This window comes from Roseovarius sp. THAF27 (genome assembly GCF_009363655.1).
GTDB lineage: Bacteria > Pseudomonadota > Alphaproteobacteria > Rhodobacterales > Rhodobacteraceae > Roseovarius.
The window spans coordinates 3,977,756-4,034,729 of record NZ_CP045393.1 but is presented as its reverse complement, the minus strand read 5'-3'; the positions used below and the strand labels follow the sequence as shown (position 1 = coordinate 4,034,729).

Here is a 56,974-nt window from a genome sequence, read left to right as displayed (position 1 = left end):
CACTTTCGGCTCTCTGTCCAGCGGGGCCTATACCCTTGCGCTCGCCGGCCTGATCGCCGGGCGCCGCGTCAGCACCCATTGGGAATATGTTGATGCGCTAACCGAGGCTTTGCCGCAGGTGACGGTGCAAGACACGATCTATTCGGTCGATGGCCGCGTGTTTTCCTGTGCTGGCGGTGCCTCTTCGATGGACCTGATGCTGCACCTCATCGGCGAAGACTACGGACCGAAGCTGGTGGAATACGTGGCCGAACAGATGGTCTATACCGCCCCGCGCGACCACAGCCAGTCTCAGCGCCTGTCGCTGCCCGCCCGCGTCGGGCGCGGCAACCGCCGCCTGACCCAGGCGATCGAGATCATGCGCGGCAATATCGAGGATCCGCTGAAACTCAGCGAGCTGGCGGCGTTGATTGGCGTTTCCGTACGCCAACTGGAACGGCTCTTCATGGCCTTTCTGAACACCTCGCCCAGCCGCTATTACCTCGAAATCCGGCTGGAAAAGGCTCGAAACCTGCTGCGCCAGACCGAGATGAGCATCACCGATATCAGCGTGCTCTGCGGCTTTACCAGCCCCACGCATTTCTCGCGTGCCTATCGCAAGCTTTACAGCATCGCCCCCAGCAAGGAGGCCGACGCGACCACCCCCGTCAGCCGCCCGTCCGGGCCAGCAGCTTCTCGATTTCGCCGGTGATGGTGGACGACATCGGTTTGACGGGCGAACCATAGGTGCCCACCACCTCGCCCTCGGGGCTCAGCAGGATCTTGTTGAAGTTCCACGCTGGCGTGAACCCGGCCTCCTGCGCCACCGAGCGATAGAATGGGTGCGCATCGGGCCCACGCACGTTCGTGATGCCGGTCATCGGCAGGGTCAGGTCATAGTTCACTTCGCAGAAATCCTTGACCTCTTCCTCGCTCGCCAGCTCCTGGTTGAAATCGTCCGACGGCACCGCCAGAACGACCAGCCCCCGGTCGCGATATGTGTCGTAAAGCGCCTGCAGATCCGAATATTGCCCGGTGAACCCGCACATCGACGCGGTGTTCACCACCAGGACCGGCTGTCCCTGCCAGTCCGACAATCGGTGCGTGCCGCCGTCGATATTGGTGAAGGTGGATTGCAGGTCCAGCGCAAGCGCGGGAAGGGCGAAAACCGTGGCCAGAAAGCCAAGAAGAAAGCGCATGATCATACTCCGTAACTATAGGGCGGTACGCGCCGCGGCCCAGCACGGATCACTTCGGTCATACCGGCCTTGCGTTGACGGCGATTGATTTTGCTGCCGCTTTCCGTCAGGTCAGGGGGACGGAGACGCTCCATGAAACCTCTCACGGGTATTCTGCTCAAGCTTGTCGCGGTGACGCTGTTCATCGTCATGTCGGCCCTGATCAAGGCCGCAGCAGACACTGTTCCGCCCGGACAGGCGGTTTTCTTCCGCTCGTTCTTTGCCATTCCGGTGATCCTGGCCTGGTTGGCGATCCGGGGCGAAATGTCGACCGGCCTGCGGGTGAAATCCCGCCTGGGCCATTTCTGGCGCGGGTTCGTGGGCACCACGGCCATGGGCCTGATGTTCGCCGGCCTGGGTCTGTTGCCCCTGCCCGAGGTCACGGCGCTGGGCTATGCCGCGCCGCTTCTGGTGGTGGTCTTCGCGGCGATGTTCCTGGACGAAAAGGTTGGCATCTTCCGCCTCGGCGCCGTGGCGCTGGGCCTTGTGGGGGTGCTGGTGGTTCTGGCCCCGCGCCTGACCACGCTGGGCGGGCCGACGGTGGAAACCGCACAGGCCGTGGGCGCGGTGCTGGTCCTGTTGGGCGCGGTCTGCGCCGCGCTGGCGCAGATCTACATCCGCAAGCTGGTGCAGACCGAGCAGACCAGTGCGATCGTGTTCTACTTCTCGCTCACCTCGACGCTCTTGTCGCTGTTGACCGTGCCCTTCGGTTGGGTCATTCCGGGCGGAATAGAGACTGTTTACCTGGTGCTCGCCGGTCTGATTGGCGGGCTTGCGCAGATCTTCCTGACCTCGGCCTACCGCTTTGCCGATGCCAGCGTCATCGCGCCGTTCGACTATGCCTCGATGCTTTTTGCCATCGCCATCGGGTACTTCATTTTCGACGAGGTGCCGACCGGGCAGATGCTGATCGGGGCCGCGCTGATCGTGCTGGCCGGGATCATCATCATCGTCCGCGAACGTCAGCTTGGCCTGCAGCGCGGCCGCGCCAAGGAGGCGAAGACGCCCCAGGGCTAGCCGTCAAGCCACGCGTAATGCAGGTATGCGGGTCGCATCAGCATGCGCCGGAATCGCCCCAGCGGGAATTTCCGCGGCTTGTGGCTCAGTGGCGCCGGGTAGGGCATGTCGGGCGTTTCGCCCCGCACCAGGTCGGCCAACAGCCGCCCCGCATAGCTGCCCATCGACACGCCGTTGCCATGATAGCCGAACGCCGCGAACCCGCCCGGCAGTTCCGGGATCGGCCCGGCATAGGGCACCAGGTCGCGCGTCACGCAGACGAACCCCGACCAGTAATGCGGCGTCTCAACATGCGCCCAGGCGGGAAACATCTTTTCGAAATCGGCGCGGATCATCGCCCGGATCTGCGCTTCGGTGCCGGGCGAATGGCGCAGCCCGCCGCGCATCCCCATCAGCATCCGGTTGTCCGGCATCAGCCGGAAATAATGCAGCAAGTGGCGCGTGTCGTAACACATCTGCCTGCTGGTCCAGCCTTGCGCGGCCAGTTCCTCATCGCTCATCGGGCGGGTGACGATCACGCTCGATTGCGTCGGCAGATAGCGCGCGCCCATCCAGTCCGGCAGGTTGTCCGCACTGTAGCCGTTCGTCGCGATAATGAACTTTTCGGCCGTAACAGAGCCTGTTTCCGTGTGCAGCCGATAGCGCCCGTCGGCCAGGCTCTCGATCCGCGTGACCGTGCTTTGCCCGTGCACCACGGCCCCCGCTGCCTCGGCCGCCTGGCACAGGCCAAGCGCATATTTCCGCGGGTTCAGGGCAAAGCCGATCGGTATGGTCGAAGCGCCATGAAACGGCCCCTTGAACCCCGCCTGCACCAGCTCCTCGCGCGGGGTCAGGGTGGGTGTCACGCCATAGAGATCCTGCGTCGCGCCGACTTCGGCGCGCATCGCCTCGAAATCCCTGGGGCGATGCGCCAGCTGCGTCTCGCCCTCCGAATGGCGGTCCACGTCCAGCCCCAGCCTCTCGATCAACCCGCCCACGTGATCCACCGCCGCCATCTCGGCCCGGGCAAAGCCGCGCGCCTCGGTCTCGCCGAACTTCGCCTTTATCTCGGCATGGCTGGCCTTGGCCCCGCCCAGGCAACAGAACCCGCCATTGCGCCCCGACGCGCCCCAGAACGGGTGCTGCGCCTCCAGCACGGTGACGTCGACGCCCGCCTCGGCTAGGCCCAGCGCGGCGTTCAGCCCGGTAAACCCCGCGCCGATGATGGCGACATCGTTGGTCGTGTCCCCCTCCAGCGCGGGCCAGTCGCCCGGCGGCACGGTATCCGCCCACCAGCAATCGGCCACCGGCGCGGCGCCATACGCGCCCTCTTCCCAGATCCGCTTGAGCATGGTCATGCTTCGGCCCTGACCGCGGCCTTCTCGTCGGCCTCCTGCCGCAGCAACTGGCGCTTGGAGATCAGCGAGGCGGAAATCACGCCGACCGCGACAATCGCGATCAGGATCGTCGACAGGGCGTTGATCTCGGGGCTGACCCCCAGCCGGATCGACGACCAGATCTTGATCGGCAGGGTCGTGGCCGACGGACCCGCGGTGAAGCTGGCGATCACCAGGTCATCCAGCGACAGGGTAAAGGCCAGCAGCCACCCGGATATCACAGCCGGCGCGATGATCGGCAGGGTCACCAGCCGAAACGCCGAGAACGCGGAACAGCCCAGGTCCAGCGCGGCCTCTTCCAGCGACTTGTCGAAGCTGACCAGCCTCGAGGACACCACGACCGACACGAAGCACATCGAAAAGGTCGTGTGCGCCAGGATGATCGTCAGCACCCCCCGGTCCAGCCCAATTCCGATGAACAACAGCAGCAGCGACAGACCGGTGATCACCTCGGGCATCACCAGCGGCGCATAGATCATGCCCGAAAACAGCGTCCGTCCCCAGAACCGCCCCGCGCGTACCAGCACATAGGCCGCCATCGTGCCCAGAACCGTCGCGATGGTCGAGCTGACCACGGCGACCTGCAACGTCACCCAGGCGGCATCGAGAAACGCTTCGTTCCGCAACAGCTCGCCATACCACCGGGTCGAGAACCCGGCCCAGACGGTGACGAGTTTCGACGCGTTGAAGCTGTAGATCACGAGGATGATCATCGGCAGGTACAGGAACGCGAAGCCCAGCGTCAGGGAGGTGGCGTTGAACCAGGTCAACCGTCTCATCGCGCCCCCTTCCGTGCCCGGTCGCCAAAAGCTTTCTCCAAGCTTTTGGCAAAACTCTTCCGAAGAGTTTTGCGCGCGCTCATCCTTCCGCCTCCCGCTGTTTCTGCTCGTTGCGCTGGAACAGCACGATCGGGATGATCAGGATCAAGAGCAGGATCACCGCCACCGCGCTCGCCACCGGCCAGTCGCGGTTGTTGAAGAACTCCTCGAACAGCACCTTGCCGATCATCAGCGTCCGCGATCCGCCCAGCAGCGACGGAATCACGAACTCGCCCACCACCGGGATGAACACCAGGAAACAGCCCGCGATGATGCCGTTCTTCGACAACGGAAACGTCACCAGCCAGAAGGCCGTCAGCCGCGAACAGCCCAGATCCTCGGCCGCTTCCAGCAGGCTGTCATCCATCCGCTCCAGCGCCGAATAGACCGGCAGGATCATGAACGGCAGGTAGGTGTAGATGATCCCGATATAGACGGCGACATTGGTATTGAGGATCAGCAGCGGTTCGGAAATCAGACCCAGACCCAGCAGAAGCTGGTTCAGGTAGCCTTCGGTCGACAGGATGCCCATCCACGAATAGACCCGGATCAGGAAGCTGGTCCAGAACGGCAGGATCACCAGCATCAACAGCGTCGGCCGCCAGTGGTTCGGCGCGCGGGCCATGGCATAGGCGATGGGATAGCCCACCAGAAGCGTCAGGATGGTCGAGAAAAAGGCGATCTGAAGCGAGGAAAGATAGGATTTCCAGTACAGGTCATCCTCGGCCAGGAACACGAAATTCTCGAAGTCGAGCGCGGCGAAGAACCCCTTGATCCCCTCCCACCCTTCGGAAAGGTCCAGCTGCGGCGTATAGGGCGGGATCGACAGCTCGATGTCCGACAGGCTGATCTTCAGCACGATGGCGAAGGGCACCAGGAACAGCGCCAGCAGCCACAGGTAGGGCACGAGAACGAGGATCAGACGCCGGGTCATGACGTCAGCACCACGCCCGCCGTGCCGGTCCAGCTGACCCAGACTTCGTCTTCCCAGGTGATATCCCGGCGCGAGATGCGCCGCGTGTTCGCCAGCTGCGCCTTGATCATCGTGCCGTTTTCCAGCTCGACGTGATAGGTCGATAGATTGCCCAGGTAGGCGATGTCGATCACCTTGCCTTTCAGCGCGTTGACCGCATCGGGTTTGGTCTTGGAAATCCCGATCTTCTCGGGGCGCAGGGCCAGTTGAACGTGCTGGCCGTCCTCCACCCTCGGCCCGTCGAGCGCGATCAGCGGCGGCTGACCCTCGGCCCAGTCGATGGTAATGCCACCGTCGGGAATTTCGGTGGTTTCCGCTGGAACAGTCTCTGGGTGCGCCGCCCTTGCCTCTGTCTTTGGCACCGTCGCGGCGGCGGGGCTCGGGGGCGGCAATTGCCGCACGATGTCGGTGCGCGGGCCGAACACCCTGGCCCAGACCTTGTCATGCAGCCACAGGCCCATCCGGTTGGGTTGCGGTCCCTGCGGCGCCTGTGTGGCGGGCTTTGCGCTGTCCTCCGCAGGTTCCGGCGCGGGGTTGGCGGGCTTTGCGCTTTCGGGTTCCGGCGCGGGCTCATCCGCGACCGGCGCCTCGGGCTCAGCCGGAACCCCGATTTCGGCAACCGCCTCGGGTGTCTCGACAGTCTCTGTTTCAGGCGTTTCCGCCTCTTGCGGCGCCGCCTCGGCCGTGCCCTCCGGCGTCTCGGCCGTGCCCTCCGGCGTCTCGGCAGCCACCGGACTGGCGTCCGGCCCGGCGTCGGGCGCGCGGTTCATCGCCGTGCCGGAAAACAGCGTCACGTCGCCGATGAAATCCGCCACGTAGGCCGTGTTGGGCGCCTCGTAAATCTCGTCGGGCGTGGCGATCTGCACGATCCGCCCGTCATCCATCACCGCCACGCGGCTGGCCACGGTCATCGCCTCTTCCTGGTCGTGGGTGACGATGACGAAGGTCGTGCCGGTCTTTTCCTGGATATCCATCAGCTCGAACTGCGTGTCCTGCCGCAGCTTGGCATCCAGCGCCCCCAGCGGCTCGTCCAGCAGCAGCAGCTTCGGCCCCTTGGCCAGGCTGCGCGCCAGCGCCACGCGCTGTCTCTGGCCGCCGGAAATCTGGTGCGGCTTGCGGCTTGCGAACCGCTCCAGCCGCGTCAGCTTCAGCATTTCGTCCACCCGCGCCGCGATCTTGTCGGCGGGCAGCTTGTCGCGCTTCAGGCCGAAGGCGATGTTTTCCCAGACCGACAGGTGCGGAAACAGCGCGTAGGACTGGAACATCATGTTCACCTCGCGCTTGTTCGGCGGGATCGGCGCGATATCGCGCCCGCCCAGCAGGATCGTGCCCTCGGTCGGCGCCTCGAACCCCGCCAGCATCCGCATCATCGTCGTCTTGCCACAGCCTGACGGGCCCAGCAGCGCAAAGAACTCCTTTGCGTAGATATCGAACGACTGGTTGTCGATGGCGGTGAACGTCCCGAACCGCTTGGTCACATTCCTGAACTGGATGAGCGGTTTTTCATTCGGATCGTCCCACGGCGCGAACTTGCATTCCGGCATTGCTGTCCCCTTGAAGGAATGAACCCGCGCGGGTGCGCCGCGCGGGTCCTGTCATGTCCTGCGTCAGGTGCCGGACTTGATCTTGGTCCACATCCGGGTCACGACCCGCTGCACCTTCGCCGGATAGGGCGTGGTGGTGTAGAGGTTCTCGAGCGTCTCCTCGTTCGGATAGACCGCCGGATCGTCGATCACGTCCTCGACCAGGAATTCCTGCGAGGCCTTGTTGCCGTTGGCATAGTAGACATAGTTCGAGGCCGCCGCGATGTTCTCGGCATCCATGATGAAGTTCAGGAACGTGTGCGCCCCCTCGGGGTTCGGCGCATCGGCCGGAATCGCCATCATGTCGAACCACATCAGCGCGCCCTCGCTGGGCGCGTTATAGGCGATCTCGACACCGTTGTCGGCCTCCGCCGCACGGTCGCGCGCCTGCAGGATGTCCCCCGACCAGCCGAAGGCCACGCAGATGTCGCCATTGGCCAGCGCGTTGATGTATTCCGAACTGTGGAACTTCTGCACGTAGGGCCGCACGCCCATCAGCACCTCTTCGGTCTTGGCGATCACGTCGGGATCGTGGCTGTCGGGGTCCTCGCCGATATATTGCAGCGCGGCGGGGATCAGCTCGACCGGCGCGTCCAGGAAATGCACGCCGCAGCTTTGCAGCTTTTCCATGTTCGCCGGGTCGAAGATCAGCGACAGCGAGTCCACGGGCGCATCCTCGCCCAGCACCTCGGCCACCTTCGCGGTGTTCACGCCGATGCCGGTGGTGCCCCACATGTAGTTGATGGCATATTCGTTGCCGGGGTCGTATTTCGCCGTCCGCTCTTCGATCACGTCCCACATGTTGTCCAGGTTCGGCAGCTGCGACTTGTCCAGCTTCTGGAATGCGCCCGCCGCGATCTGGCGTTGCAGGAAGGTGCCAGACGGCACCACCACGTCATAGCCCGAGCCGCCGGCCAGCATCTTGGTCTCCAGCACTTCGTTGCTGTCGAACACGTCATAGACCAGCTCCAGTCCGGTCTCTTCCTCGAACTTGGTCAGCAGGTCTTCGTCGATATAGTCGGACCAGTTGTAGACGCGTACTTCCTGCGCCATGGCACTTGTCGCGCCCAGCGCCAGAACGGCGGTCATGGTCAGAAACTTCTGTGTCATTCGATATCTCCCCTTGGTTCGGCGCTTGTCACGCCTTGACCCGGGATTTGATCAAACAAAACCGGGCATGACAATATGGTAATGCTTTCACGCAGTCGCTAAACTCGCAAGGCGATTGCGAGGGTCGCCGCGACAGAAAGCACATCGAATGAGCAGACACGCCCAGAAATTCGGCACAGACGACGCTCAAACGGCACGCGTCCCGGCGCACGAACTGATCTATCGCGAGCTGCGGGCGCTTGTGCTCTTCGGCGACCTTGCGCCGGGGCAGGCGGTGACGATCCAGGGCCTGACCGAACGTCTGGGCGCGGGCATGACCCCGGTGCGCGAGGCGATCCGCCGCATGACCGCCGAGGGCGCGCTGGAATTCCGCGGCAACCGCCGCGTCGTGGTGCCCATCCTTACCGCGGACAACATCTCAGAACTTATCCTTGCCCGCCAATGGCTTGACCCGCATCTTACCCTGCGGGCGACCGAGCGTGCCACCCTCGAAGACCTTGACCACCTGACCACGCTCGACCGTGATCTGGATGCCGCCATCGACGGCGGCGACCTGCGCGCATATCTGGAACTCAACTATGCCTTCCACGCGCATATCTACACCATCGCGGATGCCCCCATCCTGGCCGACCTGGCCGAGGGGCTGTGGCTGCGGTTCGGCCCGTCCCTTCGGGTGGTCTGCGGGCGGATGGGCACCCAGAACCTGCCGGACAAGCACAAGGACATGCTGGACGCCATGCACGCCCGCGATGCCGAAGGCGCGGCCCGCGCCATCCGCGAGGACGTGATCCAGGGAATGGAGCAGGTCCGCGTTTCCCTGGAACAGAACGCGCGTCCGGCCTGATTCGATTGACTCTGAATAATTTGATCATATTCTGGGACAAACGGACCGGTGCGCCCCGTCCGACCCTCCGATCATGAAAGGTTTCGCCATGACCGCCATCACCAATCACATGCCCACTGCCGAGCTTCAGGCGCTGGATGCCGCGCATCACCTGCACCCCTTCACCCACGGCCACGCGCTCAACAAGAAGGGCGCGCGCGTCATCACCCGCGCCAAGGGCGTGACCCTGACCGACAGCGAGGGGCATGACTATCTCGACGCCATGGCGGGGCTGTGGTGTGTCAACATCGGCTATGGCCGCGAGGAACTGGCCGACGCCGCTGCCCGCCAGATGAAGGAACTGCCCTACTACAACACGTTCTTCCAGACGACCCATGTGCCCGCCATCGCGCTGGCCGACCGTCTGGCGCAACTGACGCCGCATGACCTCAACCACGTGTTCTTTGCTTCTTCCGGGTCCGAGGCGAACGACACCAATATCCGGCTCGTGCGCACCTATTGGGAACAAAAGGGCCACCCCGAGAAAAAGGCAATCATCAGCCGCAAGAACGCCTATCACGGCTCGTCCATGGGCAGCGCCTCGCTGGGGGGCATGTCCGCGATGCACGCGCAGGGCGGTATGCCGATCCCGGACATCCACCATATCGACCAGCCCTATTGGTACGGCGAGGGAAAAGACACTGATCCAGTCGAATTCGGCCTGGAACGCGCCCGCCAACTCGAGCAGAAGATCCTCGAACTGGGCGAAGACAAGGTCGCCGCCTTCATCGGCGAGCCGGTGCAGGGCGCCGGTGGCGTGATCGTTCCGCCCGAAACCTACTGGCCGGAAATCCAGCGCATCTGCCGCAAGTACAACATCCTTCTGATCGCCGACGAGGTGATCTGCGGCTTCGGGCGCACCGGCAAGTGGTTCGGCTCGGAAACCTTCGACATCAAGCCCGACGTCATGACCATCGCCAAGGGCGTCAGCTCGGGCTACGCGCCCATCGGCGGCTCGCTGGTCAGCGACGAGGTGGCCGAGGTGCTGAACAGTTGCGAATTCGCCCATGGCTACACCTATTCGGGCCACCCGGTGACCTGTGCCGTTGCGCTGGAAAACCTGCGCATCCTCGACGAGGAAGGCATCGTCACCCGCGTCGGCGCGGAAACCGCGCCCTACCTGAAGGAAAAATGGGAAACCCTGGCCGACCACCCGCTGGTGGGTGAGGCGGCAATCTGCGGCATGATGGGCTCCATCGCGCTCAGCCCCGACAAGGCCAGCCGCGCCAGGTTCGCCGCCGAGGCCGGCACCGCCGGTCTTATCTGCCGCGAGCATTGTTTCTCGAACGGCCTGATCATGCGCCACGTGGGCGACCGCATGGTCATCTCGCCGCCGCTGGTCATCTCCAAGTCCGAGATCGACACCCTGGTCGAACGCGCGAACCTCGCGCTCGACCTCGCGCACAAGCAACTGAAAGATGAAGGTCTGATGAAGGCGGCGAGCTGAGCCGTGTGACATGCCGTGGCGCGCCGAAGCACCGCGCGCCACGGTAACGATCGGGTCGCCAAGCGGTCCACCGACGGCATACCACGCAAATACCGACGCGATACCGACGTGGTTTTCGGCACCCCGCCGGCATTAACCAGGGTTTCCGCCGGCCGATTCGCGTCAGTCCTTGACGAACATCTGCCGGGGCATGTTGCACAGGCATTCCGCCGGGCCGTCCTCGTTGATCAGGATCGTCTCGGTCGTCTCCAGACCCCAGGTGTCCATCCACAGCGCAGGCATGAAGTGGAACACCATGCCGGGTTCCAGCACCGTCTCGTCCTCCAGCCGGATCGACGCCGTCCGCTCGCCCCAGTCCGGCGGATAGCTGACGCCGACGGGGTAGCCCATGCGCCCTTCCCGCTTGATCTCGTACTTGGCCAGCACGTCCAGCAGGGCCTGCGCGATGTCGCAGGTGCGGTTGCCGGGCCGCGCCGCGTCCAGCCCCGCCTCGATGCCTTCCAGCTGCGCCTTTTCGGCGTCGCGAATGTCCTGCGGCGGCTCGCCGCCAAGGAACACGGTGCGGCACAGAGGCGCGTGATAGCGGCGGTAACACCCTGAAAGCTCAAAGAAAGTCGCCTCGCCCGGCTGCATCGGGTTGCCGTTCCAGGTCAGGTGCGCCGCGGTGGCGTCAAGGCCCGAGGGCGTCAGCGGCATGATCGCCGGATAGTCGCCCCAGTCGTCGTCCACGCCCTCGATCCCGGCCTTCAGAATGCTGGCCACAAGGTCGTTCTTGCGCAGTCCCGGCTCGGCCATGTCGATGGCGGTGCGCATGACCTTTTCCGAGATGCGCGCCGCCTTGCGGATCAGCACCAGTTCTTCCTCGGACTTCACGATCCGCTGCCAGTTCACCAGCGTTGTAGCGTCGACGATCTTGGCATTCGGCATCTCGGCGCAAAGCACGGCATGGGCCTTGGCGGAGTAGTAGTAGTTCTCCATCTCCACCCCGATCGTCGCCGTCTCCAGCCCGTACCGCTTGAGCACTTCTGCCAGGTCCTGCATCGGATGCCGCTCGGTCGACTGCACGAAATGGTCACCATATCCGAGGATGAAATCATTCTCCATCCAGCAGGTCCTGCGACCCCCCAGCATGTCCATGTGTCGGCCCCACCACAGGGGCGGGCCGTCCATCGTCAGGATCGCGCCTTGGTGCACGTAGAAGGACCAGCCGTCATAGCCGGTCAGCCAGTTCTGGTTGGACGGGTCCGTGATAAAGACCGCATCAAGCCCGCGTTCTTCCATCGCGGCCCGTGCCCGCTTGAGGCGGCGGTCGTACTCTACGGGGGTGAAGGGCAGGTCTTTCATGGTCTGATCGCTCCTCGTCTTGGTCGGGCCGGACAGCACGTGCCGGGATGCCCCGAAGGTGCCTGCTGGACGACAGGAATGCACGAAAAAAAACTTGATAGACAGAACCTTGGTGGGGTCCCGGAATGAACGCTTGCGGGCGCCCTTGCCCGATGCAAGCACTGTGAACAGGGGACCAACAGGCCAGCGATGCGTCATCAGGCAGGAAATCTGACTTAAATCCGGGCGACCTTGGTTAATTTTCCTTCGGAGATGCCTGCTGTGGAAAAACTCAATGAGTTTGCTTGCATCGCCGGCGGAAACTGGCTTTATTTCCAGCTAAACGCGGAACAACCGCGACGAAAAAACATATGGGGAGACACTCTTGACCGAATCGCAAGCGAGCGATGCGTTCGTCGCATTTGATCGTGTTCAGAAAAGCTACGACGGCGAAACGCTGGTCGTGAAGGACCTGAACCTTTCCATGCCCAAGGGCGAATTCCTGACGATGCTGGGGCCGTCGGGGTCCGGCAAGACCACCTGTCTGATGATGCTGGCGGGATTCGAAACCGCAACGCATGGCCGCATCCTGCTCGACGGGGTGTCGATCAACGATATCCCGCCGCACAAGCGCGGCATCGGCATGGTGTTCCAGAACTACGCCCTTTTCCCGCACATGACCGTGGCCGAGAACCTCAGCTTTCCGCTGGAGGTTCGCAAGATCGGCAAGTCCGATCGTGAAGCCAAGGTAAAGCGCGCGCTCGACATGGTGCAGATGGGTGCCTTTGGTGGCCGCCGCCCGGCACAGCTTTCGGGTGGTCAGCAACAGCGGATCGCACTGGCCCGCGCGCTGGTGTTCGAGCCGGAGCTGGTCCTGATGGACGAGCCCCTTGGTGCCCTCGACAAGCAGTTGCGCGAGCACATGCAGTTCGAGATCACCAAACTGGCGCATGATCTGGGCATCACCACGGTTTACGTGACGCACGACCAGACGGAGGCGCTGACCATGTCGGACCGCGTCGCGGTGTTCGACGATGGCCGTATCCAGCAGCTGGCGCCGCCGGACGAGCTGTACGAGAGCCCGCAAAACAGCTTTGTCGCGCAGTTCATCGGCGAGAACAACACGCTGGAGGGCACCGTAAAGCAGATCCAGGGCGGTCTCGCGCAGGTGCAACTGGACGATGGCGGAATCATCGATTGCAAGCCGGTCAACGTCAGCGAAGTGGGCGAGCGTACCCGCGTCTCGATCCGGCCGGAACGCGTGGAATTCGACAAGAAACGTCTCAAGGAAGGCACCCACACGATCAAGGCCGAGGTGCTGGAATTCATCTACATGGGTGACATTTTCCGCACCCGTCTGAGCGTGGCGGGCAACGACAATTTCGTGATCAAGTCGCGGAACGCGCCGGACCAGACGCGGCTGACACCGGGCGAGACCATCGAGATCGGCTGGCTGCCCGAGGATTGCCGCGCACTGGATGCGAACTAGGAGTTTTTAGGGATTCGGGCGGGCCAGTGCGCCGGCCCGGATAGAACGAGGTCCGCATGTTGTTCCCGTGACATGGGGCCCGAAAGGTAAACGGGAGTACTTTTGGGAGTATGACATGAAACTGACGAAAACACTTATGGCGACGACCGCACTGACGGTTGCTGCTGCGTCGGCTCACGCACAGGAAATGACGGATTCGATGACCATCGTATCCTGGGGCGGCGCCTACCAGGCGAGCCAGCAGAAAGCGTATGCCGAGCCGTACAAGGAAATGAACGAAGGCCTGGAAGTGATCTGGGACGAAAGCTCGAACGAGGCCGTGGCCAAGCTGCGCGCCATGGACGAGGCCGGCAACATCACCTGGGATGTGGTCGACGTCGTGGCCGCTGACGCGCTGCGCCTGTGCGACGAAGGCCTGGCCATGGAAATCGACCCCGAGGAAGACCTGGCCGCCGCGCCCGATGGCACCTCGGCCGAGGAAGATTTCGGCGAGCTGCTGGTGGGTGACTGCTTCATCCCGCAGATCGTATATTCGACCACCTTCGGCTATCGCACCGACATGGTGCCGGAAGGCGTGGAAGCGCCCAACGACATCTGCGACGTGTTCGACCTGGAAACCTATCCGGGCAAGCGTGCGCTGGAAAAGCGCCCGATCAACAACGTCGAATGGGCGCTGCTGTGTGACGGCGTCGCCAAGGAAGAAGTCTATGACGTCCTGGCGACCGCCGAAGGCCAGCAACAGGCACTGGACAAGCTGGCAACCATCAAGGACGAGGTGATCTGGTGGTCCGCCGGTGCCGACACGCCGCAGCTTCTGGCCGATGGCGAAGTGTTCATGGGCTCGACCTACAACGGTCGTCTGTTTGCCGCCATCGAAGAGCAGGATCAGCCGATCGGCATGATGTGGGACGCGCAGGTGTTCGACCTGGACGGCTGGATCATCCCCGAGGGCCTGCCCGAAGATCGCCTGGCACGCGCCAAGGACTTCATCATGTTCGCGACCGACACGCAGCGTCTGGCGGACCAGGCCAAGTACATCTCGTACGGTCCGGCCCGTGCCTCCTCGGCACCGCTGGTGGGTCAGCACGCGGAACTGGGCATCGACATGGCGCCGCACATGCCGACCGACCCGGAGAACGCGCAGAACACGTTCCTCTACAACTACGAGTTCTGGGCTGACTACCGCGACGACATCGACGCCAAATTCCAGGCGTGGCTGGCGCAATAAGCGGTTCGCTTAGAGATACCTGGAAGGGCCGTCCGCGGCCCTTCCACACGGACAATAAACAAAACAACAAACTGCCGACGGGGACTTTATGAGCGATGTGACTGACGCCACGACCGGCAAGGCGGCGCCCACGCCCGATGACGGGCTGCGCATTGCGGACAGCAACGAGGGCGGGCCTGTTCTGGCTGCCGACGGTACGCCGCTGAAGAAAAGCCTTTCGCGGACCTTGCGCCGCCAGAAGATGCGGGCGTTGCTGCTGATCGCTCCGCTGCTGATCTTCGTCCTCGTAACCTTTATCGTTCCCATTGTCTCGATGCTGCTGCGGTCGGTCGACAACACGATCGTGCCCGATACCCTGCCGCAGACGGTCAGCGCGATTGCAGAGTGGGACCCGACCGCAAGCGACCTGCCGGACGAGCCTGTCTACGAGGCGCTTTACTACGACCTGTTCCTGGCCTCCGAGGCCAAGGAGCACACCAAGCTGGGCACGCGCCTGAACTACGAACTAACGGGCCTGTCCTCGCAGTTCCGGTCTGTCGGACGCGACCTTGACGAGATCGGCGAAGACCAGATCGACGCGCTGGAAGACCTGGCCGAGGACACCTGGGACAACGAGACGTTCTGGTTCGACCTGATGCGGGGCGGAGAGAACGCCGAGGAGAGCGACCAGTCCGTTCTGGATGACGCCCGGAAGCGGCTTCAGGTCCTGACAGGCGACAGCTATTCTGGCGGAACCGGCTTCCTGCCGGGGGCGGAGATTTCCGCGCTTCTGCCGCGCACCGCCTATGAATACGCCAGTTTTGCCGTCTATACCGCCATCGCGGAAGAGGATGTCGTCGCCGAGGAAGAACCCTGGGAAGCGGTCAAGATCGCTCTGATTCAAGAGTTGCAGGCCGGTGCCGATGTGGCCTCCTACAGCGGCTTCGGAGCAGAGCAGCTTGTTGCGGCGCAGGAGATGCTGGCGGAACAGCCGCAGCCGAATTTCAAGGACGCGTTTCTGGAGATCGACAAGGGTTGGGGCAACCCGCTCACCTGGAAGACGCTGAGCGTTTACAAGGCGTCCTACACGCCGGGGTATTTCCTGAATGCGGCGGATTACCAGCTGGGCTTTGACGGTGTCGAGGCGCGGCCCGCGAACCAGCAGATCTACATCAAGCTGTTCATGCGCACGCTCTACATGTCGCTGATCATCACCGGCAGCTGCATCCTCTTGGGCTATCCGGTGGCGTGGATCCTGGCCAACCTGCCGCTGCGCACGGCGAACGTGCTGATGATCCTCGTGCTGCTGCCGTTCTGGACCTCGCTTCTGGTGCGGACTTCGGCCTGGAAGGTACTGTTGCAGCAGCAGGGGGTGATCAACGAGATCCTCGTGTGGCTGGGCTTCGTCCATGACGCGAACCGATTGATATTGATGAACAACGCAACCGGCACGATCATCGCCATGACGCATATCCTGCTGCCGTTCATGATCCTGCCGCTCTATTCGGTGATGAAGACGATCCCGCCGTCCTACCTGCGCGCGGCGAAGTCGCTGGGCGCGACGAACGTCACGGCCTTCCGGCGGGTCTATTTTCCGCAATCGGTGCCGGGTATCGGGGCGGGGTCGATCCTCGTGTTCATCCTGTCGATCGGGTACTACATCACGCCAGAGATCGTGGGCGGCACCGACGGTGTCTTCATCTCGAACCGGATCGCCTATCATATCTCCAGCTCGCTGAACTGGGGTCTGGCGGCTGCTCTGGGCACCATCCTGCTGGTCGTCGTTCTGGTGCTTTACTGGTGCTACGACAGGATCGTGGGCATCGATAACGTCAAGTTGGGGGGCTAGGTCATGACCGATCAAGACGATGGCTACACAGTCACCATTCCGCGCCCGCCGCTGACCGGGTTCACCTTGCCGCTGACGGCGGTTCTGGGCGCCATGTTCGGCTTTGTCGCGGGCAACGTCTATGGCCAGCCCTGGCTTGGCGCGCTTGTCGGCGCGGTCATCGGCGCCGGCATTGCGGCACTGGCGCACCAGATGTCGGGCCAGCGCACGCAGACCCGGTGGGGTATCATCGCCGCCTTCGCCATTGCGGGCTTTTTTGCAGGCGGTCTGGGTGCGGCGATATCCGGTGTCATCATCGGAGCCGTGCTCAGCTGGTTCGCGTATTGGCTCGACACCGGCGATTACCGCAAGAACGTGCCCATCTATTACACGCCGGGCCAGGTGTTGTGGCACAACACGTTCCTCTTCATCTGCGGATTCGTGTTCTTCTTCCTGATCGCTCCGCTCATTCCGGTGATGTGGCTGAGCTTCAACGCCGAGAACTTCTTTACCTTCACGCCTGAAATGCTGAACTTCCAGGCCGAGGGCTATTCGCTGAAGCACTACCGCGACTTCCTGGGCACCGACGAGTGGATGACGCCGCTGAAGAACTCGCTGATCATCGCGCCCTTCGCGACGTTCATCTCGGTCAGCCTCGGCACGCTGGCGGCCATCGGCCTGTCGCAAAGCCATGTGCCCGGGCGGCAGGCGATCATGGCAATCCTGATCTCGCCGATGATCGTTCCGTTGATCATTTCGGCCACCGGGATGTTCTTTTTCTATGCACCTCTGGGCAACTGGCTGGAAGCGAACCTGGGGCTGGACCAGGCTTTTGTCGGGTATGTGAAGGTGATCCTGGCACACGCGGCGCTGGGCGTGCCGTTCGTGATCATCACGGTGACGGCCACGCTGGTCGGCTTCGACCGCTCGTTGACGCGGGCGTCGGCCAACATGGGGGCGAACCCGGTCACGACCTTCTTCCGGGTTCAGATGCCGCTGATCCTGCCGGGGGTGATCTCGGGCGGGCTCTTTGCCTTCATCACATCGTTTGACGAGGTGGTGGTGGTGTTGTTCGTCGGTTCGGCGCAGCAACAGACCCTGCCGTGGCAGATGTTCACAGGCCTGCGCGAGCAGATCTCGCCGACGATCCTTGCGGCGGCCACGATTCTCGTGACGATCTCGATCCTGTTGTTGACGACGGTAGAGCTGTTGCGCCGCCGGTCGGAGCGCCTGCGCGGGCTGAGTCCGGGCTGAACCTGACGATAGCTTTACGGAAAGCCGGGCCTGCCTGCCCGGCTTTTCTTTTGCTCAAGGTACAAGAGCGCGCACGTGATCGATTACCGTGCCGTCTGGCGCTTCGCATTCGGCAATAACGCGTTCAGCGAATCTCGGCGTTGCACGTTGCGTCGCCTGCGCTTCGGCCTTACGGCGCAGATCGTCGAGCGATGAAAGCGGCAACCCGGCGTTCTTCGCGGCCCGGGCCAGCTCTGGGGCAGCGGAGGAAATGGCGATCCCCTCTTCCGTGACCACGGCGCCGACCGTGTCGCCCGGCGTGGTGAGACAGGTCAGCCGTTCGATCAGCTTGGGAAATCCGCCGGCGCACAGCGGGGTCGTCACGATGGCCAGTTTCGCGCCCGCCGCGGTGTCGGCATGGCCGCCAGAGCCACCGATGATACGCCCGTCGCTGGCACAGGTGACGTTGACGTTGAAATCCATGTCGACCTCTGCCGCGCCGAGGATCATCACGTCGAGGCGCGACGCGGCGCTGTCCGGATTGGCAGGGCTCGCGTAATCCCACGCGGACATCGCGCGATGCGCGGTGTCATTGGCATACGAGGTCACGGCGGCTCCGTCGAAAGCCTGAACGTCGAGCAGGTGTCGGAAGAGACCGGAATGCAGCATCTGCACCAGTGGCCCGGTGATGCCGCCCGCCGCGAAATCGCCAACCACGCCGCGTTCGGCTATGACCGGCGCCAGGCTGCGGGCGACGGCAAGAGATGTCGCGCCGGCCCCGGTCTGGAAACTGAAACCGTCCCGCAGAAGGCCGCTGCAGGCAATGAGGCGGGCGGTCAGGTCGGCGATGGCCTGCCCCTTGGCCGACGGCGCCCGGGCGGTCGTACCAGAGGCTACCTGCTGCGCGTCACCGATGCTGTCGACGGTGACCACGAGATCGACCTGCTCGGCTGGGATGCAGACACGTGGTAGGTCGTCCACGGCGTGATCGGTGACCGCGGTGACGAAGCGGGCGTGGGCGGCATCGACCATGGCATACCCCAACGGCCCGCAGGCGTTCGGGCCCGCAGCGCCGCCGAGGTTGCGTTCGGTGTCCACCGCCGGTGTGGCGATGAAGGCCGCGTCGATTTTCAGTCGGCCTGAGGCAATGGCCTCGGCTCTGCCACCATGGGTTTGCAGGCGGACTGGATGAGGCAGAAGACCGCGCTGCACCGCCTCGGCGAGGGGCCCGTTGATGTAGGACGTGGTGATCCGCGTGACGATCCCGTCTTCAAGGAACGGGATCAGGGCCGCATGGCAGGGAAAGAGCGAGGATGGCGCGATGTGCAGGTCGCGCAGGCCCTCTTCGGTGCAGGTCTGCAAGACCTCGCGCATCACGTCGTCGCCGTTCCGCAGGTGATGGTGAAACGACAGCGTCGCACCGTCCCGCAGGCCAGCGGCCCCGATTGCGGTACGCACGCTCACGCTCCGTCATGCCACGCGAAGGCCAAGACCTACGCGCGCACCAGTTTCTCGTAGCTCTCCGCGATGTCGCGGGTCAGCGCGCCGACCTCGAAATTGTAGTCGCCGATCTGGCCAACGGGCGTCACCTCGGCGGCGGTTCCGGTCAGCCAGCACTGCTCGAAGCCTTCCAGCTCCTCGGGCATGATATGACGTTCGTGCACCTTGACCTGACGGTCCTTCAACATGCCGATGACGGTCTGCCGGGTGATGCCGTTGAGGAAACAGTCGGGGTCGGGCGTATGCACCTCGCCGTCCTTGACGAAGAAGATGTTGGCGCCGGTCGCCTCGGCCACGTAGCCGCGATAGTCGAACATCATCGCGTCGGAACAGCCTTTCGCCTCGGCGGCGTGCTTGGAAAGGGTGCAGATCATGTAAAGACCGGCGGCCTTGGCATGGCTGGGGATGGTTTCGGGGCTGGGACGTTTCCACTTGGAGATGTCGAGCTTGGCGCCCTTCATCTTGGCGTCGCCGTAATATGCGCCCCATTCCCAGGCGGCAATGGCCAGGCGCACGGGGTTGCGGGCCGATGCGACGCCCATGTCCTCGCCGGCACCGCGCCACGCGACCGCGCGCACATAGGCGTTGTCGAAGCCGTTGGCCTGAAGGACCTCCATCTTGGCAGCCTCGATCTCGTCGACGGTGTAGGGGATCTCGAAATCAAGCTGGCCGGCGGAATAGTGCAGGCGTTCCGAGTGCTTGCGGCTCTCGAAGATCTTGCCGTTGTAGCACCGCTCGCCTTCGAAGACGGAACTGGCGTAGTGCAGGCCGTGGGTCAGGATGTGCACGTTCGCGTCCCGCCATTCGACCAGTTTGCCGTCCATCCAGATCTTGCCGTCGCGATCATCATACGCTGCCATTTCCGCCTCCTCAGCCTGGCCTCTTTCCATTTGTTGCGCTGGAAACGTCCGAAGTGGACATAAAATTGCGCATAAACTGCGATTCGCTACCAGTTTGATCTTGGAATGTCAACAAGGCTGACTTATCTTGGCGTCGTACGTGACGGGAGGGCGAAGATGGCCGAAGCGCATGGCGGCGAAAATCTGTTGTTCCTGACCGACGAACAGTTGCGACAGGGCATCGAGGCGATGTTCTTTGCCTATCGCGGTTTCACCGCCGATCCCGACCGTATCCTGGCCACGATGGCGTATGGCCGCGCGCATCACCGCGCGCTTCACTTCATCGCGCGCCGTCCCGGCACGACGGTGAACAATCTTCTGGGTATTCTGGGGGTCACGAAACAGTCTCTGAATCGGGTCTTGCGTACACTGATCGAGGATGGACTGGTCGAAAGCCAGCAGGGCAAGACGGACAGGCGTGAGCGTCATCTGACGCTGACGGACAAGGGGCGCGGACTGGAACAGACGCTGTCCGATGCACAAAGAGCCCGGATGCGGGCGGCCTATCGCAAGGCGGGACCGGAGGCCGTGGCGGGTTTCCGGCAGGTGCTCGAAGCGATGATGGACCCGGATATGCGGCGGAAGTATCATGCGATCCGGGAGGCTGACTCATGAACGATCCGGCGCCGCACCTTCTGATCGTCGACGACGACGAGCGCATTCGCGACCTGTTGCGCAAGTTTCTTGCGCGAAACGGGTTCCTGGTGTCCGTGGCGCGTGATGCGGATCATGCGCGCCGCGTGCTGTCGGGGCTGGAGTTCGACCTGATCGTGATGGACGTGATGATGCCGGGCGAGGACGGCGTTTCCCTGACGCGATCGTTGCGCGAAACGATCGACACGCCGATCCTTCTGCTGACTGCAAAGGGAGAGACGGAGGAGCGCATCGCCGGACTGGAGGCCGGTGCGGACGACTATCTGCCCAAGCCCTTCGAGCCGAAGGAACTACTGCTGCGGATCAACGCGATCCTGCGCCGGATGCCGGAGGCCGAGCCCGAACATGCAGCCCCCAAGGTTCTGAGCATGGGGCCTGTGCGGTTCGACATAGAGCGGTCCGAGCTGATGCGCGGCGAGGACATGATCCGGCTGACGGCGACGGAGGTCCAGCTGATGCGGATCTTTGCAGAGAACCTGCGCGAGCCGGTGAGCCGCACCAAGCTGGTCGAAGACCTGGGCCGCGACAGGGGCCAGGCGCAGGAGCGGGCCGTGGACGTCCAGATCACGCGCCTGCGGCGCAAGATCGAGTCCGATCCGAAACAGCCGCGATACCTGCAAACCGTGCGTGGCGAAGGCTATATGCTGGCGCCGGACTGAGACGTGATCTGGTCGTGCGGCTGCGCCGCGCAGGTTTGATGAATTGGGGGCCAGCCCCCAGGGTTGAAGCGCAGCTTCAACCGAACCCCCGGGATATTGACGGCCAGAGGAAGAAGCGGTTCGGTCCGCGGGCCCGTTGTGCTCTTGATAGACTCGGGGCGGGGTTGTATCTGACACTCATGATACGGGTTTTCGACATGGACGATCGTGCGCGCCTGCCATGGCGGTTTTTTGGCGCGGCACGCACGGTTCTGGCGCGTCTATAGGGCGGTGCCCTTCGACGAATTGTTATGAATTTCCACTGACACGACGGGAGAGGACCGATGTCCCCCAAGACACTTTATGACAAGATATGGGATGCCCACCTTGCGCACGAGGCCGAGGATGGCACCTGCCTGCTTTATATCGACCGGCATCTCGTGCACGAGGTGACGAGCCCGCAGGCCTTTGAAGGGCTGCGCATGGCGAACCGCAAGGTGCGCGCGCCGGACAAGACCATTGCCGTGCCGGACCACAACGTGCCGACCACCGAGGGGCGCGAGAATCCCGAGGCGATGCCCGAGGACAGCCGCACCCAGGTGGCCGCGTTGGACAAGAACGCCAAGGATTTCGGCATCCATTATTACCCGGTCAGCGACGTGCGGCAGGGCATCGTCCACATCGTCGGCCCCGAGCAGGGCTGGACACTGCCGGGCATGACCGTGGTCTGCGGCGACAGCCATACGGCCACACATGGTGCTTTCGGTGCGCTGGCTCACGGCATCGGGACGTCCGAGGTGGAGCATGTGCTGGCCACCCAGACGCTGATCCAGACCAAGTCAAAGAACATGAAGGTCGAGATCACCGGCAAGCTGCGCCCCGGAGTGACCGCCAAGGACATCACCCTGTCGGTCATTGGCCGCACCGGCACCGCGGGCGGTACGGGTTATGTCATCGAGTATTGCGGCGAGGCCATTCGCGACCTTTCGATGGAAGGGCGGATGACCGTCTGCAACATGGCGATCGAAGGCGGCGCACGCGCAGGCCTGATCGCGCCCGATGAAAAGACCTTCGAGTACATCAAGGGCCGGCCCCATGCGCCGAAGGGCGCACAGTGGGAAGCCGCCATGGACTGGTGGAAGACGCTCTATTCCGAAGACGATGCGCATTGGGACAAGGTGATCACGATCAAGGGCGAGGATATCGCGCCGGTGGTCACCTGGGGCACCAGCCCCGAGGACGTGCTGCCGATCGACGGAGAGGTGCCTGCCCCCGAAAGCTTTACCGGCGGCAAGACCGACGCGGCCCGGCGTGCGCTGGAATACATGGGCCTTACGCCCGGTCAAAAGCTGAAGGATATCGAGATCGACACGGTCTTTATCGGGTCCTGCACCAATGGTCGGATCGAGGATCTGCGTGCGGCAGCCGAGATCCTGAAAGGCAAGAAGATCAAGGTGAAGCGGGCAATGGTCGTGCCCGGATCGGGGCTTGTGCGCGCCCAGGCCGAGGAAGAAGGGCTGGCCGAGATCTTTACCGAGGCCGGTTTCGAGTGGCGGCTTGCAGGCTGTTCGATGTGCCTGGCGATGAACCCCGACCAGTTGCAGCCGGGTGAACGGTGCGCGGCCACGTCGAACCGCAATTTCGAGGGCCGGCAAGGCCGTGGCGGGCGCACCCACCTGATGAGCCCGGCGATGGCCGCGGCGGCGGCGGTGACCGGCAAACTGACCGACATCCGGGAGATCGTGTGATGGAAAAATTCGTGAAACTGACCGGCGTCGCGGCGCCGATGCCGCTGGTCAATATCGACACCGACATGATCATTCCCAAGCAGTTCCTGAAGACGATCAAGCGGTCGGGCCTGGGCGTGAACCTGTTTGACGAGATGCGGTACGACGACGATGGAAACGAGATTCCGGAATTCGTGCTGAACCAACCGGCCTATCGCGAGGCCAAGATCATCGTGGCCGGGGACAATTTCGGCTGCGGGTCGAGCCGCGAGCATGCGCCCTGGGCGCTGCTGGATTTCGGCATCCGCTGCGTGATCTCCACCAGCTTCGCCGACATCTTCTACAACAACTGCTTCAAGAACGGCATTCTGCCCATCGTTCTTCCGCAGGAAGAGGTCGACAAGCTGATGGACGATGCGGAGCGCGGATCGAACGCGGTGCTGACCGTGGACCTGGAGCGCCAGGAAATCACCGGCCCGGATGGCGGCACAATCGGCTTCGACGTCGACCCCTGGCGCAAGCACTGCCTGCTGAACGGGCTCGACGATATCGGACTGACGATGGAAAAAGCCGCGTCGATCGACGCGTTCGAGGCCAAGGCCGCGACGCAACGCCCCTGGGTTTGACCCCGCAAGGAAAGCGATGTACCGGCTGCCATGCGCGGCCGGTGCAATCTTGAGATTAAGAGGTTAATCAAAAGCACATCTAATATTAATGAATTATTGTGGGGGCTTAGCTTGAACCCCCCACATCTTGCGTGTGAACACAACGGCGCCTCAAATCCGTCAGCTTATTGATGCAAACCGGCACCACCCTCACCATCAAATCGCCGAAAATTCTAAGTCTAACGAACTGGTGTCTTGAGCCGGATGGTGAAAGAAGGCAGAAATTGGGCAAGAATGAGGCAAGCCGTCATAATCGACGGACCCGAATTGGAACAATGTCGCGGCATCGAACCGTGGCAGGCCAGTTGTAAGGGAACCGGGCAGTGGTTTCGCAGATCATCAGCGCGCTGACGCGTGCAATACTCGTGGCATTGCTGGTGGCAACACCGGCGCTTGTGCTGCCGTCGGTCGCGACGGACACCGCACAGATTGTCGTGGTGATCGCGCTGCTGTTCTCGTTGCTCACCTTCATCGAGTATTTCGGCCGCTATCCGAGCATTGTCGAATTCCGGTTCGCTCCACCCTTCAATCGTTTGAAGTTCCTCGCACTGGCGCTTGTCGTGGTGGTGCTTTCGTTGATCGCGCGCGGCAAGATCGAGCCCAGCCCGATCACCCTGATCCTCACCTACTTCGCGCAGACCCTCGGCAATGCGATGGATTTCCCGTTCTCGCCGGTGCGATTGGTCGTGCTGATGCTGCCGCCGGATGCCAGCCTGGACCTTGCCAATTCCGTGCGGATCGCGGCTGCCGTGGCCTATAGCGTGTCACTGGTCATGGTGCTGGTCTTCGTTATCTTGGTGCGGCTTCTTGGATGGCCCATGCGCAACGGCGCGTTCAATGTGTGGGTCAACCTGCCCTTGTTCGATCCGACGCGCGGCGGCGACATCGTTGACAGGCTGCGACGCGACTCGGGTCTTAACATTGTGTTAGGAGCTTTGCTGCCATTCTTGATTCCGGCAATCGTGAAGGCGGCGTCCCTGGTGATCGAGCCGGTGTCGTTTCAGAGCGAACAAACATTGATCTGGATGATGACCGTATGGGCTCTTCTTCCCGCAAGCATTCTCATGCGTGGTATCGCATTGATGCGCGTGGCCGAGCTGATCGAGGAAAAGCGCCGCCGGGTCTATGCAAAGGCGGAAGGGTTGCAGAACGCCTGAGCGCGGGGCTTCTGGCCCTGATTGCGGCGATCTCACCCGCGGCGGCCGAAACCACCGTTCGTATCGCGACGTTCAACACCGAACTCGCCCGCGAGGGCCCGGGATTGCTTTTGCGCGATATCCTGTCCGAAGACGACCCGCAGGTCGAGAGCGTGGCCCGGCTGATTGCACGGGCAACGCCGGACGTCATCGCGTTGCAAGGTATCGACTACGACCACGATCTGATCTCAGCACGCGCCCTAGTGCGGCGGATCTCGGCGCACGGGCACGATTTGCCGCATGTCTTTGCGCTGCGGCCCAATACGGGCATGACCACCGGACTGGATCTCGATGGGGATGGACGAAAGGGCCGGCCCAAGGATGCGCAGGGTTACGGCACATTCGCAGGGCAGGGCGGGATGGCGGTTCTGTCACGGTTTCCCGTCGTCACCGAGGATGTGCGCGACTTCAGTGACATCCTGTGGCGCGACATGCCGGAAGCGCTTTTGCGACTTGAGGACGGTACGACACTCTTGCCGGATCGTGTAAAGAAGGTTCAGCACCTCTCGACCGTGGGACACTGGGTCGTGCCGGTTCGGATCGAGGACCAAACGCTGCGTCTCTTGACCTTTCATGCCAGCCCGCCGGTGTTCGACGGGCCGGAAGATCGCAACGGGCGGCGCAATCATGACGAAATCGTCTTTTGGCTGAAATATCTCGATGGCGCTTTCGGTGCCCGGCCCCAGCCGCCCTTCGTGCTGGCGGGGGATGCCAATCTCGACCCGATCGATGGGGCGGGACGCAAAGCAGCGATCCGGCGGTTACTTGCAGACGATCGGATGGTCGACCCCAAGCCGATGCGACCGGCCGGTGTGGCGCAGGGCAACGGACATGACGGCGACCCACGACTTGATACGGTGGACTGGCCAGGTCCCGATCCGGGGTCTTTGAGGGTCAGCTATGTTTTGCCTTCGGCGGATCTGGAGGTCCTGAAGGCGGGGATCGTCACTGACGCTACGAATAGGTCCGTGGAGGACGCCAGTCGTCACGGACTTGTCTGGGTCGATCTCTTGCTGAAGTGACACGAGCGGCATCGTGTCGCTCGGGCTGTTCTGCGCCAAGGCGCGACGACCTGGGTCAGCGCCTCGTCCAAGGGTGTATCCCGATAGTCCGGACATAGTTCGGCGAGGCGTTCGGATTGCAGGCTGTGCGGCAGGTCCCAGAGATATCGCATCTCGAGCAACCCGCGCGCCAGCGGCCAGAACGGCGCAGCCAACCGCAGGGGAAGCCAGCTCATCCGGTGTACCTTGATATCGTAGTGGAGAGCCTGCGATATGTGCTGCGCGAACTGATGGCCGGTTATCGCGTAGCCGGGGAATACGACCTCCTCGAACTGGCCGAGACTGGTCTTGCGACGGGCAAGTTGTTCCGCGGCGCGGGCCAGATCGGGCAGGAAGGCCCATGCGTGCAAGGCGTCCGCGTCACCCGGATAAAGCAGCTGACCCCGGCTTGTGCGTGACATCAAGACCTTGTCGAGCCATCCGCCGTCACGCTCGATGTCGAGGAAATCCCCGGAACGCAGAAGAATCGTCTGTACGCCGCTGTCGCGGTAGCTTTGCTCGACCTGTTTGCGAATACGCCCCAGCGCTGTAGGAGGCGCCTGACGCGTCGTTTCGGACCATGGTTTTGCGGTGTCGCGCCCGTAGATATACACGTTCCCGGGAAGAAGCACGGCAGCCCCGCTGGAACGGGCGGCGGCCTGGATCCTCGCGTGAAGACTTGGAAGCTCCTGCTCCCAGAGATGATAGGGCGGGTTCCAGGCGGCGACGATGATATCGGTGCCCTGCGCCTGCGTCATCAGGTCGTCATGGGCGCGATCAAACAGCCGCACGGTCCAGCCCGCGTTCCAGAACGCTTCGGCCGCGTGACGCCCGAACCGTCCGGTGGCGCCGAGAACAAGAACGGTCTTCTGCATCAGATCGCACCTCGTGCTGCTTGGATCGACCTAAGGTTAGATAAATACCTAGGAATAGGAATTGCCAAAATTTGCGCATTCGCTATTCATTCGTGAATGGTAAGTCGCATGTCAGATATTGACTGGTCCCTTGTCCGGGCCTTTCTTGCGGTGGCGGAAAAGGGGTCGCTTTCGGCGGCCGGTCGCCTTTTGGGGACGAGCCAGCCCACCCTGGGCCGCCAGGTCCGTCAATTGGAAGACCTGCTGGGCCAGGTCCTGTTTCATCGAAAACCCAAAGGGCTGGAATTGACGGCAAACGGGCAATCCCTGCTGGAGCCCGCACGGAACATGCATCGCGCCATGATCGAGATCGAATTGACCGCTGCCGGCCAGCAGACCGAGGCAACCGGGACCGTACGGATTACGGCGAGCGATACGGTTTCGGTCTACATTCTGCCGCCGATCCTTGCCGCGCTTCATGCAGATCATCCCGGAATCCGCATCGACGTCGTGCCGTCTGACAGCAGCGAGAACCTGCTTTTCCGCGAGGCCGATATCGCGGTGCGGATGTATCGGCCCGAGCAACTCGAACTTGTTGCCCGGCATCTGGGGGACTTCCCGCTCGGTCTTTTCGCCTCGCGCAGCTACCTGCGAAAGGCCGGGCGCCCGCGCACGATCGCGGACGTCTTCGATCACCCGGTCATCGGGTACGACCGGAACGAGGAGATCATTCGTGGCATGCAGGAGCGCAACATGCCGGCCTCGCGCGATATGTTCGCCTTTCGCTGCGACAGCCACACGGTCGGCTGGGAAATGGTGCGCGCCGGATGTGGCGTCGGGTTTGGGATGAAGGCGCTGGGCGCATTGCACGACGATGTAGAGGACCTGGATTTCGACATCGACCTGCCAAGCCTCCCGGTCTGGCTCGCCACCCACCAGGCGCTTCGGCACACGCCCCGTATCGCCGTGGTCTGGGAGGCGCTGGCCAAGGGATTGAAGCCCCACCTTTCTTGACCCTTCCCGCGCGTCAGGCTACGCGGTGGCAACAGTCAGGATTTGGAAAGGATTCCGCATGAGCACTCCCTCGCTTCTCATTCTGCCCGGCGACGGGATTGGCCCCGAGGTCATGACCGAAGTGCGCAAGGTCATTGACTGGTTCGGGTCCAACCGCGGGATGGCCTTTGACGTGAGCGAGGATCTGGTCGGCGGCGCGGCCTATGACAAGCATGGCAGCCCTTTGCATGACGACACGATGGCCAAGGCGCAGGAGGTGGACGCCGTTCTGCTGGGCGCCGTGGGCGGGCCGAAATACGACAACCTCGATTTCTCGGTCAAGCCGGAGCGTGGCCTTCTGCGTCTGCGCAAGGAGATGGACCTGTACTCGAACCTGCGCCCGGCGCAGTGCTTCGACGCGCTGGCGGATTTCTCGAGCCTCAAGCGCGACGTGGTCGCGGGCCTCGACATCGTCATCGTGCGCGAACTGACCAGCGGCATCTATTTCGGCGAGCCGCGGGGGATCATCCAGGAAGGCAACGAGCGGGTCGGCATCAATACGCAGCGCTACACCGAGTCCGAGATCGACCGGGTTGCACGCTCGGCCTTTGAACTGGCGCGGCGGCGCTCTAACAAGGTCTGCTCGATGGAAAAGGCCAACGTGATGGAATCGGGCATCCTGTGGCGCGAAGTGGTTCAGAAGGTGCATGACGAGGATTACCCCGATGTCGAGCTGACCCACATGTACGCCGATGCCGGCGCGATGCAGCTCTGCCGCTGGCCCAAGCAATTCGACGTGATCGTCACCGACAACCTGTTTGGCGACATGCTGTCGGATGCCGCCGCGATGCTGACCGGTAGCCTTGGCATGTTGCCCTCAGCCAGCCTGGGTGCGCCGATGGCCAACGGACGGCCCAAGGCGCTGTACGAGCCCGTGCACGGCTCGGCACCGGATATCGCGGGGCAGGGCAAGGCCAATCCGATCGCGTGTATCCTCAGCTTCGCCATGGCGCTGCGCTACAGCTTCGACCAGGGGGACGAGGCCAAGCGCCTTGAAACGGCGGTCGAGAAGGTGCTGGCCGACGGCCTGCGCACGGCGGACCTGCTGGGCGAAGAGGGGGTTCAACCCGTCACCACCAGCGAAATGGGCGACGCGATCGTCTCGGCACTGTCCGATAGTCTCTAGGCGGTCGGGTGTGGTTCGCGCAAAGCCAGGCTGAAGCGACGCTCTGGCTGGCGCGACTTTTCTCCGTAGGGTGATTCCGTCCTTGCAAATGAAAGGGCGCTTATGTAATCGGCTGTCTCACGGACGGAGTGTAGCTCAGCCTGGTAGAGCACTGTCTTCGGGAGGCAGGGGCCGGAGGTTCGAATCCTCTCACTCCGACCAGTGAATAAAGGCGCCCGTGGGCGCCTTTGTTGTTTTAAAGACAGTGATCCTCGGTTCACTGAACCTGATATCTACCCGAACTCTAACGCACTGGCGGCCTTGCGAAGGTGCTCTGGGCTGTAGCGTGCGTAGGTAGAAGCCGTGATCCGCGAGTCCGAATGACCCAGATACTGAGCGATCTCGTCCATTGGGATGCCTGCTTCTGCCATATGGACTGCTGCCGTGTGGCGCAGCACGTGTGGCGATACTTCGGACAGTCCAGCATCACCTGCAGCTACTTTGAAGCTCTTCTTGATGGACTTCACGGGGCCACCTGCCCATTCCACAACGTAGTCCGACAACGCGGCATTACGCGCTTCCAAGAGCGCCACACGTAAGCTCTCAGTCATCGGCACGATAGCTCTACCTTTCCGCTGACCTTCGCCGGTGCGAAGGTTAATCTGACCGCGCTCGAAGTCGACCCGATCCCACGTGAGCTCCAGAACTGCCGTCACCCTTGCCGCCGTCGACAACACCAGCCGTATAGCGAGCTTGGTATGCGGTGCACAATCAACCGATAGTAAATGGCCTGTCTATCGGCGCGTCAGATACCTCTCCTTCGGGGCAGGCTTGCTGGGACGTTCGATGTAGGGCGCCCTATCGATCAGCCCGGTTTTAACCGCCCAGTTCAGACAGGTCCGCAGCTTGCCGAGCTGAGTCCAGATCGTGCCATCCTTGATTCCTGCCTGTCACCTTCGACGTGTTCGAACATGAGGGCGGGCGTGCGACACACTGGGCCCGGACGGCGCGTCCCGGCGATATCGTCGGCATCAGCGGCCCCGGCAGCGGTGGATTTCCGCGCGCGCGATATCTTCTGATCGCCGGAGACGAGACGGCCCTTCCGGCGATCCGACGTATCCTTGAGACCTCAGAACCCGACCGGCGAGGTCACGCCATTCTCGAGGTGGGCACGGACGCCGACATCTGCGACCTGCCGCGTCCCGACGGGATCGCCCTGACCTGGTGCGTGCGACAGCGGCAGGAGAGGCTGTGGGATCATCTGTCGCAAGCGCCCTTGCCCCCGGAACCCTACCGTTACGTCTGGGTTGCCGCCGAAAAAGCCCTTGTCCGAGATGCGAAAGCAAGGTTTCGACACACGCTCGGGCTTGATGCGGACAAGGGATATTGCGCGTATTACTGGGAGGCCTGATCCAGTGTAGCAAGGATGGAGCGGCAAGGACCAGTTACCTAATAGAGATCTCTCCAGAAACTTGGACTCGCCAGTGAATTAGGGCCATTGAATCCGAAACCGACGACCTGTCTCGTCGGCGCGCGAAGGGTTACATCAATGACATTTGTAACATGCGCACGAGCAAACGACGCTACATGAGATGAGCCCGCCGACATGCGCATCGGATCGCTCGCGGCGTTCAGCCAGCTTTGAGCCACCATGAACATTGAGTAGAGCAAGTATTTTTGCCGCAACCGAATTGGGCAGCCGCGCGTCTACCTAATTCGGGTTTGTTCGCGCCACGTTTCTAGCCAGTGCCGCGACAAGGTCTGTTCGTGTCACGATGCCAATGATCTTGTCTTTTTCCAGAACCGGAACGGCATCCGTATCCCCATCGGCCATCATCGGCAGCAACGCCCCGATTGGCGTATCGGCCATCGCACGGGGACCGGCGACACTCATGATGTCCCCGGCCCTTGTCGGGTTTTCGCGGTTTCGGTCCAGCAGTCGCCGCAAGGCGGCAGCGTATCCGCGGTCAAAACGCAAGGCATCCTCTCTTGCCTGGCGGATCAGATGGATCTGGAAAATGACCCCCAGGAACTTTGCATCCCGTTCGACGACGGGAAGGGAAGTGAATCGATGCCTCCGGAAAATGTCTGCGACTTCGCTCAGGGACGTTTCGGGGCGGATCGTGGCAAGGTCCCGGGACATGATGTCCTGCGCCGTCACCGGAACGGAGTGATGTGCCGCGGCCTGCATCTCCGCTGCCCCGATCAGGCGCGCCAGGTCCTCGACGCCAAGGTTGAAAGACTGGCTGTAGCGTTCCAGGATCTCTGTCAGCTGTTCCTCGGACAGCCCCAGCCGTTCGGTCGGATTTCGGTCGCCAGTCCCGTGTCTGCTTGGATCATCGAACTGACGAAAGGGGTAGTGCCGCCCCGTCAAACGCGCATAGACCGTCGCAAGAACCACAAGCGCGACGGTACCCACGCCAATCGGTGCAATCGCGAACCAGAACCCCAGATGCGCGGTGGCATCGGGCGACAGGGCCGCCGTCATGGCCACTGCACCCGCCGGCGGATGGACCGCGCGACACAGCATCGTCGCGGTTACGGCCAACCCCACGGCAAGGCCGACTCTCAAGGCGGGATCGTCGACCCATAGGCAAACGGCGACTCCGACCAGTGCGGCTATCGTATTGCCGACAATCGCGGACCAGGGTTGCGCGAGCGGGCTGTTCGGGACCGCGAACAACAGAACGGATGTGGCGCCGAAGGGTGCGACAAGGTACAGCCCCAGTTCCAGGTCGACAGTCGGCGACAGCACGAACAGTCCGGTCAGCCCGAGCCCGATCAGGGCACCAAGCCCTGCCCGAAAGGCCTCGATGCCGGAAACATGCGCAACCGCAGGTCCAAGTGATTTCAGAATGTGCAACGACACGCCTCCCGGCAAGTTGCGCACAAACTTTCACCGCTTGGCGAAAGGTTCAACAGAGCAAATGACCGAACGGGACTGTTGCATTGATCAACTGCGCGCGACAGGTTTCTGTCGGAGAAGCACCAGCGCCGTGCGAGCGTCGATAGGCATGCAGATGAGACCTACATTCGCGTCGGTGGCAAGTGGCGGTTTCTGTGGCGCGCCATTGATGCGAAGGGACAGATGCACCCTGGAACTACTAGCGCAACAGCCCCCTCGGTCATTGAATGAACTCCCTGAGGTTACGGTAGGCAATCGTAAAGAATCTTGGCGAGATGGGCGGCTCGTTCCCCGATGATGGAACGTGTTTTTGAATCAGGCTGAAAGAGGTGATTGCAGACGTAGCCAAAGCCGATTCCGGTATCCGGGTCAGCATCGCATTCGAGGTCAGCTCGGTGCCGTTGTCGCTGACCACCATGCAAGGGTAGCCGCGCAGTTCTGCGATACGGTCCAGCTCGCGGGCGACACGTGCACCGCCGATTGATGTGTCGACGACAGCTGCCAGGCATTCCCGGGTGAAGTCGTCAATGACGTTCAGCACCCGGAACCTGCGACCGTCCTCAAGCGCGTCGGACATGAAGTCGAGTGACCACCGCTGGTTCGGTCCCTGCGGTATCGCCATCGGCGTTCTGGTGCCCACCGCACGCTTGCGACCGCCCCGTTTACGAACGGTTAACCCTTCTTCGCGGTAGACACGATAGAGCTTCTTCCAATTGAGCTCCCAGCCTTCGCGCCTTAGCAGAATATGCAGCCGACGATACCCGAACCGCCGCCGTTCAGAAGCCAGTTCCTTCATCCGAGCGCGCAGCTCTGTGTCCTCCGGTCGCTTCGTCTTGCGCCGATACACACGCGGTTCGATCCCGGCCAGCGCACAGGCGCGTCGCTGATTGTAGCCCTTGGTCTTCATAGCCCAGCCCACGGCATTCCTCCTCGAACCGGGCTTCAGAAGTTTTTTCCGAGCATCTCTTTCAGGGTGGCAACGTCGAGCATCTGCTCCGCCAGCATCTTCTTCAGCTTCGCGTTCTCAGCCTCCAATGCCTTCAGACGCCGGGCGTCAGACACCTCCATGCCGCCATACCTCGACCGCCACTTGTAGAACGTGGCGTCGCTGATCCCGTGCTTGCGACACAGCTCCTTCGCACCGAAACCAGCCTGGTGCTCCTTCAGGATGCCTATGATCTGCTCTTCGCTGAAACGGCTTCTCTTCATCATCTGTCTCCTTCGTTGGAAAACAGGCTAACCTTAAATCGAGGACATTTCAGGGGAGCAGGTCAGTGTAAACTATATCGTATCCACCAAAGAAAATTTCCCTACAAGGATTGTAAGAGAAGTCGTTAGTGAAACGCCAATTATCTTTTGGGATGCTGAATGCTAAGGTCATAGCGCACCATGAATTTCTGACTGTTTTACTCGGAAAATATTCGGTCAGCAAGGGTGTTTGTTGACTCACGCAGCGCGGTCGGTCTGGAACCGCATCCCGGACAAGGTGCGCGAGGATGTCGTCGGTTTTGCGCTGGAGTACGAAGACCTGACGCCCTGGAAACTGGCGGTCAAATACACCGATGAGAAGCGCTGCTTCATCTCGGAATCTTCCGTGTACCGCATCCTCGGCCCCGAGGAACTGATCACCGCCCCGGCTCACGTGGTGATCCGGGCTGCCCCCTCTCGGCAGATTGCTTTGCAATTGCCTGCCGGGCAATGGATGAGTTCCGCGACAAGACCAGCCGGTCGAACGAGATGTGGCAGACCGACTTCACCTATCTTAAGGTGATCGGCTGGGGCTAGTTTTACCTCAGTACGATCCTCGACGACTACAGCCGCTACATCATCGCCTGGAAGCTCTGCAAGACGATGAAGGCCGGTGACGTGACCGACACGCTGTAACTGGCGCTGGACGCTTCGGGTTGCAGCCACGCGATCGTGATGTACAAGCCGAGGCTGCTCAGCGATAACGGCGCATCCTGTGTAGCGGCCGAGCTGGCAGAGTACCTCGACGGGAAAGGCATGGATCACGTCCGTGGTGCCCCGTAACATCCCCAAACGCAGGGCAAGATCAAGCGCTGGCACCAGACCATGAAGAACCGGGTTCTGCTGGAAAACTACGTCCTACCCGGCGACCTGGAACGCCAGATTGGCGCCTTCGTCGACCACGACAACAACCTCCGCTATCATGAGAGCCTGGCAAACCTGACCCCAGCCGACGTCTACCACAGTCGCGGCGCGAAGATCCTGAAGATGAGAGAGGAGATCAAGAAGCAGACAATCCGACAACGACGGTTGTAGCACCAAGCCGCAGCTGCATAAACTCAAACAGCAACCGAACCAGAGCCTCCGTTAAAAAACGGCCCGCGAAGCCCGAAAAAGCCTGACGACGGACACTCTCGGCAATGCCCTCACGGCGGCAAAGCACGGCGATGCTATCTTCGCCCCGAAGACCGGCCAAGACGATCCTGATCTTCTCGTCGGCCGAGTACTGCTTGCGGGTCTTTCGTTTGATGCCCCTGACCAGCCTGTCAGCGGCGTCTTTCGATGTTCCGGATTTCCTGTTCCTCTTCGCGCCATAATGGCTTCGATTAACCAGAAATCCTCCGTTGCTCAAACCCCTAAATCTGTCCGGTGGGGGCTGACGTTAGACAGATGGCTGATTTCGGCACGGTGTTGAGGCCTTTGTGCGACCAGTGACCCAGGCCGGGCGCGACCTCTCGCTTCGCAGCGCTGGGAATGCCCGCCGGGCAGCGGGCATTCCGTTCAGTCTGGTTCAGGCGGTCAGCCTGCGCAGTCTTGCAGTGCAGCCACGTCCGGACCGTTGGGTGTGCGCCCGAGGTTGAACGGCGCGGAGGCATCGCGCCACTGGGCGTAGTCCTCCAGGTACTGGACCATGCTGAGATAGACCTTGGCCGAGTTCGGGTTCTCGCACGCGGTTTCGACGATGACCTCGTTGGCCATCTCCTGGACTTTCTCCAGGGTCGCGTCGTCGTAGCGGTTGATCTCAACCGCGTCGTCGAATTTGGCATAGGCTTCGGTTGCGCGCTTTTCGGTGAAGGCCAGCGACCACAGCAGGGTGGCGTCCGCCGCGATCTGCAGTTTCTCCTGGGTCTCGGGGCTAAGCGCGTCCCAGGCCGACTTGTTGATCATCACGCCGAAGACCGAGGCAGACTGGTGCCAACCGGGCGTCGCCCAGTACTGGGTCACCTGTTGAAAGCCGCCGGACCAATCGACGTTGGGTGTCGAGAATTCAGCACCGTCGATCACGCCGCGCTCGAGCGACTGGTAGATTTCGCCACCGGCCATCGAAACCTGGTTGCCGCCCAGACGCTCCAGCAGTTTGCCCTGCTCGAGGCCGGAAAGCCGCAGACGCTTGCCTTGCAGGTCTTCCAGCGTGACGATCGGCTCGTTGGTACGGAAGCCGGATTCGTTGTTGGTCACGCCGTAGGGCAGGTAGACCATGTTAAACTGGCCGTAGATCTCGTTATAGAGCTCGGCGCCACCCCATTGCTGGATCCAGTTCACGTAGTCCACCGCGTTGAACAGGCTGGGCGTGGTGGCCAGCGGAGAGAATGCCGCATCGCGGCCCGCCCAGTAGCCCGGCCAGTCGGCGCCGGCCTGAATCGTTCCCGATTCCACCGCGCCGAACACCTCGCCCGACGGCACAAGCGCGCCGCCGTCGAAGAACTCGATCGTCAGTTCCCCTTGGGTCAGCTTGTTGGCGAGATCGACAAAATGCTTGTCGGTCTCTATCAGTTCCAGGGAGGACGGCCAGGTGGTGGTCATCGTCCAGTTTTCCTGCGCCGTGGCCTGTCCGGCCAGCGCCGTCGCGACTGCGGCCGCAAGTGCGAATGCCTTGGTAGTCATGGTATCTCCCTTTTCCATGGTTTGGTTTACTGAGTGTAAATGACGTCGGGCAGCCACGTGACCAGTGCCGGGAACACGGCCACCAGCAAGCACATCACGACGATCAGGGCGATGAACGGCAAGACGCCGCTGATGATCGAGCCGGTGCGAAGCTCCGGTGGCGCAATGGCCCTGAGGTAGAACAGCGCATATCCGAATGGCGGGGTCAGGAACGAGGTCTGCAGAACGACCGCCATCAGGACGACGAACCAAAGCAGGTTCACATCGGGCATTTCCTGGATGATCGGCAGAAAGATCGGAAAGGACAGAAGCACGATCCCGGTCCAGTCGAGGAATGCGCCAAGGATGAACACGATCACCATCATCATGGTGATCAGCATCCAGGGTTCCATGTCGAGGGTGCGAATGATCTCCTGCGTCGCGCGCAAGCCGCCGGTGATGTTGAAGACGCCGGTGAACGCCGTCGCCCCGACCACGATGAACAGGATCATTGCAGAGGTACGCCCGGTTTCAAGCATCGCGCCGTAGAAGCTGCCAAGCTGGAACCGGCCCCGCGCGATCACGATGAGAAGGGCCAGGGCGGCACCGATTGCCGACGCCTCGGTCGCCGTGGCGATCCCCGCCAGAAGCGAGCCGAGGATGCCGAAGATCAGGACCAGAGGCGGCAGCGCCTCGACCAGCAGCATCCGCAGAAGGGTCGAGCGCTCGACCTTCTCGTCGGGCTCTACCGCCGGGGCGAGATCCGGTCGTAGGACGGAAATGATATAGACGTAGACCGCATAGCTCAGCCCGAGAAGGACCCCGGGAACCATGGAGCCTGCGAACAGCTCGCCAACGGAAAGGGGCGAATAGCTGGCCATGAGGATGAGCATGATAGACGGCGGAATGAGGATGCCGAGACAGCCCGAGGCGGCAATAACCCCGGCTGTCAGCGAAGGCGCATAGCCGTATTGAAGCATCGGACGCAGGGCCATGACGCCCATCACCGTGATCGAGGCCCCGATGATGCCCGTCGTGGCGGCCAGAAGAATCGAGATGAAAACGACCGCCAAGGCAAGCCCGCCCCGGACCTGGCTGAGCAGCAGGCGCAGGGTTTCGAACATTCGGTCCGTCACGCCGGAATCCGAAAGAAACCGAGCCATCAGGACGAACAGCGGAATGGCGATAAGCGTGTAGTTGTCCAGGACATCACCGAAAATGCGGTTGATGACGATGCCCAGAACCATGGGCTTGCCGGCTATGATCGCAGTCAGCACGGCCGTCCCGCCCAGTACGAAAGCCAGAGGATGACCAAGGAACAGGCCCGCCAGCAGGAGGCCGAACATCAATACCGCGATGTACTCGGGATTCATTGATTGCCCTCCTGCCGGTCGAACGTGATCTTGAGGACTTCTGAGATGCCCTGCAGCAACAAGAGGCCTGCCGCTGCGCACATCGCCAGCTTCAGCGGATAAACCGGCATCTGGATGGCGCCATATGTAACTTCGCCCTGCGCGAAAGAGCGCATCGCAAACTCCCACGAGCGGGTCAGAAAGACCCAGGCGAACGGGAAGAAAAAGACAACGTAGCCCACAAGGCTGATGATGCGTTGCGCACCGTGGCCAAACCGTTCCGTCAGGATATCGACCCGGACATGCGCGTTGTGCCGCAAGGCGTAGCCCCCAAGCAGAACGAAGTAGAAGCCGAACAACTGTTTCGAGACATCGAAGGCCCAGCGGGTCGGTTCGCTGAACACGTAGCGCAAAACCACGTCGTAGATGATGATTGCGGCGAAGACGATGGCCAGAACCGAAACGATCCTCCCGACGATTTCATTCAAGCTATCAATGGCACGCACCAAGAACACAGAATTGCCTCCTCCCGAGTGATCCGCGAATGTCATGGTGCCTGGAAACCATGATCCCCGTGTCGGGTCAGACCATCGGATAAACCACATAGAAGTGCAAGCAATCGCGTCAAGTTATATAAGATCATGTTTTCACTTCAAAAATCTTATTGGCCTTGCGCCGCAATGGCTTTGGCCAGCAAGGCGCACAGGTTGTCACCTGGGGAGTCGCGCCTGTCGGGGAGCGCCGGCCGCGGCGGGCAGAGATCAGAATTCAGTGATCACCGTGGCGCCGACGCCGGCAAAGCTGTCCATTTCCGTGAGGGCATCGATGGAGGCTTCGAGCGTGATGAGATCGCCGATCAGTTTTTCAGGGTTCAAGACGCCCGATTGGATCATTGCCAGCATCGCGTCATAGCGGTGTGCCTGCATGCCGTGACTGCCCAGGATTTCCAGCTCGTCGCCGATGACCCGGGCCATGGGGGCGGCGGGCGTGGCCTGATCCGCCAGAAGCAACCCGACCTGCACGTGCCGTCCGCGCTTCCTCAGGTTCATGACGGAGTTGAAGAAGGTCGTGGGATGGCCGAGCGCGTCGAGCGAAACATGCGCGCCGCCGCCGCTGATGTCGCGGACGGCGCTCACCACATCCTGAACCTTGGTGGCATTGACGGTGTGGGTCGCGCCGCAAGCCTTGGCCTGCGACAGTTTCTCGTCCGAAATGTCGATGGCAACGGTTTGCGCGCCGATCGCGCGCGCGATCATCAATGCGGACAGCCCGACGCCGCCGCATCCATGCACCGCAACCCATTCGCCCGCACGCGTGCGTCCTTGGTCGACGACCGCGCGAAAGGCTGTCGCGAAACGGCATCCCAGGCTCGCCGCGGTCTCGAAGGACAGGGTATCGGGCAGGGCGACGAGGTTCAGATCGGCCTGGGCAATGGCAACGTACTGAGCGAACGAGCCCCAATGGGTGAACCCCGGCTGGAACTGTTGGTGGCAGACCTGCTGGTGGCCCGCATGGCATTCGGGGCAAGCGCCGCAACCGCCGACGAAGGGAACAGTCACCCGGTCTCCTACCTTCCAGCGGGTGACGTCAGGCCCGGTGGCGGCGACGCGCCCTGCAAGTTCATGGCCGGGCACATGCGGCAGGACGATATCGGGATCATGGCCCATCCAGCCGTGCCAATCGCTGCGGCAGACGCCGGTTGCGCCGACCTCGATCACCACGCCTTTCGCGTCGGGTTCCGGGTCCGAAACCGTGACGATTTCCGGTCGCGCCCCGAAGACCTCGAACATCACGGCTTTCATGCTGTTTTCCCTTCTGCGCAGGAGTGATCTATACTGGCGGTCTAGCAGGTCGCATTCGACTGCAACAGCCGATAGAGACATCTTCGATGCCACGTTTTTCCGCCAACCTGGGGTTCCTGTGGACGGGTCTGGACCTGCCGCGAGCGGTTCATGCCGCGGCGAAGGCCGGGTTCGACGCGGTCGAGTGCCATTGGCCCCATGAGACGCCGCCCAAGAGCCTGCGTGCTGCGCTGGATGCCACTGGGTTGCCGCTCCTGGGGCTGAATACAACGCGCGGCGACCACGAGAAGGGCGATTTCGGTCTAACCGCCATTCCCGGCCGCGAGGCCGAGGCGCGCGACGCGATCGACGCGGCCCTGGACTACGCCGAGATCGCAGGCGCCGAGTCCGTTCATGTCATGGCGGGCACAGCAGAGGGTCGGGCGGCGGAAAAGACGTTTCGTGACAACCTGGAATATGCATGTGATCGGGCACGCGACCGAATGATCCTGATCGAGCCGATCAACCCGTTCGACGCCCCGGGCTATTTTCTTCAATCGCCGGACCACGCGCGGCGTGTGATTGCGGATGTGCACGCGCCGAACCTCCGGATGATGTTCGATTGCTACCACGTGGGCAGGCTCGGACAGGATGTTCTGATGCAGTTGAACGACGTGCTCGAGCATGTCGGACACATCCAAGTGGCGGCGGTGCCCGACCGCGGCCCGCCTGACCAAGGCACGCTCGACTACGCGGCGCTGTTCCGTGAGATAGATGCGCTGGGCTGGCAGCGTCCGCTTGGCGTGGAATACAAGCCAGAGGGTGATACGGAAGCGACCCTTGGCTGGCTGGCACGCACCAAGGCGCTGTAACATCTCATCACGCCAGCCGGCTCGCCCATGACAGGTGACAGAACGCGGCGTATTATGGATGCAATCAGTGAGGATGAAATGATGCCCGGAACGCCCAAGCGGACCATGTCGCGACGGACCGTCATTGGCGCGGGCCTGATTACGGCGGCCGCTGTCGGCGCGGGATACCGCGTTGCGTCACATCAGCGCTTCGACGGGTCGGAGCTTTTCGTACGAGACGCCTTCGAAGCGGCGCAGGTTGGAGATGTCGTTCTGGTCGATATCCGCACGCCCGAGGAATGGCGTCAGACCGGCGTCGGGCAGGGCGCGCACCCGATTGACATGCGCCGCAGCGATTTTATTGCAGCTCTCGACTGTTTGACGGGCGCGCGGAAACACGCGCCGATCGCCTTGATCTGTGCACGCGGTGTGCGGTCCGCCAGGTTGGCACGCGCCCTGGTGAATGCAGGTTACACGAATATCGTGAACGTGCCGGAAGGTATGCTCGGCTCCCGCGCCGGGCCCGGTTGGATTGCCAGCGGACTTCCGGTCACGAGCTACGACGGGTAAGCCGCGCTATTCCGCGGCCTGTTGGCTCGATGCCTTGCCCTCCAGCGCCAGTTTCAGTTCCGCGCGGTAGTGCCGCGCTGCCTGCGTGATCGGCGGTTCGCGCCACAGTTCCTTTGTGCCCATCCACTTGGACACTAGACCTTTCAGCGACACGCCACTCAGCGCCGAAAGCGGCACTGCAAGCAAGAGGCTGACGGCGATCGGAAGCAGCCAGAGCGACACCACACCGGCCGCCATGCCCGCCACCAGAAGTACACCGCTGACCGTTTCCAGGGCATGGCAGATCACCAGAGTACCAAGACCATAGCGACCGCCTTCGCGTTGCTGTGGGCTCCACCCGCTTTGCAGGCCGAAGACGGTACGGAACACGGCGATCATCTGCTGCACCATAAGGATCGGGGCATAGGCCACCGAAAGCGCCAGTTCCGAGAGGAACGACAGGGCGAAGCGCCAGGTGCCGCCATACTCGGCGAAGCGCGAGCGGGTCAAAGGTACCACGAGAATCCCCAAAAGCTTGGGCGCCAGCAGGAGTGAGTACATCAGCGCGATGATCAGCACGTGCCGCGCCTCGGTCATCTCGGGCCAGGTCGGCATCAGCGGGTTGTCGGGGCGGAAATAGGTCAGCACGGACTTGTCGCCGCCGTGCCCCATCAAAGCCCACATGACCAACAGAGCGAACCAGATCGGCGAGGCGAGATAGCTCATCGCGCCATGGAACATGTGAAAGCGCGAGGCGGTGCGCAGCCCGCGCGTGGACAAGAGGCGCAAGTGTTGCAGGTTGCCCTGGCACCAGCGGCGGTCGCGCTGGATATGGTCGATCAGCGTCGGAGGAGTTTCCTCGTACGAACCACGGATGCGCGGCAGCACCCGCACGCCCCAGCCGGCGCGGCGCAACAGGCCCGCCTCGACGAAATCATGGCTCATGATCAGTTGATCGCGCCCGGTGAAGGACCGCAGATGCGGCAGGCCCGCGCTGGCCGCAAAGGCCTCGGTTCGAATGATCGCGTTATGGCCCCAATAGTTGCCTTCCTGCCCGGTCCAGCGCGCCAGGCCTTCGGCGAGGGCGGTTCCGTACACGCCATTGGCGAATTGCTGCATCCGGGAAAACACGGTGTTGGCGCCGATAAGCTGCGGACAGCTTTGGATCAATCCTGCGCCGGGATCTTGCGCCAACGCGTCGGTCAGCCGACCGATGGCGCGACCGGACATCAGGCTGTCCGCGTCGAGAACCAGCATCGCGGGCCAGTCCGCGCCCCAGTTCTGCACCCAGTCCGTGATGTTGCCGACCTTACGATCAGTGTTTTCAGCCCTGCGCCGGTAGTAAATCTTCAGCCCCGGCGACAGCGTGGCCTGCAACGCGCGGATACTGTCCTGTTCCGCCTTGGCAATCGCGTCGTCGCGCGTGTCGCTGAGGATGAACATGGCAAAGTCGTGCGGGCCGCCGCGCGCGCGCAACTCTTCAAGCATGGACCGCGCGTTGCCCAGAACGTACCACGGCACCTCGTTGTAGATCGGCATCAACAGCGCAACCTTGAGCGGCCGGGGATGGCCCGGACGCTTCAGCGCCTGGGTCAGGGACCCCAGGCCCAGCGTCACGGTCGTCACCGTCAGGCAAAGCCAGAAGACATTGAACGACATGAGGCCCAGAAGCGTCGCTTCGATCAGCGTCAGACCGGCATCTCCGAGCCAGTCCCACATGATCCAGATAAATCCGATTGTCGCGAAAATCGCGGGTATGAAGACGACGCAGCGCCACAGCGTAACGTTTTCCCCGGGCTGGGCGGGGGGCGCCTTGGGGTCGGCATAGATCGCGTCAAGGTCCTGTTCAGGCATCTCCAGGGGCGCACGCGGCGGCATTATCCGAAGATCGTTCATTATGCAGTCCACCTGTAAAGCCACACTTCGGAGGCGTTTTGCCCGTCCTTGCGCAATTGAGCGCGCAACTCGACGTGCCGCCGTTCGCCCGGTTCGAAGTTGAACGCGAGGCGAAGCCCGCCTGTCGACGGGTTGCGTTGCAGAACGCCCTCACTGACCTCGACATGCGGTGAAGACGTATGAACGTCGATCGCATCCGGTCCTTCGTCAAATAGGGGGCTGTCCTCGAAATCAATGACGACGACGCGGCCTTCGGCGAAGGCCCGCTTACCCATCGCGGTATTCAGAACCCTTGGAAGATCGCGATGCACCGGGGCGTCGGCGCTCCAGGTCAATCGATAGGCCAGGTCAACCTGCGACCCTGCCGTCATCGGATTTGCAGGCCGCCAATAGGCCACGATATTGTCGTAGATCTCTTCTTCGGTCGGGATCTCTACCAGGGTGACGGCACCGGGCCCCCAGTCGCCCTTCGGTTCGACCCAAAGACCGGGCCTGTTGTGGTAAAGCGCTTCGAGGTCCGCGAAATCGGACAGCTTGCGCGCCCTCTGCATCAGCCCGAAACCGCGCGGGTTCGTGTCGCCGAAGCTGGACACCTGAAGCTGCAAAGGGTTGGCGAGGGGCCGCCAGATCATCTCTCCATTGCCGTTCAGCATCAGCAGCCCGTCGGTGTCGTGCACGGCGGGGCGGAAATCGTCAAAGCGGCTGCGGTTGGTCTGGTCGTAGAGGAACATGGACGTCAACGGCCCAACGCCGACATTGTTCAATTCGACACGCGGAAAAAGCGTGGCCTCGACTTCGATCACGCTGGCCGGTCCGGGCGTGATATCGAAACGATAGGCGCCCGACACGCTGGGGCTGTCCATCAGCGCATGTACGACCATGTTTGCCTGGTCCGGTCCGGGCGCTTCCAGCCAGAACTGGATGAACTCGGGGAATTCCTCGCCTTCGGGGTCGGCCGTGTTCACCGCCAGGCCACGACCGGACAATCCGTAGGTCTGCCCGATGCCGATGGCTCGGAAGTAGCTGGCGCCCTGAAAGACGCAGAACTCGGTCTTGTACTCGGGGTGCCCCAAGTCGGTGCGCAGGCGGATGCCGGAAAACCCCAGGCTTTCGCCGGTCTTGGTCAGGTCCGGCACCAGGTCGCCCTTGTCGAACATCGCAAGGTCGAACGGCACCGGGTGCGCCATACCGTCTTCGACCGTGAAGACCTTGACGGCGCGCGGGAAATAAAGGCCCGGCGCGAAGAAATCTATGTTGTAGGACCGACCCGTGTCCGCCCAGAGCGCATGGTCGCGGGGAAAGCGGATGTCGCGATACTGATCATAGGTCAGGGCGCGCCAATCCTCGGGCACCGTTTCACGCGGTGTGTAATCCTGCTGCGACCTCTGGCGCGCCAGCTCGATCACCATCTCGCGGCTGAATGGCACGGGTTCGTCGGTGGCGACAGCTTGACGTGCCGCGACGGGCCACAGGGCCGACGCCGCAACTCCGCCCAGAAGCTGGCGACGCGAAAGCGAGAGAAGTCGGTTCATATCGGCGACCTTGTGGGTTTGCGGGGTTTCCACGGCGTCGACTTGAACCACGCCGCCGTGTAGGCGCAGGCAACGAGCAAGCCGAAACCAACCAGATTGATGAACGCATTGGTCCAGGGGTTGCGGACAAGATCATCTCCGTCCAGCGTCGACGTCTCGTCGAGCCACACCCCCAGGAACCGGGCGAGCAGCATCGAGAACACGAACACGGCAAGCGATTGCTGGCCGACCTTCATGATGATGTTGTTGACCACCCAGGACCAAACCTGACCGACCCGCAGGTACTTGCCGCCTTCGCCGACGGCGACCCATCCCAGATAGCCAAGCGCAAGCATGTGCAGATAGCGAAACAAGCCGAACTCCGTCTTGCTGCGCAGGACGCCGAAGTCGCGGTAAGTATCCCATTGCCAACTGCGGATCGTATCCGCCCACCAGGCCGGCTGCCAGTCGTAGGCGCGCATCCCGACGGATGAAAAGACAAAGGAAAAAAGCACATACGCAAGCGCGATGCCGATCAGGGTCATGTTGACCGGCGGGCGCGGCAACCAGCCGATCATCAAGGCAAACCCGGTGAAGAAACAAAGCTGCCAGCCGAACGGGTTGAAGAACCACGGGCGTTCATCCTGGCCCTCCGGAAACCAGAGCTGTGCGGGAAGTTGCAGCGGCGTGACATCCGTGTCGCTGAAAAGCTCGAGCATCTCGACATTCGCGGTGCACCAGATCAGGACGCTTGCGCCCAGAACTGCCATCGGGTGCAGGCGCGACAGGGCCATCATGAACGGGATCATCGCAAGGATTGCCAGGTACATCGGCAGGATGTCGAAGTAGTTGGGCACATAGGTCAGCGTCATGAGGCCGATCATGTTGCCTTCGATGTTGTCCAGGAACGGCGGCAGGTTCAGCTGACTTACGTAGTCGCGCAGGGTAAAGCCCAGATACGGCAGCGCCAACATGCAGGTCAGGACGACGAAGAAAAGACCTATGTGGGCCCAGTAGACCTGCCAGACGCGAAAGGCGATCCGGGCGCTTCCCAGCGCCAGCCCCTTGGTCTGGAACAATTTGCCGAAGGCGATGGCCGACGCCATGCCAGAGCAGAACACGAACATCTCGGTCGCGTCGGAAAACCCCCAGCGTGCCGGGATCCACTTTGTCCAAAGGTTGCCAGGGGTGTGCGCCAGAAGGATGATGAACATCGCAATGCCGCGGAAGAAGTCCAGCCGCGGGTCACGCACCGTGGCCGCAGGTGTCGCACTGACAGCTGGGGCCTCGACAGTTTCTTGATAATCGGATGATGGCGAAATTGCCGCCATGGCTTTGGTCTTTCTGTTCTGATCCGGGAATCGATTTTGGTCTATTCGGCCGGTACGGAGGTTGAGTCATACGCAGTTCGGCCTGACGCGATAAGCGCGCGACGGTTGGCGGCGTATCCGTCTTCGCGCCCCGCGCGCTTGGATTGACGATCATCTAGGATTGCTTCGGCCTGATCCAAGTACCCGGCGCGGATTCCGGCATCTATTGTCATGCGTTCGAACACGTCGCGCTGGGCATGGCTGCCTCCGGCGCGGTGCATCCCGTCGCGGGCCTGGGCGAGATTGGCAAACGCCTCGTCGAACCGCGCCTCGCCGAAAGCCTCAAGCCCCTGTGCCGCGGCCATGCCCGGGTCGCTCATGCGGCTGCCCATCTCGCAATTCGACTTGGCGTCCTTCGCGATACGTTGCACCAGGCGTGCGGTTGCGTCGGGTTTCCTGTCGCCGGTCAGGGCCATCAGGTAATGCAGATCGGCGAAAATCAGGCAGCCATCCTCTGTCCGGGTCTCGCAGATATCGGACAGCTCTTCCCACCTGTCGCCGACATTCACGCCTTCCAGTTCCAACCGCATCAACAGAGACGTCGCATTCGAGATGTCGCGGTAATCGTCCGTCTGATCGTTGCGTACCTGGGTGTCATAGAGATCGAGCACCGTATCCAGCTGCCCGAGGTCGAGATGCATCAAGGCCTTGTGCCACCACACATGGTACCGAAAATTGTTGCAGTGCGACCAGGCAGCCTCGCGCCCCGTCAACCAGTCGAGCCCTTTTCGGGAATTCGCAGTCATATCGTGAACATGGGCCACCGCGTGCAGGCCCCAGGCGTCGTCGGGCGCCATCCAGAGCGCCTGTCGTCCCGCGATCTCGGCCTTTTCGTAGTCGCCGGTTTCCTCAAGCGCGAAGGCATGACAGCCCAGCAGGTAACCGCGGGCGGCATGGTCGGTGCCGTAGGCAGGCAAGACCCGCTCGATCGAGCGCCGCATCCCGGCGGCGTCGCCAAGTACGAAGCGCACCGCGTGGCTGAGTTTCATCGCCAAGGCGTCTTGGGGATGGGTCTGCAGGATATCTTCGAAAAGTGCCACAGCGCCACTGGGGCTGCCGTCCAGCCAGGCGCCCAGCGCATCGACATACTTGCGCTCCCGGGCGGTGGCGTCGTTCTGGGCAAGCTCGCCCCGTGCGGTCACGTAGCTGTCCGTCGCGGTTTCAAGCAATTCCCGCCGGCCCAACAGAACGTAGAACAGACCTTTCAGCGCGTGGGCGTGCGCAAAGCCTGGCTCGACCTCCAGAACCTTCCCAAGGTGTTCGGGCGTCACGGCGGCATGGGCGAGGAAGCCCAGCATCGTGTCGTTCCACGCGAGCAACGCCTTTTCGTTACTCAGGCTGGTCGGAGTTCCGAAGATATCGAATTTCATTGCCACTTCCGTTGTTGCCGCGAGTCCAACCCGCTGCACTTGCTTAACAAAAAGGTAAGTCAGTCACATAACGGTATCGGTTGCGCTAACGTATTGGTGAAGCTTCGTGTAGAGTGTCTGATGGGCCCATGCGGAATTTCGCCTAAAAAACGAACCATTCGGCGGATTTACCCCGAAAGGTGGGTCTTGGCGCCGGATTCTTCAGCAAATGTTACACGGCAAAGGTGCCGCAGCGCCTAGATTCGGCCGTCATAGCCCCCCGGCTCGATCTCGGCAGCGATCACGCTGAACGTATCGCAGTGCAGCGCCGCTTGAAGAGCCGTGCGCAATTCGGCTCGTGTGCGCACCGTATGGCCCGCCCCGCCAAACGCGCGCCCCATCGCCGCGAAATCGTGTCGTGCGAAGTCGACACCCTTGTTGGCCAACTGCCGCTGGCGCTGCTTCAGCTCGATCAGCGCCAGGCTTGCATCCACGAAAACAAGAAAGATGGGCGTCAGTCGCAGTTCGGCGGCGGTTGCCAGTTCCCCGGCCACCATAAGAAATCCGGCATCGCCGGAAAAGCTGACGACAGGTCTGTCGGGCTCGGCAATCTTCAGGCCCATCGCCATCGGAACGGCGCACCCCATGGTGCAAAGCGCCGAGGACTGGATCAGTCCGCGCGGCTCTGTGCAGCGCCACATCTGGCTGAGAAGGATGCGATGCGCGCCGCTATCGGCGGTGGCCAGCGTGTCGTCGGGCATCACCGCGCGGGTTTCGGCGATGACACCGGCAGGCCCCCATTTGTCGGTATCGGGGAAGGCGCTCGCCAGGGCCTTTCGCGCAGCCGCGGGTTCGTCGTCGGGCCAGGTCGTGCCGACGGGCGTGCCCTGGGCCAGCATCTCCAGCGTCTCGCCGGTATGCCCGACGAAGTTCAACGAGGCCTGGTGCATGTAATGCGTGTTCGGCACGGCGGCGATGTCGATCACCGTCTGGCGGGCGGGATCAAAGGCGTTGCGCCAGCCCGTGCGCATCTCGATCGGGTCGTACCCGATACAGAGCACAAGGTCGGCCTTTGCGATCAACGGCAGCAGGTGCGTGTCCGCAAGCGGCGACAGGCCCGCACCGCCAAGGCAAAGCGGGTGGTCCTCGGGCAGCACGCCCTTTGCCTTGTAGGTCGTGACGAAAGGTATGCCGAACTGTTCCAGAAACGCGCGCAGGACGGTGTGCGACGCGTCTTGCAGGACATCGAGACCGACCACGGCGATAGGGCGGGATGCCGTGGCAAGCGCCTCGCGGGCACGGGCCGCGTCGGCGCCGGAGGGCGCGGTCGGCGACGCTGGCACACGCACCGGACGCGGCGCGTCGGCGGGTACCTGGGTGTCCGCCACGCTGATCGGGACGTCGATATGCACCGGGCCGCAGCGCGGCTCGGTCGCGAGGGCGACGGCCTTGTCGGCGATGATACCGGCGCCTGCGGCGGTCAGCTCGAACGTGGCCTTTGTGATGGGCCGGAAGACCGCGCGATGATCGAGGATCTGGTGGGTATAGGTCAGTGCCTCGTCGGCATCGACACAGCCGGAAAGCACGATCATCGGCACGCGATCCTGCTCTGCGTTGGCGACCACGTTGACCCCGTTCATCGCGCCGGGCCCGACGGTGGCCACCAGGATTGCGGGTGCGCCGTCGCGGTGATGCACGGCTTCGGCAATGAACCCACCGGCATTCTCGTGCTTGACCAGGGTGAAACGAATACCGGCCTTTTCCAGCGCGTCGACGAGCGTCAGCACTTCGCCCCCGGGCATACCGAACGCATGGCGGCACCCGGCCTGATACAGGCGCTGGGCCAGGACGTCGGCGGCGCGTAGCGGTGAGTTGGTCATGGTCTGTCCCCGAGGTCTGTCGTCGTTGACACGGACCCTAGCCACATTCGCAACGCCGTGTCCCGCTGCTTTTGCGCAAGTTGCATCACAGCTGCGTCAGTCTTTCCCGTTTGCAAAAGAAAACGGCCCCCGCGATGTCGGAGGCCGTTCTTGAGAGCATCAAGAGATGTCAGTCTTCGATCATTTCCGCCGATTTGACGATAACCTCGGCCTGCTTGATCGAGGCGATGTCGATCAGGCGGCCCTTGTAGGTGGTGGCGCCCAGGCCCTTTTTCTTGGCCTCTTCCATCGCTTCGAGGATCTCGCGCGCCTCGGTGACGGCTTCCTCGGTCGGGGTGAAGATCTCGTTGCACGCCTCGACCTGGCTGGGGTGGATCGCCCATTTACCGACCATGCCCTGCGTCAGCACGCGCAGCGCCTGCGCGCGGAAGCCTTCGGGGTCGGAAAAATCGCCGAACGGGCCGTCGACGGGCAACAGGCCGTGGGTGCGGCAGCAGGCGACGATCTTGGCGGTGGCCCAGTGCCACGGATCGACCCAGTAATTCTCGCCCTTGCGGTGCATGTAGTAGTTTTCCTGCGTGCCGCCGATGCCTGTGGTCTGCATACCCATGTAGGCGGCGAAGTCGGCGGCGCCGAGGCTCATCGCCTCCATCCGGGGGCTGCCTTGCGCGATATCCTCGACGTGGCAGATGCCCATCGCGGTTTCGATGATGCATTCGAACGCGATGCGCTTCTTGTGGCCCATGGCCATCTCGATCGAGCTGACCAGCGCGTCGACGGCGTAGATATCATCGCCCGAACCGGCCTTTGGGATCATGATCATGTCGAGACGACCGTTGGTCTGTTCCAGCAGGTCGACCACATCCTTGTACCAGTACTGGGTGTCGAGGCCGTTGATGCGCACGCTGAGGGTCTTCTTGCCCCAGTCGATGTCGTTGATCGCCTCGATCGCGTTCTTGCGGGCCTGGTCCTTGTCCGACGGCGCGACGGCATCTTCGAGGTCGAGGTTGACGACGTCGGCCTTGGACTTGGCCATCTTCTCGAACAGGCTGGTGTTCGAGGCCGGTCCGAAGAGTTGGCAACGGTTGGGACGCGCGGGCGCCGGAGGTTGCGGGCGGAAACTCATATTGTGATCCTTTGGTCAGATTGTTGCGAAACCACGTCGCAGACCAGCTATAAAATTGCGCGGACAATGGCAAGCAGATGACAACGACCTGCATGCGTCGCAAACGCGCGGTCACGGCATCGCCCACCGATTAGCATGGCCGCATGAGACGCGCGTTGGTGGAAAACCGGGCCCTGTTCATGGGCATGACGATGCTGATGGTGGCGAACGGGCTGCTGGTGACGTTGCTGACCATTCGCGGGGCGGGAATCGGGTTCTCGGATTTTTCCATCGCGATGATGCAGGCCTGCTATCCCTTGGGGGCGCTGGCCGGGACGATCATCACGCCGCGACTGATCGAGAAGGTGGGCCATATCCGCGTGTTTTCGGCGCTGGCCTCGATGGTGTCCGTGGCCGCGATTGCACATCTTCTGACCAGTGATCCGGTCAGCTGGAGTGTCATGCGCCTGTTGGCGGGGTTCTGTTTTCCGGGCCTCTACGTGATCACCGAAAGCTGGCTGAACGCCAAGGCCGAAAACCGCCTAAGGGCGCAGATACTGTCGGTCTATTTCATCATCCAGACGGCCGGTCCGGCGCTGGGCACAGCCATGGTGGCCTTGCCGGACCCGACGGGAAACATGCTTTTCGGGTTGGCCTCGATCCTGCTGTCTGTGGGGTTCGTACCGCTGCTTCTTTCCAACAATCGCGCCCCGGATTACACCGCGCCCGAGCGGATGCCGGTGGCCCGACTCTACCGCGTGTCGCCGATGGCGGTGCTGGGAACCGTGATCATGGGTGCGGGCGTGGTTTCGTGGTTCATCGCTCTGCCGCTCTATGCCTTGCGCAGCGGGTTTTCCGACGCGCAAGCGTCGGGGGCGCTCGTTGTCGCGATGATCGTGGCGGCGTTCGTGCAATATCCGGTCGGCTGGATTGCGGACCACGTGGACCGGCGCTTCGTGGTCATGGGGTTGGCCTTGGTCACCGCGGCGGCGGCGCTCTGGATGGCGGTGGATACGGCGCCCTCGCGGATCGTGCTGGGCTTTTCGGTGATCGCGGCGGTGTCCTTGCCGGTGTATTCCGTGCTGGCGGCGCACGCCAATGACCACCTGAGCCCCGGGCAGATCGTGGCCGCAAGCGGAACGATGGCGTTTCTGCTGCAACTGGGACAGTTCGGCGGCATGTTGGTGGGTCCGAACCTGATTTCGATGATCGACGGGCGGGGACTGCAACTGTTCATCCTGGCGACAAGCCTTGTGGTCGCCGCAATCGCGGTTGTCCGCAGGGTTTCGTCCGAGCCGCCGGAAGAAACCGGGTCGGTGCAGGCGATGGGCGTGCTCGGGGTGCCGCAACCGGGCCTGTTGCAGGCCGAGGCCGTGTCGGAGGAAATGGAAGAGAGGGCGGAGGCGCCCGACCCTCCGGCGCAAGAATCTGCTGAAAAATTCGCAAGATGACAGGGAATCTTGCCGCTCTTCCCTGGAGGCTCGTCAATTCGGTATGAATTTTCGGGGAACTCGGTGCACCATTCCGCAGAACCGATTCTGGAAAGGACCAAAATATGATCGAGACCCCGTACCTGTTGTTTCTGGGCGATGCCCCCGACATGCTGGCCGCGAAAGTGGCTATCGGCATAAGGGACTGGCGACCGGAATACGCGGTGGGGCAGATCCGGCTGCCGGGGTGCGGCGCCGACCTGGGCCTGACGGACATGACCCTGGCCGAGGCGAGGGACGCTGGCGCCAAGACGCTGGTGATCGGGGTGGCGAACCGCGGTGGCGTGATCTCAGACAAATGGAAGGCTGTGCTGCTGGAGGCGCTGGCGATGGGCTATGACATCGCGTCTGGCCTGCATAACCTGCTGAAACACGAGGAAGACCTCGTGGCAAAGGCCGAAGCGCATGGCCGCACGCTGCACGACGTGCGGGTGCCGTCGGTCCGCTATCCGATCGCGGATGGCAAGAAGCGCAGCGGCAAGCGCTGCCTCGCGGTGGGCACCGATTGCTCGGTCGGCAAGATGTACACGGCGATGGCGATGGAGCGCGACATGCACGAGCGCGGCATGAAGGCCTCGTTCCGCGCCACCGGGCAGACCGGCATCCTGATTACGGGCGACGGCGTGCCGCTGGACGCGGTGATTGCCGATTTCATGGCCGGGTCGATTGAATACCTGACGCCGGACAACGACGAGGATCACTGGGACCTGATCGAGGGGCAGGGCAGCCTGTTTCACGTGTCCTATTCCGGCGTGACCCTGGCGCTGATCCATGGTGGCCAGCCCGACGCGCTGATCCTGTGCCACGAGCCGACACGCACGCATATGCGGGGCCTGCCGGATTACAGCTTGCCCAGCCTGCAGACCCTGCGGGACACCGCGCTGCCGCTGGCGCAGATCGCGAACCCGGCGTGCCGCGTTGTCGGCGTTTCGGTCAACACCCAGCATATGAGCGAGGACGACGCCAAGGCGTATCTCGCCAGGGTCGAGGACGAGATGGGGCTGCCCGCGACGGACCCGTATCGCTTTGGCTCGGCCAAGCTGGTGGACGCGCTGGAAGCGCTCTGATCCAACTGCGAGGGCCGGTGGCGAGTGACGGATGCCTCCGGCGGGGATATTTATGGCCAGAAGAAGAGAGGGCGATCCTTCATGCAGATTTCCGTGACGCGCGATGTGTTCAAGCTGGCGCAGGTGTTCACCATCAGCCGGGGCTCGCGCACCGAGGCGAAGGTTCTGACCGTGTGCGTGACCGAAGGCGGCGTCACCGGGTGGGGCGAATGCGTGCCCTATGCGCGGTATGACGAGACATTGGACAGCGTGACGGCGCAGATCGAGAGCCTGCCCGAGGAAGTTTCCCGCGAAAAGCTTTACGATTTGTTACCGGCGGGCGCGGCACGGAACGCGGTGGATTGCGCGCTGTGGGATCTGCAGGCGAAACAGGCCGGAAAGCGGGTCTGGGACCTGGCCGGATTGCACGCGCCGGGGCCCGAGATCACGGCCTATACGCTGTCGCTGGACGACCCCGAGAAGATGCGGGAGCAGGCAGCGAAGAATGCCCATCGGCCCTTGCTGAAGATCAAGCTGGGCACGCCCGATGACATGCCGCGGCTGGAGGCCGTGCGCGCGGGCGCGCCCGAGGCCAAGATCATAGTTGATGCCAACGAGGGTTGGAGCGCCGAGGTCTATGCCGACCTTGCGCCGCACCTTCAACGCCTGGGCGTAGCGCTGGTGGAACAGCCCTTGCCGGCGGCGGAGGATGACGCGCTCCTGGGGGTGGAGCGGCCCGTGCCGGTTTGCGCCGACGAGAGCTGTCACGACCGCGCCAGCCTGCCAGGGTTGAAGGGCAAGTACGACATGGTGAACATCAAGCTGGACAAGACCGGCGGGCTGACCGAGGCGCTGGCGCTGCGCGCGGCGGCGCTGGCCGAAGGGTACGACGTGATGGTGGGCTGCATGATCGGATCGAGCCTTGCGATGGCGCCCGCGGTGCTGGTGGCGCAGGGTGCGACGGTGACCGACCTTGACGGGCCGCTGCTGTTGGCCGAAGACCGGGACGAACCTTTGATTTTCGACGCGGCCGGGGTGCATCCGCCCTCGGCCAAGCTATGGGGATGACGATGCGAACCGTGTATGTGAACGGCGATTACCTGCCTGAGAACGAAGCCAAAATCTCGATTTTCGACCGGGCGTTCCTGATGGGCGACGGGGTCTACGAGGTGACCAGCGTGCTGGACGGAAAGCTGATCGATTTCGAGGGGCACAATCGCCGGCTGCAACGGTCGCTGGACGAGCTGGACATGCCGCACCCGGCGGTGATGGGCGATCTGCTGGAGATCCACCGCGAGCTGGTGCGGGTGAACGAGATCGAGGACGGGCTGGTTTACCTTCAGATCACGCGGGGCGCGCCGGGCGACCGGGACTTTGCCTACCCGGACCCCGACACGCCGCCGACCGTGGTTCTGTTCACCCAGTCGAAGCCCGGGCTGGCCGACAATCCGGTGGCGAAAAAAGGCATCAAGATCATCACCTTGGAAGATCTGCGCTGGGGCCGTCGGGACATCAAGACGACGCAGCTTCTGTATCCGTCGATGGGCAAGATGATGGCCAAGAAGGCGGGGTGCGACGATGCCTGGATGGTGCAGGACGGGTGTGTGACCGAAGGCACGTCGAACAACGCCTATATCGTCAAGGACGGCAAGATCATCACCCGGGCGCTGTCGAACGACATCCTGCACGGAATCACCCGCGCCGCCGTGCTGCGCTTTGCCGAAGAGGCGCAAATGCAGGTGGAGGAACGGAATTTCAGCGTCGAGGAAGCCAAGGACGCCGACGAGGCGTTCGTCACCTCGGCCAGTGCTTTCGTGATGCCGGTGGTCGAGATCGACGGGGCCAGCCTGGGGGAAGGGACGCCGGGAGCGGTGGCGACGCGGTTGCGCGAAATCTACATCGAGGAAAGCCGGAAGGTCGCTGTCTGAGCGAATCGCGGGTTAACGCTGGAATCGCACGTCAGTATTGCGTCGGTATTCGAGTGGTATCGCGTCGGTACCATCCGCAAATCGCGTTCGTTGACCGGCCGTCCGGTGCTTCGGGGTCAGAGCGCGGCGACGGCGGCTGCGAAGCGCGTGATCTCGTCCTCGGTGTTGTAGGCGTGAACCGAGGCGCGGGCGAGATGGTCGAGACCGCGGGCGCCGAGATCGAGCTGGGCGCTGGTGCGGTTGGAAACGGAGATGTTGATATTCCGTGCCCGCAAGGCGCCGGTCACCTCGCGCGGCGTCCGGGCGTCATGGGTGAAGGTCACGATGCCGCATCTGCGCTGGCCCAGATCGTGGACCGTCACGCCGGGGATATCGCGAAGCGCGCTGCGCAGGGCCTCGCCCAGATCGGCGACGCGGGCCTCGATGGCGGGCAGCCCGATCTCCCGGGCATAACGGGCGGCGGTGCCGAGGCCGATCTGGCCGGCCACATAGCGCTCCCAGTTTTCGAAGCGCTTGGCATCGGGGGCGAGTTCAAAGCTGTCAGGGCCGGTCCAGGTGGCTGAGAGCAGGTCGATGAAGGGCGGATCGAGATCCTCGACCAGACCGTCGCGTACGTAGAGAAACCCGGTGCCGCGCGGGCCGCGCAGGTACTTGCGGCCGGTGCCAGAGAGCATGTCGCAGCCGAGCTTTTCGACGTCGAGGTCGATCTGGCCCGCCGACTGGCAGGCATCCAGCAGGTAGGTCAGGCCATGCTCGCGGGCGATGCGCCCGACCTCTTCCGCCGGGTTCACGAGACCGCCTTGGGTGGGGACGTGGGTGAGGGCAATGAGACGCGTTTTGGGCTGCATCAGAGACTGAATCGCGTCGACATCGACCTGCCCGTTGTCATCCGACGGGATAAGGTCAATCTTCAGCCCGCGGCGCTGGGCCTGAAGCAGCAGGCCGAGATAGTTCGACACGTATTCCGAGGCATGGGTCAGGATGCGGTCGCCGGGTTGCAAGGGCAGGCTGAAGAAGGCCATGTCCCAGGCACGGGTGGCGTTCTCGATATAGGCGATTTCGGATGGCTTGGCGTTCAGCAGCGCCGCCATCTCGGTGTAGAAGGCGTCGGCCTGTGCCTTGGCTTCGGCGTGCGCCTCGTACCCGCCGATGCGCGCCTCGAGCGCGAGGTGATCCGACAGGGCCTGTTGCACCGGCAAGGGCATCAGGCCCGCCCCCGCGTTGTTGAAGTGCAGGAGCGTTTCGCAGGCGGGGGTGTCGGCGCGCAGGCGGGCGATGTCGAGTGTCATGAGTTCAGGTCTTGGGGCCCACGTTTTCGGCGAAGGACTTGTCGAAGGCCGCTTTCTTGTCGTCCGATGCGTCGGTCTGGTAGTTCGCCTTCCACTCGTCCATCGTCATGCCATAGAAGATTTCGCGCGCCTCGTCCTTGGTCATGTCGATGCCGCGTTCGTTGGCGGCTTCCTGGTACCAGCGGCTGAGGCAGTTGCGGCAGAAGCCGGCGAGGTTCATCATGTCGATGTTCTGCACGTCGGTGCGCTTTTCCATCAGGTGCTCGCGCAGGGTGCGGAACGCGGCGGCCTCGAGTTCGATGCGGGTCTGGTCGTCCATCTTCGGGTCTCCCTTATTCGGTCAGAGCATACGTTTCATATAGGGCTGTTGGATATCATCCAAGCGGACGGTCAGGCTGCCGACGTCCGGCAGGTGCGCCTGAAGCGTGTCCAGCACCAGTTGGGCGAGTTCCGTGCGGACCTCGTCACTGCGGCCGGGCAGGAGAAGGAGGGTGGCGTGGGCGAAGCTTTGCGGCTCGACGCCGATGCGCGAGGCGGTGGCGGCGAGAGTGCGGGTGCGCACAGTGTCGGGGCTGGTGACGCTGTGGTGATCCGCAAATTTCTGCCACAACGCGTCGCAGAGAGCCTGAAGGTCGTGGCTGTCTTCCAGGCCGCTGGAATGTTCGATGACGATGTGCGGCACGCGCGCCTCCTCTTGGTCGGTGAATGTGGCGGTCTTTTGATGAAATCACCCGGATTGCAGTGAAACAGTCTCTGAATCGACTCCGGCATGACCCGCCGCCTCGACCAGCATGGGGGCGAGGCGCTGGGCCCAGGCCGTTTGCTGGTCTTCGGTGACGATGAGGTCGTTGCGCAGTTCGATCAGGGCATTCAGGCGCTGGTAGGCGATGCCGTGGCGCGCGATGGCGTCGCCGGGCAGATGGCCGCCATAGGGTTCGTTCTCGCCGACGCAGATGTCGGGTTCCTGCGCCATGCGGTTGATCAGCGGGCGGGTCAGGCGTTCGTCGGTCGCATAGAGCACGCCGATGTGCCAGGGCCGGGGCGGGCGGTTCCGGAGTTGGCGCGTGAAGGAGTGGATCGAGACGATGATTGTGTCGTCCTGCCGCGCGGCCAATCGAGCCAATTCGCTGTGATAGGGTCTGTAGAGCGCGTTCAGGCGCTGTTCGATATCGGCTGGGCCGACATGGCGGTTGGCGGGAATGATGGTGCCGTCATAGAGCTTCATCACCAGGGTCGGATCATCCTCGCCTCGGTTGGGGTCGATCACCAGGCGGGAAAAGTTGGTCATGATGCAGGGCGCGTCCAGCGCACGGGCCAGCGCCCGCGCCACCCCGGCGGCGCCGGGATCGTAGGCGATGTGGCGGGCCATGTCCGCCGGGTCGAGCCCGAGCGAGCCGCCGTTCACGAAGGGCGGCACGGTGTTGGCGGCGTGGTCGCAGGTGACGAGCCATCGGGTGGGGCGATCTGCCCCTTCGGTGAAAAACGGTCGATATGTCATGGTGATGTCATCTCTTGCCCGCCACTTTTATGTCAGTTGTCAGGGAATGGGAATTAAGTAATAACCCTGCGTAAGTTTAGCGCTAACGCCGGCTGGACAATAAGGTAAGGACAGACATGAGACGCTATCGCAATGTGAAGATCGTGGCCACGCTGGGCCCGGCATCGGACACCTATGAGACGATCCGGGCTCTGCATGAGGCGGGGGCGGATGTGTTCAGGCTGAACATGAGCCACGGCACGCAGGACGATATCCGCGCCAAGCACGAGATCATTCGAAAGGTCGAGCAGGACCTGGACAGTCCGATCGCCATCCTGGCGGACCTGCAGGGGCCGAAGCTGCGGGTCGGGCCATTCAAGAACGGGTCGGAAGAGCTGGAAGAGGGCGCGTCGTTCCGGCTGGACCTGGATGACGCCGAAGGCACGATCGACCGTGTGAACCTGCCGCATCCCGAGATTTTCCAGGCGCTGAAACCCGGCGCGCGATTGTTGGTCAATGACGGCAAGAT

At 62.7% G+C, this 56,974-nt stretch carries 51 protein-coding genes, 1 tRNA gene and 4 pseudogenes (2 of these 56 cut by a window edge); 27 read left to right on the top strand and 29 right to left on the bottom strand.

Going from position 1 to position 56,974, the window contains the following annotated elements:
- Window positions 1-691, top strand: partial view of a GlxA family transcriptional regulator gene (locus tag FIU89_RS20005; RefSeq protein WP_152494211.1) — the 3' portion only. The gene continues 320 nt to the left of window position 1, outside the view; 691 of the gene's 1,011 nt are visible here — the last part of the coding sequence; its start codon lies off the left edge, out of view; the stop codon is at window positions 689-691.
- Here FIU89_RS20005 and FIU89_RS20000 read toward each other — a convergent pair.
- Window positions 648-1,178, bottom strand: a complete 531-nt coding sequence (locus tag FIU89_RS20000) for a glutathione peroxidase (protein WP_152494210.1) — start codon at window positions 1,176-1,178, stop codon at window positions 648-650. The genes FIU89_RS20005 and FIU89_RS20000 overlap by 44 nt on opposite strands.
- Before the next feature lie 132 nt (window positions 1,179-1,310).
- On the opposite strand from FIU89_RS20000, the gene FIU89_RS19995 reads away from it, so the two are divergent.
- Window positions 1,311-2,234 carry a DMT family transporter gene (locus FIU89_RS19995; RefSeq protein WP_152494209.1) on the top strand — a complete coding sequence of 308 codons (924 nt, stop codon included), beginning with the start codon at window positions 1,311-1,313 and terminating at the stop codon, window positions 2,232-2,234.
- Here the strand turns inward: FIU89_RS19995 and FIU89_RS19990 are convergent.
- The 6 genes and pseudogenes from FIU89_RS19990 to FIU89_RS19965 form a co-directional block, all read right to left on the bottom strand.
- Complete coding sequence (locus FIU89_RS19990; RefSeq protein WP_254701747.1) at window positions 2,231-3,571, bottom strand: FAD-binding oxidoreductase; 1,341 nt, start codon at window positions 3,569-3,571, stop codon at window positions 2,231-2,233. The two genes, FIU89_RS19995 and FIU89_RS19990, sit on opposite strands and share 4 nt — an antisense overlap.
- A complete protein-coding gene (locus tag FIU89_RS19985) occupies window positions 3,568-4,389 on the bottom strand; it encodes an ABC transporter permease (RefSeq protein ID WP_152494208.1) in 822 nt (273 codons plus the stop codon). Before FIU89_RS19985 ends, FIU89_RS19990 begins: the two co-directional genes overlap by 4 nt.
- A 79-nt stretch (window positions 4,390-4,468) precedes the next feature.
- Window positions 4,469-5,362, bottom strand: coding sequence for an ABC transporter permease subunit (locus FIU89_RS19980; RefSeq protein WP_152494207.1), 894 nt, complete (start codon window positions 5,360-5,362; stop codon window positions 4,469-4,471).
- On the bottom strand, window positions 5,359-5,862 hold the full coding sequence (locus FIU89_RS22970) for a TOBE domain-containing protein (protein WP_152494611.1): 504 nt from the start codon (window positions 5,860-5,862) through the stop codon (window positions 5,359-5,361). Before FIU89_RS22970 ends, FIU89_RS19980 begins: the two co-directional genes overlap by 4 nt.
- 330 nt (window positions 5,863-6,192) lie before the next feature.
- A pseudogene (locus FIU89_RS19970) lies at window positions 6,193-6,945 on the bottom strand (ABC transporter ATP-binding protein); the annotation flags it as partial.
- 63 nt (window positions 6,946-7,008) lie between these two features.
- Complete coding sequence (locus FIU89_RS19965; RefSeq protein ID WP_152494206.1) at window positions 7,009-8,094, bottom strand: polyamine ABC transporter substrate-binding protein; 1,086 nt, start codon at window positions 8,092-8,094, stop codon at window positions 7,009-7,011.
- Between the two features lie 148 nt (window positions 8,095-8,242).
- Here FIU89_RS19965 and FIU89_RS19960 point away from each other — a divergent pair, with 148 nt between their 5' ends.
- Complete coding sequence (locus FIU89_RS19960; RefSeq protein ID WP_152494205.1) at window positions 8,243-8,938, top strand: GntR family transcriptional regulator; 696 nt, start codon at window positions 8,243-8,245, stop codon at window positions 8,936-8,938.
- An 88-nt stretch (window positions 8,939-9,026) separates the two neighbouring features.
- The gene (locus FIU89_RS19955) at window positions 9,027-10,424 is read left to right on the top strand and encodes an aspartate aminotransferase family protein (RefSeq protein WP_152494204.1); all 1,398 of its coding nucleotides are present in this window, start codon (window positions 9,027-9,029) and stop codon (window positions 10,422-10,424) included.
- A gap of 162 nt (window positions 10,425-10,586) precedes the next feature.
- On the opposite strand, the gene FIU89_RS19950 is transcribed toward FIU89_RS19955, so the two are convergent.
- Window positions 10,587-11,768, bottom strand: coding sequence for a M24 family metallopeptidase (locus FIU89_RS19950; protein ID WP_152494203.1), 1,182 nt, complete (start codon window positions 11,766-11,768; stop codon window positions 10,587-10,589).
- A gap of 364 nt (window positions 11,769-12,132) precedes the next feature.
- On the opposite strand from FIU89_RS19950, the gene FIU89_RS19945 reads away from it, so the two are divergent.
- The 4 genes from FIU89_RS19945 (at window position 12,133) to FIU89_RS19930 (ending at window position 17,525) form a co-directional block, all read left to right on the top strand.
- The gene (locus FIU89_RS19945) at window positions 12,133-13,236 is read left to right on the top strand and encodes an ABC transporter ATP-binding protein (RefSeq protein ID WP_152494202.1); all 1,104 of its coding nucleotides are present in this window, start codon (window positions 12,133-12,135) and stop codon (window positions 13,234-13,236) included.
- 115 nt (window positions 13,237-13,351) lie between these two features.
- Window positions 13,352-14,464, top strand: coding sequence for an extracellular solute-binding protein (locus FIU89_RS19940; protein WP_152494201.1), 1,113 nt, complete (start codon window positions 13,352-13,354; stop codon window positions 14,462-14,464).
- 88 nt (window positions 14,465-14,552) lie between these two features.
- On the top strand, window positions 14,553-16,292 hold the full coding sequence (locus FIU89_RS19935) for an ABC transporter permease (protein ID WP_172978177.1): 1,740 nt from the start codon (window positions 14,553-14,555) through the stop codon (window positions 16,290-16,292).
- A 3-nt stretch (window positions 16,293-16,295) separates the two neighbouring features.
- Window positions 16,296-17,525, top strand: coding sequence for an ABC transporter permease (locus FIU89_RS19930; RefSeq protein ID WP_152494200.1), 1,230 nt, complete (start codon window positions 16,296-16,298; stop codon window positions 17,523-17,525).
- 54 nt (window positions 17,526-17,579) lie between these two features.
- On the opposite strand, the gene FIU89_RS19925 is transcribed toward FIU89_RS19930, so the two are convergent.
- Both FIU89_RS19925 and FIU89_RS19920 read right to left on the bottom strand, forming a co-directional pair.
- Window positions 17,580-18,962 (bottom strand): citrate lyase subunit alpha, encoded by a 1,383-nt coding sequence (locus FIU89_RS19925; protein WP_172978176.1) that lies wholly within the window; start codon window positions 18,960-18,962, stop codon window positions 17,580-17,582.
- A gap of 35 nt (window positions 18,963-18,997) precedes the next feature.
- Entirely contained in the window at window positions 18,998-19,864 is an 867-nt protein-coding gene (locus tag FIU89_RS19920; RefSeq protein ID WP_152494198.1) for a branched-chain amino acid aminotransferase, read from the bottom strand.
- Between the two features lie 156 nt (window positions 19,865-20,020).
- Between FIU89_RS19920 and FIU89_RS19915 the strand changes: the two genes are divergently transcribed.
- The 6 genes from FIU89_RS19915 (at window position 20,021) to FIU89_RS19885 (ending at window position 25,805) form a co-directional block, all read left to right on the top strand.
- Window positions 20,021-20,518 carry a MarR family winged helix-turn-helix transcriptional regulator gene (locus FIU89_RS19915; RefSeq protein WP_152494197.1) on the top strand — a complete coding sequence of 166 codons (498 nt, stop codon included), beginning with the start codon at window positions 20,021-20,023 and terminating at the stop codon, window positions 20,516-20,518.
- Entirely contained in the window at window positions 20,515-21,216 is a 702-nt protein-coding gene (locus FIU89_RS19910) for a response regulator (protein WP_152494196.1), read from the top strand. The genes FIU89_RS19915 and FIU89_RS19910 overlap by 4 nt, the downstream gene beginning before the upstream one ends.
- 323 nt (window positions 21,217-21,539) lie before the next feature.
- Window positions 21,540-22,943: a 3-isopropylmalate dehydratase large subunit gene (gene leuC, locus FIU89_RS19900; RefSeq protein ID WP_152494195.1), complete on the top strand. Its 1,404-nt coding sequence runs from the start codon at window positions 21,540-21,542 to the stop codon at window positions 22,941-22,943.
- Window positions 22,943-23,548, top strand: coding sequence for a 3-isopropylmalate dehydratase small subunit (gene leuD, locus FIU89_RS19895; RefSeq protein WP_152494194.1), 606 nt, complete (start codon window positions 22,943-22,945; stop codon window positions 23,546-23,548). The genes leuC and leuD overlap by 1 nt, the downstream gene beginning before the upstream one ends.
- A 362-nt stretch (window positions 23,549-23,910) precedes the next feature.
- Window positions 23,911-24,744 carry a hypothetical protein gene (locus FIU89_RS19890; RefSeq protein WP_152494193.1) on the top strand — a complete coding sequence of 278 codons (834 nt, stop codon included), beginning with the start codon at window positions 23,911-23,913 and terminating at the stop codon, window positions 24,742-24,744.
- Window positions 24,745-24,848: 104 nt separating this feature from the next.
- Window positions 24,849-25,805 carry an endonuclease/exonuclease/phosphatase family protein gene (locus tag FIU89_RS19885; protein ID WP_172977970.1) on the top strand — a complete coding sequence of 319 codons (957 nt, stop codon included), beginning with the start codon at window positions 24,849-24,851 and terminating at the stop codon, window positions 25,803-25,805.
- On the opposite strand, the gene FIU89_RS22385 is transcribed toward FIU89_RS19885, so the two are convergent.
- On the bottom strand, window positions 25,769-26,698 hold the full coding sequence (locus FIU89_RS22385; RefSeq protein ID WP_172978175.1) for an epimerase: 930 nt from the start codon (window positions 26,696-26,698) through the stop codon (window positions 25,769-25,771). The genes FIU89_RS19885 and FIU89_RS22385 overlap by 37 nt on opposite strands.
- A 108-nt stretch (window positions 26,699-26,806) precedes the next feature.
- Between FIU89_RS22385 and FIU89_RS19870 the strand changes: the two genes are divergently transcribed.
- The 3 genes from FIU89_RS19870 (at window position 26,807) to FIU89_RS19860 (ending at window position 29,057) form a co-directional block, all read left to right on the top strand.
- Complete coding sequence (locus FIU89_RS19870) at window positions 26,807-27,691, top strand: LysR family transcriptional regulator (RefSeq protein ID WP_254701746.1); 885 nt, start codon at window positions 26,807-26,809, stop codon at window positions 27,689-27,691.
- A 58-nt stretch (window positions 27,692-27,749) separates the two neighbouring features.
- Window positions 27,750-28,856 (top strand): 3-isopropylmalate dehydrogenase, encoded by a 1,107-nt coding sequence (gene leuB, locus FIU89_RS19865; protein WP_152494189.1) that lies wholly within the window; start codon window positions 27,750-27,752, stop codon window positions 28,854-28,856.
- A 124-nt stretch (window positions 28,857-28,980) separates the two neighbouring features.
- Window positions 28,981-29,057 (top strand) — tRNA-Pro (locus FIU89_RS19860).
- A gap of 71 nt (window positions 29,058-29,128) precedes the next feature.
- On the opposite strand, the gene FIU89_RS19855 is transcribed toward FIU89_RS19860, so the two are convergent.
- Window positions 29,129-29,551, bottom strand: a complete 423-nt coding sequence (locus FIU89_RS19855; protein ID WP_254701745.1) for a site-specific integrase — start codon at window positions 29,549-29,551, stop codon at window positions 29,129-29,131.
- A gap of 245 nt (window positions 29,552-29,796) precedes the next feature.
- On the opposite strand from FIU89_RS19855, the gene FIU89_RS19850 reads away from it, so the two are divergent.
- A complete protein-coding gene (locus FIU89_RS19850) occupies window positions 29,797-30,246 on the top strand; it encodes a siderophore-interacting protein (RefSeq protein WP_172978174.1) in 450 nt (149 codons plus the stop codon).
- A 300-nt stretch (window positions 30,247-30,546) separates the two neighbouring features.
- Here the strand turns inward: FIU89_RS19850 and FIU89_RS19845 are convergent, their stop codons facing one another.
- Window positions 30,547-31,698 carry an HPP family protein gene (locus FIU89_RS19845; RefSeq protein WP_152494187.1) on the bottom strand — a complete coding sequence of 384 codons (1,152 nt, stop codon included), beginning with the start codon at window positions 31,696-31,698 and terminating at the stop codon, window positions 30,547-30,549.
- A gap of 111 nt (window positions 31,699-31,809) precedes the next feature.
- Here FIU89_RS19845 and FIU89_RS22965 point away from each other — a divergent pair, with 111 nt between their 5' ends.
- Entirely contained in the window at window positions 31,810-31,971 is a 162-nt protein-coding gene (locus FIU89_RS22965) for a DDE-type integrase/transposase/recombinase (protein ID WP_368373308.1), read from the top strand.
- Between the two features lie 139 nt (window positions 31,972-32,110).
- Here FIU89_RS22965 and FIU89_RS19835 read toward each other — a convergent pair.
- Window positions 32,111-32,949, bottom strand: a pseudogene (locus tag FIU89_RS19835) (IS3 family transposase); the annotation flags it as partial.
- Between the two features lie 253 nt (window positions 32,950-33,202).
- Between FIU89_RS19835 and FIU89_RS22660 the strand changes: the two are divergent.
- A pseudogene (locus FIU89_RS22660) lies at window positions 33,203-34,023 on the top strand (DDE-type integrase/transposase/recombinase); the annotation flags it as partial.
- 91 nt (window positions 34,024-34,114) lie between these two features.
- On the opposite strand, the pseudogene FIU89_RS22655 reads toward FIU89_RS22660, so the two are convergent.
- From FIU89_RS22655 to FIU89_RS19790, 5 genes and pseudogenes are all read right to left on the bottom strand, one after another.
- Window positions 34,115-34,249 (bottom strand): annotated as a pseudogene (locus FIU89_RS22655) (IS3 family transposase); the annotation flags it as partial.
- Between the two features lie 257 nt (window positions 34,250-34,506).
- Window positions 34,507-35,592, bottom strand: coding sequence for a TRAP transporter substrate-binding protein DctP (gene dctP, locus FIU89_RS19805; protein ID WP_152494182.1), 1,086 nt, complete (start codon window positions 35,590-35,592; stop codon window positions 34,507-34,509).
- 26 nt (window positions 35,593-35,618) lie between these two features.
- Window positions 35,619-36,944, bottom strand: coding sequence for a TRAP transporter large permease subunit (locus tag FIU89_RS19800; protein WP_172978173.1), 1,326 nt, complete (start codon window positions 36,942-36,944; stop codon window positions 35,619-35,621).
- On the bottom strand, window positions 36,941-37,474 hold the full coding sequence (locus FIU89_RS19795; RefSeq protein WP_152494181.1) for a TRAP transporter small permease subunit: 534 nt from the start codon (window positions 37,472-37,474) through the stop codon (window positions 36,941-36,943). Before FIU89_RS19795 ends, FIU89_RS19800 begins: the two co-directional genes overlap by 4 nt.
- A 210-nt stretch (window positions 37,475-37,684) precedes the next feature.
- Window positions 37,685-38,713 carry a zinc-dependent alcohol dehydrogenase family protein gene (locus FIU89_RS19790; RefSeq protein ID WP_254701744.1) on the bottom strand — a complete coding sequence of 343 codons (1,029 nt, stop codon included), beginning with the start codon at window positions 38,711-38,713 and terminating at the stop codon, window positions 37,685-37,687.
- 98 nt (window positions 38,714-38,811) lie between these two features.
- Here FIU89_RS19790 and FIU89_RS19785 point away from each other — a divergent pair, with 98 nt between their 5' ends.
- Both FIU89_RS19785 and FIU89_RS19780 read left to right on the top strand, forming a co-directional pair.
- A complete protein-coding gene (locus FIU89_RS19785) occupies window positions 38,812-39,576 on the top strand; it encodes a hydroxypyruvate isomerase family protein (RefSeq protein WP_152494180.1) in 765 nt (254 codons plus the stop codon).
- 54 nt (window positions 39,577-39,630) lie between these two features.
- Window positions 39,631-40,125, top strand: coding sequence for a rhodanese-like domain-containing protein (locus FIU89_RS19780; protein WP_254701743.1), 495 nt, complete (start codon window positions 39,631-39,633; stop codon window positions 40,123-40,125).
- Window positions 40,126-40,131: 6 nt separating this feature from the next.
- Here the strand turns inward: FIU89_RS19780 and mdoH are convergent, their stop codons facing one another.
- The 6 genes from mdoH to FIU89_RS19750 form a co-directional block, all read right to left on the bottom strand.
- Entirely contained in the window at window positions 40,132-41,982 is a 1,851-nt protein-coding gene (gene mdoH, locus FIU89_RS19775) for a glucans biosynthesis glucosyltransferase MdoH (protein WP_254701742.1), read from the bottom strand.
- A gap of 17 nt (window positions 41,983-41,999) precedes the next feature.
- Complete coding sequence (locus FIU89_RS19770) at window positions 42,000-43,532, bottom strand: glucan biosynthesis protein (RefSeq protein ID WP_152494178.1); 1,533 nt, start codon at window positions 43,530-43,532, stop codon at window positions 42,000-42,002.
- Complete coding sequence (locus FIU89_RS19765; RefSeq protein ID WP_152494177.1) at window positions 43,529-44,842, bottom strand: OpgC family protein; 1,314 nt, start codon at window positions 44,840-44,842, stop codon at window positions 43,529-43,531. The genes FIU89_RS19770 and FIU89_RS19765 overlap by 4 nt, the downstream gene beginning before the upstream one ends.
- 41 nt (window positions 44,843-44,883) lie before the next feature.
- The gene (locus FIU89_RS19760) at window positions 44,884-46,251 is read right to left on the bottom strand and encodes a tetratricopeptide repeat protein (RefSeq protein ID WP_152494176.1); all 1,368 of its coding nucleotides are present in this window, start codon (window positions 46,249-46,251) and stop codon (window positions 44,884-44,886) included.
- A gap of 236 nt (window positions 46,252-46,487) precedes the next feature.
- Window positions 46,488-48,110, bottom strand: a complete 1,623-nt coding sequence (locus FIU89_RS19755; RefSeq protein ID WP_152494175.1) for a thiamine pyrophosphate-binding protein — start codon at window positions 48,108-48,110, stop codon at window positions 46,488-46,490.
- Window positions 48,111-48,279: 169 nt separating this feature from the next.
- Window positions 48,280-49,236: a CoA ester lyase gene (locus tag FIU89_RS19750; protein ID WP_152494174.1), complete on the bottom strand. Its 957-nt coding sequence runs from the start codon at window positions 49,234-49,236 to the stop codon at window positions 48,280-48,282.
- Window positions 49,237-49,379: 143 nt separating this feature from the next.
- Between FIU89_RS19750 and FIU89_RS19745 the strand changes: the two genes are divergently transcribed.
- The 4 genes from FIU89_RS19745 (at window position 49,380) to FIU89_RS19730 (ending at window position 53,679) form a co-directional block, all read left to right on the top strand.
- The gene (locus tag FIU89_RS19745) at window positions 49,380-50,666 is read left to right on the top strand and encodes an MFS transporter (RefSeq protein ID WP_152494173.1); all 1,287 of its coding nucleotides are present in this window, start codon (window positions 49,380-49,382) and stop codon (window positions 50,664-50,666) included.
- A gap of 104 nt (window positions 50,667-50,770) precedes the next feature.
- Entirely contained in the window at window positions 50,771-51,772 is a 1,002-nt protein-coding gene (gene dgcN / locus FIU89_RS19740) for an N-acetyltransferase DgcN (protein ID WP_152494172.1), read from the top strand.
- Between the two features lie 81 nt (window positions 51,773-51,853).
- Entirely contained in the window at window positions 51,854-52,819 is a 966-nt protein-coding gene (dgcA, locus tag FIU89_RS19735) for an N-acetyl-D-Glu racemase DgcA (RefSeq protein WP_152494171.1), read from the top strand.
- Window positions 52,816-53,679 carry a D-amino-acid transaminase gene (locus FIU89_RS19730; protein ID WP_152494170.1) on the top strand — a complete coding sequence of 288 codons (864 nt, stop codon included), beginning with the start codon at window positions 52,816-52,818 and terminating at the stop codon, window positions 53,677-53,679. Before dgcA ends, FIU89_RS19730 begins: the two co-directional genes overlap by 4 nt.
- A 116-nt stretch (window positions 53,680-53,795) precedes the next feature.
- Here the strand turns inward: FIU89_RS19730 and FIU89_RS19725 are convergent, their stop codons facing one another.
- From FIU89_RS19725 to FIU89_RS19710, 4 genes are read right to left on the bottom strand one after another with little or no spacing between them, the layout of a single operon-like run.
- A complete protein-coding gene (locus tag FIU89_RS19725; RefSeq protein WP_152494169.1) occupies window positions 53,796-54,968 on the bottom strand; it encodes an aminotransferase class V-fold PLP-dependent enzyme in 1,173 nt (390 codons plus the stop codon).
- Between the two features lie 4 nt (window positions 54,969-54,972).
- Entirely contained in the window at window positions 54,973-55,287 is a 315-nt protein-coding gene (locus FIU89_RS19720; RefSeq protein ID WP_057790537.1) for a DUF1244 domain-containing protein, read from the bottom strand.
- 21 nt (window positions 55,288-55,308) lie between these two features.
- Window positions 55,309-55,650 (bottom strand): 5-carboxymethyl-2-hydroxymuconate Delta-isomerase, encoded by a 342-nt coding sequence (locus FIU89_RS19715; RefSeq protein WP_152494168.1) that lies wholly within the window; start codon window positions 55,648-55,650, stop codon window positions 55,309-55,311.
- Window positions 55,651-55,695: 45 nt separating this feature from the next.
- Window positions 55,696-56,466 (bottom strand): N-formylglutamate amidohydrolase, encoded by a 771-nt coding sequence (locus tag FIU89_RS19710; RefSeq protein WP_152494167.1) that lies wholly within the window; start codon window positions 56,464-56,466, stop codon window positions 55,696-55,698.
- A 116-nt stretch (window positions 56,467-56,582) separates the two neighbouring features.
- Here FIU89_RS19710 and pyk point away from each other — a divergent pair, with 116 nt between their 5' ends.
- Window positions 56,583-56,974, top strand: partial view of a pyruvate kinase gene (pyk, locus tag FIU89_RS19705; RefSeq protein WP_152494166.1) — the 5' portion only. It continues 1,054 nt past the right edge of the window; the window shows 392 of its 1,446 coding nt (coding positions 1-392); the start codon lies at window positions 56,583-56,585; its stop codon lies off the right edge, out of view.

Coding starts and splice junctions, on each gene's coding strand:
- FIU89_RS19915 (WP_152494197.1), top strand. CDS start 20,021: ATGGCCGAAGCGCATGGCGGCGAAAATCTGTTGTTCCTGACCGACGAA.
- FIU89_RS19940 (WP_152494201.1), top strand. CDS start 13,352: ATGAAACTGACGAAAACACTTATGGCGACGACCGCACTGACGGTTGCT.
- FIU89_RS19710 (WP_152494167.1), bottom strand. CDS start 56,466: ATGACATATCGACCGTTTTTCACCGAAGGGGCAGATCGCCCCACCCGA.
- FIU89_RS22970 (WP_152494611.1), bottom strand. CDS start 5,862: ATGGGCCTGTGGCTGCATGACAAGGTCTGGGCCAGGGTGTTCGGCCCG.
- dgcN (WP_152494172.1), top strand. CDS start 50,771: ATGATCGAGACCCCGTACCTGTTGTTTCTGGGCGATGCCCCCGACATG.
- FIU89_RS19930 (WP_152494200.1), top strand. CDS start 16,296: ATGACCGATCAAGACGATGGCTACACAGTCACCATTCCGCGCCCGCCG.
- FIU89_RS19980 (WP_152494207.1), bottom strand. CDS start 5,362: ATGACCCGGCGTCTGATCCTCGTTCTCGTGCCCTACCTGTGGCTGCTG.
- FIU89_RS19950 (WP_152494203.1), bottom strand. CDS start 11,768: ATGAAAGACCTGCCCTTCACCCCCGTAGAGTACGACCGCCGCCTCAAG.
- mdoH (WP_254701742.1), bottom strand. CDS start 41,982: ATGCCGCCGCGTGCGCCCCTGGAGATGCCTGAACAGGACCTTGACGCG.
- FIU89_RS19955 (WP_152494204.1), top strand. CDS start 9,027: ATGACCGCCATCACCAATCACATGCCCACTGCCGAGCTTCAGGCGCTG.
- leuB (WP_152494189.1), top strand. CDS start 27,750: ATGAGCACTCCCTCGCTTCTCATTCTGCCCGGCGACGGGATTGGCCCC.
- FIU89_RS19785 (WP_152494180.1), top strand. CDS start 38,812: ATGCCACGTTTTTCCGCCAACCTGGGGTTCCTGTGGACGGGTCTGGAC.
- FIU89_RS19960 (WP_152494205.1), top strand. CDS start 8,243: ATGAGCAGACACGCCCAGAAATTCGGCACAGACGACGCTCAAACGGCA.
- FIU89_RS19750 (WP_152494174.1), bottom strand. CDS start 49,236: ATGAGTTTCCGCCCGCAACCTCCGGCGCCCGCGCGTCCCAACCGTTGC.
- dgcA (WP_152494171.1), top strand. CDS start 51,854: ATGCAGATTTCCGTGACGCGCGATGTGTTCAAGCTGGCGCAGGTGTTC.
- FIU89_RS19720 (WP_057790537.1), bottom strand. CDS start 55,287: ATGGACGACCAGACCCGCATCGAACTCGAGGCCGCCGCGTTCCGCACC.
- FIU89_RS19725 (WP_152494169.1), bottom strand. CDS start 54,968: ATGACACTCGACATCGCCCGCCTGCGCGCCGACACCCCCGCCTGCGAA.
- FIU89_RS19870 (WP_254701746.1), top strand. CDS start 26,807: ATGTCAGATATTGACTGGTCCCTTGTCCGGGCCTTTCTTGCGGTGGCG.
- leuC (WP_152494195.1), top strand. CDS start 21,540: ATGTCCCCCAAGACACTTTATGACAAGATATGGGATGCCCACCTTGCG.
- FIU89_RS22385 (WP_172978175.1), bottom strand. CDS start 26,698: ATGCAGAAGACCGTTCTTGTTCTCGGCGCCACCGGACGGTTCGGGCGT.
- FIU89_RS19770 (WP_152494178.1), bottom strand. CDS start 43,532: ATGAACCGACTTCTCTCGCTTTCGCGTCGCCAGCTTCTGGGCGGAGTT.
- FIU89_RS19935 (WP_172978177.1), top strand. CDS start 14,553: ATGAGCGATGTGACTGACGCCACGACCGGCAAGGCGGCGCCCACGCCC.
- FIU89_RS19995 (WP_152494209.1), top strand. CDS start 1,311: ATGAAACCTCTCACGGGTATTCTGCTCAAGCTTGTCGCGGTGACGCTG.
- FIU89_RS19920 (WP_152494198.1), bottom strand. CDS start 19,864: ATGGCAGCGTATGATGATCGCGACGGCAAGATCTGGATGGACGGCAAA.
- FIU89_RS19730 (WP_152494170.1), top strand. CDS start 52,816: ATGACGATGCGAACCGTGTATGTGAACGGCGATTACCTGCCTGAGAAC.
- FIU89_RS19790 (WP_254701744.1), bottom strand. CDS start 38,713: ATGTTCGAGGTCTTCGGGGCGCGACCGGAAATCGTCACGGTTTCGGAC.
- FIU89_RS19800 (WP_172978173.1), bottom strand. CDS start 36,944: ATGAATCCCGAGTACATCGCGGTATTGATGTTCGGCCTCCTGCTGGCG.
- FIU89_RS19760 (WP_152494176.1), bottom strand. CDS start 46,251: ATGAAATTCGATATCTTCGGAACTCCGACCAGCCTGAGTAACGAAAAG.
- FIU89_RS19745 (WP_152494173.1), top strand. CDS start 49,380: ATGAGACGCGCGTTGGTGGAAAACCGGGCCCTGTTCATGGGCATGACG.
- FIU89_RS19910 (WP_152494196.1), top strand. CDS start 20,515: ATGAACGATCCGGCGCCGCACCTTCTGATCGTCGACGACGACGAGCGC.
- FIU89_RS19795 (WP_152494181.1), bottom strand. CDS start 37,474: ATGACATTCGCGGATCACTCGGGAGGAGGCAATTCTGTGTTCTTGGTG.
- FIU89_RS19780 (WP_254701743.1), top strand. CDS start 39,631: ATGGATGCAATCAGTGAGGATGAAATGATGCCCGGAACGCCCAAGCGG.
- leuD (WP_152494194.1), top strand. CDS start 22,943: ATGGAAAAATTCGTGAAACTGACCGGCGTCGCGGCGCCGATGCCGCTG.
- FIU89_RS19990 (WP_254701747.1), bottom strand. CDS start 3,571: ATGACCATGCTCAAGCGGATCTGGGAAGAGGGCGCGTATGGCGCCGCG.
- FIU89_RS19755 (WP_152494175.1), bottom strand. CDS start 48,110: ATGACCAACTCACCGCTACGCGCCGCCGACGTCCTGGCCCAGCGCCTG.
- FIU89_RS19965 (WP_152494206.1), bottom strand. CDS start 8,094: ATGACACAGAAGTTTCTGACCATGACCGCCGTTCTGGCGCTGGGCGCG.
- FIU89_RS19985 (WP_152494208.1), bottom strand. CDS start 4,389: ATGAGACGGTTGACCTGGTTCAACGCCACCTCCCTGACGCTGGGCTTC.
- FIU89_RS20000 (WP_152494210.1), bottom strand. CDS start 1,178: ATGCGCTTTCTTCTTGGCTTTCTGGCCACGGTTTTCGCCCTTCCCGCG.
- dctP (WP_152494182.1), bottom strand. CDS start 35,592: ATGACTACCAAGGCATTCGCACTTGCGGCCGCAGTCGCGACGGCGCTG.
- FIU89_RS19765 (WP_152494177.1), bottom strand. CDS start 44,842: ATGGCGGCAATTTCGCCATCATCCGATTATCAAGAAACTGTCGAGGCC.